The organism is Kitasatospora sp. NPDC059673, from assembly GCF_042734215.1.
In the GTDB taxonomy this organism is placed as follows: Bacteria; Actinomycetota; Actinomycetes; order Streptomycetales; family Streptomycetaceae; genus Kitasatospora.
In genome coordinates this window covers 165,128-222,798 of the sequence record NZ_JBHWEN010000004.1, presented here as the reverse complement: position 1 = coordinate 222,798, position 57,671 = coordinate 165,128, and the positions used below count along the sequence as shown (strand labels likewise).

General features: G+C 71.9%; 51 protein-coding genes and 3 tRNA genes (1 of these 54 cut by a window edge). 32 read left to right on the top strand and 22 right to left on the bottom strand.

Translation table 11 applies throughout. The features are described 5' to 3' along the window. The 4 genes from sigM to trxA form a co-directional block, all read left to right on the top strand. Positions 1–337 carry the end of an RNA polymerase sigma factor SigM gene (sigM, locus tag ACFV18_RS07475; protein WP_380480261.1) on the top strand. It extends 443 nt beyond the left edge of the window, so only the last 337 of its 780 coding nucleotides appear in the window; the start codon falls outside the window, past its left edge; its stop codon occupies positions 335–337. After that, positions 334–1,212, top strand: a complete 879-nt coding sequence (locus ACFV18_RS07470; protein ID WP_380480259.1) for an anti-sigma factor family protein — start codon at positions 334–336, stop codon at positions 1,210–1,212. Before sigM ends, ACFV18_RS07470 begins: the two co-directional genes overlap by 4 nt. A gap of 152 nt (positions 1,213–1,364) precedes the next feature. Beyond that, entirely contained in the window at positions 1,365–2,330 is a 966-nt protein-coding gene (trxB, locus tag ACFV18_RS07465) for a thioredoxin-disulfide reductase (protein ID WP_380480257.1), read from the top strand. Positions 2,331–2,446: 116 nt separating this feature from the next. Continuing rightward, positions 2,447–2,773, top strand: coding sequence for a thioredoxin (trxA, locus tag ACFV18_RS07460; protein ID WP_380480255.1), 327 nt, complete (start codon positions 2,447–2,449; stop codon positions 2,771–2,773). Between the two features lie 178 nt (positions 2,774–2,951). Here trxA and ACFV18_RS07455 read toward each other — a convergent pair whose 3' ends face one another. From ACFV18_RS07455 to rpmH, 9 genes are all read right to left on the bottom strand, one after another. Next, a complete protein-coding gene (locus ACFV18_RS07455; RefSeq protein ID WP_380480253.1) occupies positions 2,952–3,569 on the bottom strand; it encodes a GNAT family N-acetyltransferase in 618 nt (205 codons plus the stop codon). Between the two features lie 121 nt (positions 3,570–3,690). Continuing rightward, entirely contained in the window at positions 3,691–4,743 is a 1,053-nt protein-coding gene (locus ACFV18_RS07450; protein ID WP_380480251.1) for a ParB/RepB/Spo0J family partition protein, read from the bottom strand. Continuing rightward, a complete protein-coding gene (locus tag ACFV18_RS07445) occupies positions 4,740–5,705 on the bottom strand; it encodes a ParA family protein (protein ID WP_380480412.1) in 966 nt (321 codons plus the stop codon). Before ACFV18_RS07445 ends, ACFV18_RS07450 begins: the two co-directional genes overlap by 4 nt. Before the next feature lie 261 nt (positions 5,706–5,966). Continuing rightward, complete coding sequence (gene rsmG / locus ACFV18_RS07440; RefSeq protein WP_380480410.1) at positions 5,967–6,746, bottom strand: 16S rRNA (guanine(527)-N(7))-methyltransferase RsmG; 780 nt, start codon at positions 6,744–6,746, stop codon at positions 5,967–5,969. 139 nt (positions 6,747–6,885) lie between these two features. Then, positions 6,886–7,407 carry a protein jag gene (locus ACFV18_RS07435; RefSeq protein ID WP_380480249.1) on the bottom strand — a complete coding sequence of 174 codons (522 nt, stop codon included), beginning with the start codon at positions 7,405–7,407 and terminating at the stop codon, positions 6,886–6,888. Between the two features lie 56 nt (positions 7,408–7,463). Further along, entirely contained in the window at positions 7,464–8,606 is a 1,143-nt protein-coding gene (yidC, locus tag ACFV18_RS07430) for a membrane protein insertase YidC (RefSeq protein ID WP_380480247.1), read from the bottom strand. 3 nt (positions 8,607–8,609) lie between these two features. Further along, positions 8,610–8,924 carry a membrane protein insertion efficiency factor YidD gene (gene yidD / locus ACFV18_RS07425; RefSeq protein WP_035864431.1) on the bottom strand — a complete coding sequence of 105 codons (315 nt, stop codon included), beginning with the start codon at positions 8,922–8,924 and terminating at the stop codon, positions 8,610–8,612. Next, positions 8,921–9,349: a ribonuclease P protein component gene (gene rnpA / locus ACFV18_RS07420; RefSeq protein ID WP_380480245.1), complete on the bottom strand. Its 429-nt coding sequence runs from the start codon at positions 9,347–9,349 to the stop codon at positions 8,921–8,923. Before rnpA ends, yidD begins: the two co-directional genes overlap by 4 nt. A 19-nt stretch (positions 9,350–9,368) precedes the next feature. After that, positions 9,369–9,506: a 50S ribosomal protein L34 gene (rpmH, locus tag ACFV18_RS07415; RefSeq protein ID WP_043915359.1), complete on the bottom strand. Its 138-nt coding sequence runs from the start codon at positions 9,504–9,506 to the stop codon at positions 9,369–9,371. Positions 9,507–9,932: 426 nt separating this feature from the next. Here rpmH and dnaA point away from each other — a divergent pair, with 426 nt between their 5' ends. The 13 genes from dnaA (at position 9,933) to ACFV18_RS07350 (ending at position 25,960) form a co-directional block, all read left to right on the top strand. Continuing rightward, positions 9,933–11,744: a chromosomal replication initiator protein DnaA gene (gene dnaA, locus ACFV18_RS07410; protein ID WP_380480243.1), complete on the top strand. Its 1,812-nt coding sequence runs from the start codon at positions 9,933–9,935 to the stop codon at positions 11,742–11,744. Positions 11,745–12,784: 1,040 nt separating this feature from the next. After that, the gene (gene dnaN / locus ACFV18_RS07405) at positions 12,785–13,915 is read left to right on the top strand and encodes a DNA polymerase III subunit beta (RefSeq protein ID WP_380480241.1); all 1,131 of its coding nucleotides are present in this window, start codon (positions 12,785–12,787) and stop codon (positions 13,913–13,915) included. Between the two features lie 144 nt (positions 13,916–14,059). Then, a complete protein-coding gene (gene gnd / locus ACFV18_RS07400) occupies positions 14,060–14,935 on the top strand; it encodes a phosphogluconate dehydrogenase (NAD(+)-dependent, decarboxylating) (protein ID WP_380480239.1) in 876 nt (291 codons plus the stop codon). A 36-nt stretch (positions 14,936–14,971) separates the two neighbouring features. Continuing rightward, a complete protein-coding gene (gene recF / locus ACFV18_RS07395; protein ID WP_380480237.1) occupies positions 14,972–16,108 on the top strand; it encodes a DNA replication/repair protein RecF in 1,137 nt (378 codons plus the stop codon). A 67-nt stretch (positions 16,109–16,175) separates the two neighbouring features. Then, a complete protein-coding gene (locus tag ACFV18_RS07390; protein ID WP_043915363.1) occupies positions 16,176–16,688 on the top strand; it encodes a DUF721 domain-containing protein in 513 nt (170 codons plus the stop codon). Positions 16,689–16,960: 272 nt separating this feature from the next. Continuing rightward, positions 16,961–18,952, top strand: a complete 1,992-nt coding sequence (gene gyrB / locus ACFV18_RS07385) for a DNA topoisomerase (ATP-hydrolyzing) subunit B (RefSeq protein WP_380480235.1) — start codon at positions 16,961–16,963, stop codon at positions 18,950–18,952. 37 nt (positions 18,953–18,989) lie between these two features. Beyond that, positions 18,990–21,590, top strand: a complete 2,601-nt coding sequence (gene gyrA / locus ACFV18_RS07380) for a DNA gyrase subunit A (RefSeq protein WP_380480233.1) — start codon at positions 18,990–18,992, stop codon at positions 21,588–21,590. A 143-nt stretch (positions 21,591–21,733) separates the two neighbouring features. Beyond that, positions 21,734–22,429 (top strand): DUF3566 domain-containing protein, encoded by a 696-nt coding sequence (locus ACFV18_RS07375; protein ID WP_380480231.1) that lies wholly within the window; start codon positions 21,734–21,736, stop codon positions 22,427–22,429. A 224-nt stretch (positions 22,430–22,653) separates the two neighbouring features. Next, positions 22,654–24,027 carry a class I SAM-dependent methyltransferase gene (locus ACFV18_RS07370; protein WP_380480229.1) on the top strand — a complete coding sequence of 458 codons (1,374 nt, stop codon included), beginning with the start codon at positions 22,654–22,656 and terminating at the stop codon, positions 24,025–24,027. A gap of 16 nt (positions 24,028–24,043) precedes the next feature. Beyond that, positions 24,044–24,117, top strand: a tRNA-Ile gene (locus ACFV18_RS07365). A gap of 292 nt (positions 24,118–24,409) precedes the next feature. Next, positions 24,410–25,384, top strand: a complete 975-nt coding sequence (locus tag ACFV18_RS07360; RefSeq protein WP_380480227.1) for a hypothetical protein — start codon at positions 24,410–24,412, stop codon at positions 25,382–25,384. A 266-nt stretch (positions 25,385–25,650) separates the two neighbouring features. Then, complete coding sequence (locus tag ACFV18_RS07355; RefSeq protein ID WP_014137031.1) at positions 25,651–25,779, top strand: DLW-39 family protein; 129 nt, start codon at positions 25,651–25,653, stop codon at positions 25,777–25,779. A 108-nt stretch (positions 25,780–25,887) separates the two neighbouring features. Further along, a tRNA-Ala gene (locus tag ACFV18_RS07350) sits at positions 25,888–25,960 on the top strand. A gap of 96 nt (positions 25,961–26,056) precedes the next feature. Here ACFV18_RS07350 and ACFV18_RS07345 read toward each other — a convergent pair. Continuing rightward, complete coding sequence (locus ACFV18_RS07345; protein ID WP_380480225.1) at positions 26,057–26,926, bottom strand: DUF5324 family protein; 870 nt, start codon at positions 26,924–26,926, stop codon at positions 26,057–26,059. Positions 26,927–27,093: 167 nt separating this feature from the next. On the opposite strand from ACFV18_RS07345, the gene ACFV18_RS07340 reads away from it, so the two are divergent. Continuing rightward, positions 27,094–27,621: a peptidylprolyl isomerase gene (locus ACFV18_RS07340; protein WP_380480223.1), complete on the top strand. Its 528-nt coding sequence runs from the start codon at positions 27,094–27,096 to the stop codon at positions 27,619–27,621. A 130-nt stretch (positions 27,622–27,751) separates the two neighbouring features. Then, positions 27,752–28,654, top strand: a complete 903-nt coding sequence (locus ACFV18_RS07335) for a rhomboid family intramembrane serine protease (RefSeq protein WP_380480221.1) — start codon at positions 27,752–27,754, stop codon at positions 28,652–28,654. A gap of 312 nt (positions 28,655–28,966) precedes the next feature. Here the strand turns inward: ACFV18_RS07335 and crgA are convergent, their stop codons facing one another. Continuing rightward, positions 28,967–29,221 (bottom strand): cell division protein CrgA, encoded by a 255-nt coding sequence (crgA, locus tag ACFV18_RS07330; RefSeq protein ID WP_380480219.1) that lies wholly within the window; start codon positions 29,219–29,221, stop codon positions 28,967–28,969. A gap of 247 nt (positions 29,222–29,468) precedes the next feature. On the opposite strand from crgA, the gene ACFV18_RS07325 reads away from it, so the two are divergent. From ACFV18_RS07325 to ACFV18_RS07305, 5 genes are all read left to right on the top strand, one after another. After that, positions 29,469–30,146, top strand: coding sequence for a DUF881 domain-containing protein (locus ACFV18_RS07325; protein WP_380480217.1), 678 nt, complete (start codon positions 29,469–29,471; stop codon positions 30,144–30,146). Positions 30,147–30,235: 89 nt separating this feature from the next. Continuing rightward, positions 30,236–30,406, top strand: coding sequence for a hypothetical protein (locus ACFV18_RS07320; RefSeq protein ID WP_014137037.1), 171 nt, complete (start codon positions 30,236–30,238; stop codon positions 30,404–30,406). Positions 30,407–30,459: 53 nt separating this feature from the next. Further along, complete coding sequence (locus ACFV18_RS07315; protein WP_380480215.1) at positions 30,460–31,122, top strand: aminodeoxychorismate/anthranilate synthase component II; 663 nt, start codon at positions 30,460–30,462, stop codon at positions 31,120–31,122. A gap of 4 nt (positions 31,123–31,126) precedes the next feature. After that, on the top strand, positions 31,127–32,071 hold the full coding sequence (locus ACFV18_RS07310) for a class E sortase (RefSeq protein WP_380480213.1): 945 nt from the start codon (positions 31,127–31,129) through the stop codon (positions 32,069–32,071). Positions 32,072–32,128: 57 nt separating this feature from the next. Continuing rightward, complete coding sequence (locus ACFV18_RS07305) at positions 32,129–32,824, top strand: class E sortase (protein WP_380480212.1); 696 nt, start codon at positions 32,129–32,131, stop codon at positions 32,822–32,824. 69 nt (positions 32,825–32,893) lie between these two features. Here ACFV18_RS07305 and pknB read toward each other — a convergent pair whose 3' ends face one another. From pknB to ACFV18_RS07275, 6 genes are all read right to left on the bottom strand, one after another. After that, entirely contained in the window at positions 32,894–34,924 is a 2,031-nt protein-coding gene (gene pknB, locus ACFV18_RS07300; RefSeq protein ID WP_380480210.1) for a Stk1 family PASTA domain-containing Ser/Thr kinase, read from the bottom strand. A 293-nt stretch (positions 34,925–35,217) separates the two neighbouring features. After that, entirely contained in the window at positions 35,218–36,675 is a 1,458-nt protein-coding gene (locus ACFV18_RS07295) for a peptidoglycan D,D-transpeptidase FtsI family protein (RefSeq protein WP_380480208.1), read from the bottom strand. Further along, a complete protein-coding gene (locus tag ACFV18_RS07290; RefSeq protein ID WP_380480206.1) occupies positions 36,672–38,165 on the bottom strand; it encodes an FtsW/RodA/SpoVE family cell cycle protein in 1,494 nt (497 codons plus the stop codon). Before ACFV18_RS07290 ends, ACFV18_RS07295 begins: the two co-directional genes overlap by 4 nt. Before the next feature lie 31 nt (positions 38,166–38,196). After that, positions 38,197–39,717, bottom strand: coding sequence for a protein phosphatase 2C domain-containing protein (locus ACFV18_RS07285; RefSeq protein WP_380480204.1), 1,521 nt, complete (start codon positions 39,715–39,717; stop codon positions 38,197–38,199). 45 nt (positions 39,718–39,762) lie between these two features. Continuing rightward, the gene (locus tag ACFV18_RS07280; protein ID WP_380480202.1) at positions 39,763–40,284 is read right to left on the bottom strand and encodes an FHA domain-containing protein; all 522 of its coding nucleotides are present in this window, start codon (positions 40,282–40,284) and stop codon (positions 39,763–39,765) included. Positions 40,285–40,296: 12 nt separating this feature from the next. Beyond that, positions 40,297–41,163, bottom strand: a complete 867-nt coding sequence (locus ACFV18_RS07275; protein ID WP_380480200.1) for an FhaA domain-containing protein — start codon at positions 41,161–41,163, stop codon at positions 40,297–40,299. Between the two features lie 349 nt (positions 41,164–41,512). On the opposite strand from ACFV18_RS07275, the gene ACFV18_RS07270 reads away from it, so the two are divergent. Continuing rightward, a tRNA-Leu gene (locus ACFV18_RS07270) sits at positions 41,513–41,596 on the top strand. Between the two features lie 103 nt (positions 41,597–41,699). Here ACFV18_RS07270 and ACFV18_RS07265 read toward each other — a convergent pair. Further along, positions 41,700–42,887 carry a sensor histidine kinase gene (locus ACFV18_RS07265; RefSeq protein WP_380480198.1) on the bottom strand — a complete coding sequence of 396 codons (1,188 nt, stop codon included), beginning with the start codon at positions 42,885–42,887 and terminating at the stop codon, positions 41,700–41,702. Beyond that, the gene (locus tag ACFV18_RS07260) at positions 42,884–43,552 is read right to left on the bottom strand and encodes a response regulator (RefSeq protein ID WP_380480196.1); all 669 of its coding nucleotides are present in this window, start codon (positions 43,550–43,552) and stop codon (positions 42,884–42,886) included. The genes ACFV18_RS07265 and ACFV18_RS07260 overlap by 4 nt, the downstream gene beginning before the upstream one ends. 201 nt (positions 43,553–43,753) lie before the next feature. On the opposite strand from ACFV18_RS07260, the gene ACFV18_RS07255 reads away from it, so the two are divergent. Both ACFV18_RS07255 and ACFV18_RS07250 read left to right on the top strand, forming a co-directional pair. Then, entirely contained in the window at positions 43,754–45,505 is a 1,752-nt protein-coding gene (locus ACFV18_RS07255; RefSeq protein WP_380480408.1) for a phosphatidylglycerol lysyltransferase domain-containing protein, read from the top strand. Positions 45,506–45,730: 225 nt separating this feature from the next. After that, entirely contained in the window at positions 45,731–46,498 is a 768-nt protein-coding gene (locus tag ACFV18_RS07250) for a hypothetical protein (protein ID WP_380480194.1), read from the top strand. A 13-nt stretch (positions 46,499–46,511) separates the two neighbouring features. Here the strand turns inward: ACFV18_RS07250 and ACFV18_RS07245 are convergent, their stop codons facing one another. Beyond that, the gene (locus ACFV18_RS07245) at positions 46,512–49,199 is read right to left on the bottom strand and encodes a SpoIIE family protein phosphatase (protein WP_380480193.1); all 2,688 of its coding nucleotides are present in this window, start codon (positions 49,197–49,199) and stop codon (positions 46,512–46,514) included. Between the two features lie 212 nt (positions 49,200–49,411). Here ACFV18_RS07245 and ACFV18_RS07240 point away from each other — a divergent pair, with 212 nt between their 5' ends. The 5 genes from ACFV18_RS07240 to ACFV18_RS07220 all read left to right on the top strand — a co-directional run bounded on the left by ACFV18_RS07240 (position 49,412) and on the right by ACFV18_RS07220 (position 54,994). Next, complete coding sequence (locus ACFV18_RS07240; RefSeq protein ID WP_380480191.1) at positions 49,412–50,530, top strand: rhodanese-like domain-containing protein; 1,119 nt, start codon at positions 49,412–49,414, stop codon at positions 50,528–50,530. A 71-nt stretch (positions 50,531–50,601) separates the two neighbouring features. Beyond that, complete coding sequence (locus ACFV18_RS07235; protein ID WP_380480189.1) at positions 50,602–51,228, top strand: DUF5819 family protein; 627 nt, start codon at positions 50,602–50,604, stop codon at positions 51,226–51,228. Continuing rightward, complete coding sequence (locus ACFV18_RS07230; protein WP_380480187.1) at positions 51,225–52,181, top strand: HTTM domain-containing protein; 957 nt, start codon at positions 51,225–51,227, stop codon at positions 52,179–52,181. Before ACFV18_RS07235 ends, ACFV18_RS07230 begins: the two co-directional genes overlap by 4 nt. A 9-nt stretch (positions 52,182–52,190) precedes the next feature. After that, positions 52,191–54,326 (top strand): FUSC family protein, encoded by a 2,136-nt coding sequence (locus ACFV18_RS07225; protein WP_380480185.1) that lies wholly within the window; start codon positions 52,191–52,193, stop codon positions 54,324–54,326. Further along, positions 54,323–54,994 carry a TrmH family RNA methyltransferase gene (locus ACFV18_RS07220; protein ID WP_380480183.1) on the top strand — a complete coding sequence of 224 codons (672 nt, stop codon included), beginning with the start codon at positions 54,323–54,325 and terminating at the stop codon, positions 54,992–54,994. The genes ACFV18_RS07225 and ACFV18_RS07220 overlap by 4 nt, the downstream gene beginning before the upstream one ends. 2 nt (positions 54,995–54,996) lie before the next feature. On the opposite strand, the gene ACFV18_RS07215 is transcribed toward ACFV18_RS07220, so the two are convergent. Together ACFV18_RS07215 and ACFV18_RS07210 are read right to left on the bottom strand one after the other, a co-directional pair. Next, positions 54,997–56,271, bottom strand: a complete 1,275-nt coding sequence (locus ACFV18_RS07215; protein WP_380480406.1) for a peptidoglycan-binding protein — start codon at positions 56,269–56,271, stop codon at positions 54,997–54,999. Between the two features lie 157 nt (positions 56,272–56,428). After that, positions 56,429–57,535 carry a hypothetical protein gene (locus tag ACFV18_RS07210; RefSeq protein WP_380480181.1) on the bottom strand — a complete coding sequence of 369 codons (1,107 nt, stop codon included), beginning with the start codon at positions 57,533–57,535 and terminating at the stop codon, positions 56,429–56,431. Positions 57,536–57,671 lie beyond the last annotated feature (136 nt).

The following is a 57,671-nucleotide window of genomic DNA, read 5'->3' as shown; positions in this document are numbered from 1 at the left end:
CATGCAGGGCTACCCGGTCGCCGAGGCCGCCGCGGTGCTCGGCGTCCCGGTCGGCACCGTCAAGAGCCGCTGCGCCCGCGGCCGGGCCAGGCTGCTGCCGCTGCTGCGCCACCTCGGGCCGGGCGGTGTTCCACGTGAAACCGAGGTTCCAGGTGGCACCGGCGCCGCCCGTGTTCCACGTGAAACCGACGCCGCCCGCATGCCGCGGGAGAACGATCCGGCCGGTGTTCCACGTGGAACACCGCCCGCGCCCCGGGCCGGGAACCCGAACCGGCCCACACCCGTCCCACCCACGGATCCCGCCACCGCGCTGGAAGGAGATGCGACCCCGCGATGACGCCGCACCCGCCTTCCGAGCACCCCGACCTGGACGCGCTGGCCGACCTGGCCGAGGAGTTGCTCCCGCCCGAGCAGGCCGAACCGCTCCACCAGCACCTGGCCGGCTGCCCGTCCTGCGCCGAGGACTACGCCGCGCTCCGCGGCCTCCCGGAGCTGCTGGCGGACACCCCCGCCCCGCCGATGCCGCAGGAGGTCGCCGACCGGCTGACGGCGGCGCTGGCCGCCGAATCCGCCGCTCGCGCCGAAACCCGTGCCGAGACCCGCGCCGAAACCTGTGCCGAGGCTCGTCCGGAGCGCCCCGCTGCGGCCCCGTCCGGCCCGCCCCGCACCGGGGGGCCCGCCGGTGCCCCGCGCGCGGCGAGCGGTCCGGGACGCCCCGCGCGCCGCCGCCGTCGCGCCCTGAGCCTGCTGCTCGCCACCGCCGCCGTGGCCGTCGCGGCCACCGTGGGCGGGGTGCTGCTCAGCCGGAACCCATCGGGCAGCGGCACTCTCACCACCGCCCACGGCAACGCCACGTCCGAACCGAGGACCGCCGACGCCGCGCGCCCCGAGCCGAACGCCGTCGGCGGCTCGGGCCCGGCCTTCACCGCCGAACAGCTCCCGGCCCAGATCCACGAGCTGCTGACCACCAAACCCGCCGGGCACCTCTCCGCGGCCGACCCGGGCAAGGACCCGACAGCCTGCGCCCTGAGCGCCACCGGGCACCCGGACGAGCCGCCGCTGGCCACCGGAACGGGCAGCTACCAGGGCCGGCCGGTGCTGGCCCTGGTGTTCCGCCCGCCCGGCGGCAGCGGGCCGCTGGACGTCTACCTGGCCACCCCGGACTGCCCCCGTTCGACGATCCTGCTGCACAGCACCGTCCCGGCCCCCTGATTCCTCACCGTTCCGCGCCGCCCACTCCCGGACCGGGGGTGGTTGGTCCGGTCGGGCCTGGGAATGCGGGAGACTGGTAAGTCGTTGTCCGGGGCGGCGGAGCGACCGCCCTCCCCCGCGCAAGCGGGACGCCATGCGAACCAGGAGATGCAGTGAGCGACGTCCGTAACGTGATCATCATCGGTTCCGGCCCGTCCGGATACACCGCTGCGCTGTACACCGCGCGTGCCTCCCTCCAGCCTCTGGTCTTCGAGGGCGCGGTCACGGCCGGCGGCGCGCTGATGAACACCACCGAGGTGGAGAACTTCCCGGGCTTCCGCGACGGCATCATGGGTCCCGAGCTGATGGACAACATGCGGGCCCAGGCCGAGCGCTTCGGCGCCGAGCTGGTGCCGGACGACGTCATCGCCGTCGACCTCACGGGCGACATCAAGACCGTCACCGACTCCGAGGGCACCGTGCACCGCGCCCGCGCCGTGATCGTCACCACCGGCTCGCAGCACCGCAAGCTCGGCCTGCCGAACGAGGACAAGCTCTCCGGCCGCGGCGTCTCCTGGTGCGCGACCTGCGACGGCTTCTTCTTCCGCGACCAGGACATCGCGGTGGTCGGCGGCGGCGACACCGCGCTGGAGGAGGCCACCTTCCTGTCCCGCTTCGCCCGCAGCGTCACGGTGGTCCACCGCCGCAACACCCTGCGCGCCTCCAAGGCCATGCAGGAGCGCGCCTTCGCCGACCCGAAGATCACCTTCGCCTGGGACAGCGCGGTCGAGGAGATCCACGGCGACCCGAAGCTGTCCGGTCTGACCCTGCGCGACACCAACACCGGCGACCTGCGCGAGCTGCCCGTCACCGGCCTGTTCATCGCGATCGGCCACGACCCGCGCACCGACCTGTTCAAGGGCCAGCTCGACCTGGACGCCGAGGGCTACCTCAAGGTCGAGGCCCCCTCCACCCGCACCAACATCCCCGGCGTCTTCGCCGCGGGCGACGTGGTCGACCACACCTACCGCCAGGCGATCACCGCCGCCGGTACCGGCTGCTCCGCCGCGCTGGACGCCGAGCGCTACCTCGCCGCGCTGACCGACGCCGAGGCCGAGACCGCCGCCCTCGCGGTCTGACGTCCACCGGGCCGAGCAGCCCCCGGCCGGGGCGGCGACCGTTTCCGCCACGAAACAGAACCGCCCCTGCCGTTGTTATCCCTCTCGCATTTCCCCTCCGACCCCAAGGAGTTCCCGTGGCCGGCGCCACCAAGGAAGTAACCGACGCCACCTTCGCGGCCGAGGTTCTCAAGAGCGACAAGCCCGTCCTGGTCGACTTCTGGGCCACCTGGTGCGGCCCGTGCCGCCAGATCGCCCCGGTCCTGGAGGACATCGCGGCCGAGCACGGCGACAAGCTGTCCGTCGTCAAGCTCGACGTGGACGCCAACCAGGAGACCGCCGCGGCCTACAACGTGATCTCCATCCCGACGCTGAACGTCTACAAGGGCGGCGAGCTGGTGAAGACCATCACCGGTGCCCGCCCGAAGGCCGCGCTGCTGCGCGAGCTGGCCGAGTACCTGTAAGTCAGTTCCGGCCGACCGTCGCCGAGGCGGCTCGCACGGGGAATCCTCGTACGGGCCGCCTCGGCGTTTCCGTGCCCTCGGGCAAGGCTTCAGCAGGCTTCCTACGGCTTCGTCAGGAAGCGCCGAGAGCGCGGCGGCCCGCTCCGCGCGGGCGGGCCAGGAGCGGAGAACACCTCCCTCAGAACGGCCGCAGCGCCGGTTCCTTGCGCCGGCCGCCGAGCAGCCGCTCCAGCGCACCCTCCATGTCGCCCTTCCAGGACAGCGTGGAGCGCGCCTCCAACCGCAGCCGCGGATACCGGTGGTGCGGCCGGACGGTCTTGAAGCCGACCGCCCGCAGGTGCTCGGCGGGCAGCACGCAGCTGGGGATCTCGCTGCCCTGCGCACCGAACGCCTCGATCGCCCGGAAACCGCGCCGGATCAGGTCCTTGGCCACCGCCTGCACCAACACCCGCCCCAGGCCCTGCCCCTGAAACTCCGGCAGCACCCGGGAGACCATCAGCTGCACCGCGTCCGGGGAGATCGGGCTGGTCGGGAACGACTGCCCGCGCGGCACGTACGCGGGCGGAGCGTAGAGCACGAACCCGGCCGGGCGGTCGTCCACGTAGGCGACTCTGCCGCAGGATCCCCAGTCCAGCAGTACGGCGGAGATCCAGCCCTCCTTCTCCAACTCGCCCTTGCCGCCGTCCTGCGCGGCCCGTCCGCTGACCGGATCGAGCTCCCAGAACACGCAGGAGCGGCAGGTGTTCGGCAGCTCCGAGAGGTTGTCCAGTGTCAGCGGAACGACCCTTCGCCCCACGCCCGTACCTCCTCCTCCACGCGGAAACCGGCCCTGGAGTCCAGTCTGCTCCGAGCGACGAAACGGGTGCACGTTTCACGTGAAACATGCACCCGTTGTTCGCCGTTCGCGGTCACCGACCTCAGGACAGCCGCAGCCCCTGCTCGCCCGGCGCGAGGCTGTCCAGGATCCGGTTCAGGTCCTCGACCGAGGCGAACTCCAGCACCACCTTGCCCTTGCCGATCCGGCCGTCGCGCTGCGAGGCCTCGACCTTGACCCGGGTCTCGAAGCGGTCCGAGAGCCGGTCCGACAGCTCGGTGAAGGCCGGTGAAACCGTCCGGCCCGCCCGCGGGCCGGCCTTCTTCGCCTTCGGGGTCTCCCCGGCCATCAGCCCGGCGATCTCCTCGGTGGCCCGCACCGTCAGCAGCTCGGCCACCACCCGCTCGGCCAGCAGCTCCTGGCCCGCACCGTCCGGCACCATCAGGATCGCCTTCGCGTGCCCGGCGCTGACCGTCCCGGCCGCGACCTTCAGCTGCACCGGGACCGGCAGCTTCATCAGTCGCAGCGTGTTGGAGACGTGCGAACGGGACTTGCCGACCCGAGCCGCCAACTGGTCGTGCGTGCAGGCGAAGTCGCGCAGCAGCTGGTCGTACGCGGCGGCCTCCTCCAGCGCGTTCAGCTCGGCCCGGTGCAGGTTCTCCAGCAGCGCGTCCAGCAGCAGCTTGTCGTCCCCGGTGGCCCGGACGATCGCCGGAATCACCGCCAGACCGGCCTCCCGGGAGGCCCGCCAGCGGCGCTCACCCATGATCAGTTCATAGCGCTCCGGGCCGGTCTGACGGACCACCACGGGCTGCAGCAGGCCGACCTCCTTGATCGAGGCGACCAGTTCGGCGAGCTTCTCCTCGTCGAACACCTCGCGCGGCTGGCGCGGGTTGGGACTGATCGAGTCCAGCGGAAGCTCCGCGAAGCGGGCGCCGTCCACGGGCGTCAGCGCCGCTTCCAGGACGCTGCGGCGCTTGTCTCCGGCCAGCTCCCGCAGACTCTCCGCGGCCGCCTTGGCGGCCACCGTGCCGCGATCGGTGGGAACCACCGGCGCCGGCGGGTCGGCCGGTGCGGCCGCTCCCCCGGCCGCCGGCTGGGTCGCCGGGATCAGCGCTCCCAGACCCCTGCCCAGACCCCTGCGCGTGCCACTCACCGCTTGCCCTCCATCGAACTGTGCTGTGCCGTCGACGCGGACGACTCCGCGCCGTTGCGGGGCGGAACGACCTCCACACCCGCCCGGTGGCGCCCCACCGTCGTCTTCGCGACCTCGGCCCGCAGCGCCAGCTCGCGTCCCGCCTCCAGGTAGGAGAGCGCGCCGCTGGAACCGGGGTCGTAGGTGAGCACGGTCTGCCCGTAGCTCGGGGCCTCGGAGATGCGCACCGATCGCGGGATGGCGGTGGCCAGCACCTCCTTCTGGAAGTGCGTCCGCACCTCCTCGGCAACCTGCGCGGCCAGCCTGGTCCGGGCGTCGTACATGGTCAGCAGAATGGTCGACACGTGCAGCAGCGGGTTCAGGTGCGCCCGCACCAGCTCCACGTTCTTCAGCAGCTGCCCCAGGCCCTCCAGCGCGTAGTACTCGCACTGGATCGGGATCAGCACCTCCTGACCGGCCACCAGGGCGTTGACGGTCAGCAGCCCGAGCGAGGGCGGACAGTCGATCAGCACGTAGTCCAGCGGCTGCTCGTAGGCGGCGATGGCCCGCTGCAGCCGGCTCTCCCGCGCCACCAGCGAGACCAGTTCGATCTCCGCGCCGGCCAGGTCGATGGTGGCCGGGCAGCAGAACAGCCCCTCCACGTCCACCACCGGCTGCACCACGTCGGCCAGCGGCTTGCCCTCCACCAGCACGTCGTAGATCGACGGCACCTCGGCGTGGTGGTCGATGCCCAGGGCGGTCGAGGCGTTGCCCTGCGGGTCGAGGTCGATGACCAGCACTCGCAGACCGTGCATGGCGAGCGAGGCGGCCAGGTTGACGGTGGTGGTGGTCTTGCCGACCCCACCCTTCTGGTTGGCGACCACCATGACCCGGGTGGCGGCGGGTCGGGGAAGCCCCTCCCCGGCGTACCCGGTGACCGGGACGACGGCGTGCGCGGCACGTGCGACGGGGGTTTCATCCACCTGATCGACGATCTCCGACTCCTGCATGGGGGCCAGTGTTTCACGTGAAACCGGAGCCGCGACAGTCACTGCCGGGTCCCGTTCACGGGCCCGGTTCAGCTCCTGATCAAGTACGCCGGTCAGCAGGAAGCGACGTTTCACGTGAAACACGATGCCCGGAATGTCGGTGTCCGACGGCCCGACACTCCGGGGCGCCGACAAGCCGACGGGGCGGGTGACCCGATCGCCACCCGCCCCGCAAGTTGAACGCACCCAACCGGCTCAGCGCCGGCCGCGGCCACCGCCACCACGCCGGCCCGCACCCTCGGCGCCCTTGCCGCCGCGACCGGCCCGGGCTGCCTTGGCCCGCCGGGTGGCCGCCTTGACGCCGCCGGGGCTCTCACCGGCCTCCACCCGGACCACCCGGGTCTGGGTCTCCAGCACGCCCTCACCCACGCCGATCACCGACCACTTCACCGCGCCCAGCCGGGTCAGCGCCGCCCGCGAGTCGGTCAGCTCCTGCTCCGCGGTGTCGCCCTTCAGCGCCAGCATCTGCCCGTAGGGCCGCAGCAGCGGCATGCCCCACCCGGCCAGCCGGTCCAGCGGCGCCACCGCACGGGCGGTCACCACGTCCACGGCCAGCTTGCCGATCATCTCCTCGGCCCGGCCGCGCAGCACGGTGACGTTGTCCAGGCCGAGCTCGCGCACCACCTCCTCCAGGAAGGTGGTGCGCCGCAGCAGCGGCTCCAGCAGCGTCACCGAGACGTCCGGCCGGGCCAGCGCCACCGGGATGCCGGGCAGTCCGGCGCCCGAGCCGACGTCGCACAGCGAGACCCCGGTGGGCAGCAGTTCGGCCAGCACCGCGCAGTTGAGCACGTGCCGGTCCCACAGCCGGGGCACCTCGCGCGGGCCGATCAGCCCGCGCTGCACGCCGGCGGTCGCCAGCAGCTCGGTGTAGCGCACGGCCAGTGGCAGCCGATCACCGAAGATCCGTCCCGCTGCCGCCGGCGCTTCGGCCAGCCCCTCCAGCGGCGCCTCGGGCTCCGTGCCGTCCCTGTCCATCTCTGCCTCTCCGCTCACCGTCGAATCCACCCACCCGTCCTGCACTGTTCCACGTGAAACATCAGTCCACCGCAAAGGCAACGACCCCGCCCGCGAGAGGCGGGCGGGGTCGGACGCCGTTCCGACGGCACCACCGGCATCAGGCCGGCAGTACGACCACACAACGCTGGGGCTCCTCGCCCTCCGACTCGCTGCGCAGTCCCGCGGCTGCCACCGCGTCGTGCACCACCTTGCGCTCGAACGGGGTCATCGGCTGCAGCTTGACCTGCTCGCCGGTGCGCTTGACCCGCTCGGCCGCGTCCGCGCCCAGCTCCGCGAGCTCGGCCCGCTTGCGGGCCCGGAAGCCCGCGACGTCCAGCATCAGTCGGCTGCGCTCACCGGTCTCCCGGTGCACGGCCAGCCGGGTCAGCTCCTGGAGCGCCTCCAGCACCTCGCCGTCCTGGCCCACCAGCCGCTGCAGCGTCCGGTCGTCGCCCTCGCCGACGATGGAGACCAGCGCCCGGTCCCCCTCGACGTCCATGTCGATGTCGCCGTCCAGGTCCGCGATGTCCAGCAGACCCTCCAGGTAGTCGGCGGCGATGTCACCCTCGCGTTCCAGACGCGCGAGGGCGCTCTCACCGGCCGGCGCGGTGTCGACGGCGGAGGTGGTGCCATCGGTCACAGGTGGACTCCTTCAGGAATGAGGCCCTCGGATGGGGCCGAGAACGAGGGTCGGGACTACTTCTTCTTCGGCCGCTGGGCCTGGCCGCCGCGCTTCGGCTGCTGGCGCTGACCCTGCCGGTCGGCCGGCTTCGCCCCGCCCGCCTTCGTGCCGGACTGCCCGGCCCCGGCCGGCTCGGCGTTCGCCTCGTCGCCCGCCGCGCTCTGTTCCTCCACGGCGTGTGCCTGGTGGGCCGCCGAAGCCTGCCGCTGAGCCTTGCTCTGCTTGCGCGGCTGCTGCCGGCGCACCTGCACGCTCTCCTCGGCCGCCGCCTGGGCCTGGGCCTCCGCGCTGCCCTTGGAACCGGTCAGCGCGGCCAGCACGCCGCCGGTCTTCTTGACCGAGCCGTCCGGGTTGAGCCGGCCCTGCTTCTTCAGGCGGGCCTGACGCTCGTCCCACGCCTTGCTGCCCGGCGTCGGGTTGTTGCGGATGACGATCAGCTGCTGGCCCATCGACCAGACGTTGGTGGTGAGCCAGTAGACCAGCACACCGACCGGGAAGTTGATGCCCATCACGGCGAACATGACCGGGAAGACGTACATCAGCATCTTCTGCTGCTGCATGAACGGCGTCTTGACCGTCAGGTCCACGTTCTTGGTCATCAGCTGGCGCTGGGTGATGAACTGCGACAGCGACATCAGCACGATCATGACCGCGCAGACGATCTGGACCTGGATGCTGTCCGCACCGACGAACTTCGCCGACAGCGGGGCACCGAAGATGTGCGCCTGCTTGGCACTCTCCAGCAGGCTCTGGTCGATGACGCCGATCGGCTTGTCGTTGGCGACCGAGGCCAGCACACCGTAGAGGGCGGTGAAGAACGGCGCCTGCACGAGGATCGGAAGGCACGAGGAGAACGGGTTGGTACCCGCCTCCTTGTACAGCTTCATCATCTCTTCGGACTGGCGCTGCTTGTCGTTCTTGTAGCGCTCCTGGATGGCCTTCATCTTCGGCTGGATCGCCTGCATGGCCCGGGTCGCCTTGATCTGCTTCACGAAGAGCGGGATCAGGCAGATCCGGATGGCGACCACCATCATCACGATGGACAGGCCCCACGCCAAGCCGCCGTCAGGATCGAAGACGTGGCTGAACAGCGAGTGGAACTGGACGATGATCCAGGACACCGCGTAGTAGAGGGGACTCAGAAAACCGAAGGTCACCGGTCAGACTCCTTGGACATCGGGCTTCGCCACCGGCTCCGGCTCGGCGGTCCCGCTCGTGGGGGTCAGCAGATTGCGCAGTCGGCGGTGCCACACCGGATGCTTTCGCGGCGGAACATGGTCGACCCCACCGGGAGACCAGGGATTGCAGCGCAGAATGCGCCAGACGGTCAGCCCGCCACCCTTGATCGCCCCATGGACGCGCACCGCCTCGTACCCGTAGCGGGAGCACGAGGGGTAGTAACGGCACACCGGGCCGAGCAGTGGACTGATCGTCCACTGGTAGAGCCTGATCAGGCCCATCAGCAGGTACTTCATCGCCCTGTTCCCGTCGGGGCACTGCCGGCCGGATCCGACCTGAGCAGGCGGCGCAACGCCGCGTCCAGGTCGTGCCCGAGTTCGTCGTACGAGGCCGCCGCAGCAGCGGGCAGCGCCCGTACCACTATCAGGCTACCTTCGGGCAACCGGGACAGACGCTCGCGGACCAGGTGACGCAGCCGACGCTTCACCACGTTGCGAACCACGGCCGGTCCCACGGCCTTGCTCACGACGAAACCCGCACGCGCCGAAGGAAGCCCCTCGGCGACGTGCGGGCTGGAGTCGCTGTTCCGGTCGGCGCCCTCCCCGGGTACCACCTCTCTGTGGAGGTGGACCACCAGCAGGGGCCGACCGGCGCGGCGACCGCGTTTCACCGCGGTCGCGAAGTCCTGGCGCCGCCGCAGCCGATTCTCGGTGGGCAGCACTGCAGACCCTTGGCGCGGATCAGGCGGACAGGGCGCTGCGGCCCTTGGCGCGGCGCGACGCCAGGATGGCGCGGCCGGCGCGGGTACGCATACGCAGCCGGAAGCCGTGGGTCTTGGCGCGACGACGGTTGTTCGGCTGGAAGGTGCGCTTGCTCACTCGGGGGCTCCTGGGGTGAATCGTAGGATGACGGGGGGTCGCTTGGCCGTCACCGTGCGTCCGCGCGATCTCCCCTTGCACTGGGAAATCCGGTCCCGGGACCCAGATCTGCTGGACCGGGACCACCACGGCGCCCGTGCTGCGCGCGTCATGGAAGCGGGCGGACCCGCGGACATGCGGCAGCGGCCATCGACAACTCGACCTGGTTACGGTACGCGGCGGCGGGTCGGAGGGTCAAACCAGGTGGGTGTCGGCCCGTTGCCCACAGCCTGTGGACAACGACTTGAATCAGCTCTGCGCGCTGACTACCGTTGCAGGACTTGTCTCTTTTGTTCTGTGCTCGCGGCCGCCTCCGCGCCGCGCCACCCGAATCACTCCCGACCTTGACTGACTGCCCCTGCCCGGGGAACGAGAAAGCGTGTACCAGTGGCTGATGTCAACAGCGATCTCGTCCTGATGTGGTCGAGGGTCGTCGAGCGACTGGTGAGCGACAGCAATGTCGTGGAGAAGGACAAGCAGTGGATCCTCCGCACCCAGCCGATGTGGATGATGCACGACACGGCCCTGCTCGCGGCGCCCAACGAATTCGCCAAGCAGGTGCTGGAGGGCCGGCTGCTGCCGCAGCTGACCGAGGCCATCTCGCAGGAGTTCGGCCGCCAGGTGCGGATCGCCGTGATGGTGGACGCCAACGCCGCCCCGCCCGCCGAACCGGAGGCCGAGCCCGAGCCCGAGCCGGAGAGCGCCGAGCAGTGGCCGCACCCGCGGGCCGAGCAGGGCTACCAGCCCGGCCCCGCCGTCCACCAGCCGCAGCCCGGCGCCTGGCCCGGCCGTCCCGCCGAGGACTACCAGCGCCCCTCGTACCAGCCCGGCTACCCGCCGGCCGAGCCCTACGGGGCGGCGCCGCAGGACCCGTACCGGGAGCAGCCCGACGCGAGCGGCGGCAGCTGGGAGCCGCAGGCGGTGCCCGAGCGGCGCCCCGAGCCGGCCCCGCGGCGGACCAGCCGTCCGGGCCCGGACTCCGCGCAGGGCGACCTGTTCGGCGGCGCGCTGGGCTCCCCGGACGAGGACCGGCCGCGGCACGGCGGCTCCCGGCGCGGCACGCCCCGCCCGTCCGACCGGCCGGCCCCGGTGGAGCGCCGGCCCGCGCCCGGCGTCCCGGCCCCGCCCGGTGCTCCCCCGGCGGGCGGCTCGCGCAAGGACGAGCCGAACGCCCGGCTGAACCCCAAGTACCTGTTCGACACCTTCGTGATCGGCGCCAGCAACCGCTTCGCGCACGCCGCGGCGGTGGCGGTCGCCGAGGCCCCGGCCAAGGCGTACAACCCGCTGTTCATCTACGGCGAGTCCGGTCTCGGCAAGACCCACCTGCTGCACGCCATCGGGCACTACTCGCGCAGCTTGTTCCCGGGCACCCGGGTGCGGTACGTGAGCTCGGAGGAATTCACCAACGAGTTCATCAACTCGATCCGGGACGGCAAGGCGGACGCGTTCCGCAAGCGCTACCGGGACATCGACATCCTGCTGGTCGACGACATTCAGTTCCTGGCCAGCAAGGAGTCGACGCAGGAGGAGTTCTTCCACACCTTCAACACCCTGCACAACGCCAACAAGCAGATCGTGCTCTCCTCGGACCGGCCGCCCAAGCAGCTGATCACGCTGGAGGACCGGCTGCGCAACCGGTTCGAGTGGGGCCTGATCACCGACGTCACCCCGCCGGAGCTGGAGACCCGGATCGCGATCCTGCGCAAGAAGGCGATCCAGGAGCAACTCAACGCTCCCGCCGACGTGTTGGAGTTCATCGCGTCCCGGATCACCCGCAACATCCGGGAGTTGGAGGGCGCGCTGATCCGGGTCACCGCGTTCGCCAACCTGAACCGGGCGCCGGTGGACCTGGAGTTGGCCGGGATCGTCCTGAAGGACCTGATCCCGGGCGGCGACGAGGACGCCGGGCCGGAGATCACCGCGCAGGTGATCATGCAGCAGACCGCCGCGTACTTCGGGCTGGGCGTGGAGGACCTCTGCGGATCCTCGCGCAGCCGGGTGCTGGTGACGGCCCGCCAGATCGCCATGTACCTGTGCCGGGAGCTGACCGACCTGTCGCTGCCGAAGATCGGCGCGCAGTTCGGCGGCCGGGACCACACCACGGTGATGCACGCGGACCGGAAGATCCGCTCGCTGATGGCCGAGCGGCGGTCCATCTACAACCAGGTCACCGAGCTGACCAACCGCATCAAGAGCTAGCGGCAGCACGGTAGTTGACGCAGTCGAAGGGGAGTCGGGCCGAGTCGGCCGGGCTCCCCTTCGGCATGCCCGCCACGGGCCGGCGGCGGGCCCGCAACGGCCTGCGGCGGGCCCACAACGAGCCTGTGGCGGGCCGCCCGGGCGAATCCCGGCGATCGGTGGGTGTGGAACGGCCGGCGGCGGGGCAGGAATCGGGTCAGCGGCCCGGGCGGCCGATCCGCCGCCCACCCGAACATCTGCTCAGCAAATCGAACGGTTCGGGTACGTACTGGAGTTGTCCACAGGAACGGGTGGGATTTCCCCGTCCACAGGCTCCACCGGCCCGAGTTATCCAGAGGTTCCTCCACAGGCGGATCGCCGCTACGCTCTTCGGCGCAGGTCAGACCCCTGTGGACTTGTGCACAACAGTTATCCACAGCCTGTGGAGAACTGAGGAGCCGTCAGGATGACCTCAGGGTCGTCCACAGGCCGTCCACAGGAGCAGGGGAGTTATCCCCAGGTTTTCCACAGCGGCGTCCACAGTTCGACAACATCAACTCCCTTGTCAGGCCTGGGTGTGAAAGGCGTCACGTGATGTTGATCGGAGCCCGTGGATAACTCCGGCAATTTCTGTGGATGAACCTGGGGATAACCTGTGGATACTCACAGTGCCCTGTGGATTACGCTCCGCTGTCCACAGCAGGCCTAGGTTGTCCACAGTCCGCATCCACAAGACCTGTGGACAAAAAACCGGGTCTGACCTGCGAAAACGGGGTTATCCACGGTATCCACAGGCCCTACTACTACTGCTACACCTAGAGACCTCGCGACTTGATCAACAGTGGGGGTGGCCCGAATCTGTGGACAACCGCGCCCCGACATCTGTTCGGCTCGCTTCCGCCCATCTGCCCCGACTGTCGGCCGAGTACGTCAGACTGTCCTTCGGCACCTGGAAGCCGAGCGGAGCGAGTCCGGTCGGCGGGGAGCCGGAAGACGATCAACAGCGCCGGTCGGCGATACGGGCCGAGGGCGCGGCGACAGCAGCCAGGAGGCGGTTACCGGTGAAGTTCCGGGTGGAGCGTGATGTCCTCGCGGAGGCGGTGGCCTGGGCCGCCCGCAGCCTCCCCGCGCGGCCGCCGGTGCCGGTGCTGGCCGGCCTGCTGCTGACCGCGCAGGACGGCACGCTGGCGCTGTCCGGCTTCGACTACGAGGTTTCGGCCCGGGTCGAGCTGGAGGCGGACGTCGAGGAGGCCGGCACCGTCCTGGTCTCCGGTCGCCTGCTCAACGACATCTCGCGCAACCTGCCGAACCGCCCGGTGGAGATCTCCACCGACGGTATGCGGGTCAGCGTGGTCTGCGGCAGCTCCCGGTTCACCCTGCCGACCCTGCCGGTCGACGAGTACCCGGCGCTGCCGCAGATGCCGACCGCCACCGGCACCGTCCCGGGCGACGTGTTCGCCTCGGCGGTCAGCCAGGCCGCGGTCGCCGCCGGCCGCGACGACACCCTCCCGGTGCTGACCGGCGTCCGGGTCGAGATCAACGGCAGCGGGATCACCCTGGCCGCCACCGACCGCTACCGGTTCGCCGTCCGCGAGCTGCTGTGGAAGCCCGAGCAGGACGACATCAACGCCGTCGCGCTCGTCCCGGCCAAGACCCTGCAGGACATCGCCAAGTCGCTGGGCAGCGGCGACCAGGTGTCGATCGCGCTGTCCACCGGCGGTGCCGGCGAGGGCCTGATCGGCTTCGAGGGCGCCGGCCGGCGGACCACCACCCGCCTGCTGGAGGGCGAGTTCCCGAAGTTCCGGTCGATCTTCCCGACCGAGTTCTCGGCCGTCGCCGCGGTGCAGACCCAGCCGTTCCTGGAGGCGCTCAAGCGCGTCTCGCTGGTGGCCGAGCGCAACACCCCGGTCCGGCTGAACTTCGAGCAGGGCGTGCTCACCCTGGAGGCCGGCTCGGGCGACGACGCCCAGGCCTCCGAGCGGGTCGAGGCGGATCTTGAGGGCGACGACATCTCGATCGCGTTCAACCCCGGCTACCTGGAGGAGGGGCTCAAGGCGATCGACGCCGCGTACGCGCAGCTGAGCTTCACCACCCCGACCAAGCCGGCCCTGCTCACCGGCAAGCCCTCGGTGGACGCGGAGCCGGACGAGGCCTACCAGTACCTGATCATGCCGGTCCGCCTCTCCGGCTGACCAAGTCTCCAGGCACCAGGGGCGCGAGGGCCATCGGCCTCCGCGCCCCTGTGGCTGCCCGGACCTCCCCGACCAGCGGCGTAGGCTCGGGGAGCGCGGCAACGGCGCCGCCGTCAGGCACGACACCACAGTGAAGGACTTGTCATGGAGCTCGGCCTCATCGGTCTCGGCAAGATGGGCGGCAACATGCGCGAGCGCATCCGCCGCGCCGGCCACACCGTCATCGGCTACGACCGCAACCCCGACCTCGCCGACGTCGACAGCGTGGAGCAGCTGGTCGCCAAGCTGGAGGGCCCCCGCGTGGTGTGGGTGATGGTCCCGGCCGGCGGCCCCACCCAGGAGACCGTCGAGCACCTGGCCGAGCTGCTCTCCCCCGGTGACGTGGTGGTGGACGGCGGCAACTCCCGCTGGACCGACGACATCCAGCACGCCGAGCTGCTGGCCGCCAAGGGCATCGGCTTTGTCGACTGCGGTGTCTCCGGCGGCGTCTGGGGCCTGGAGAACGGCTACGCGCTGATGTACGGCGGCAACGCCGAGCACGTCGCGAAGGTCCAGCCGATCTTCGACGCGCTCAAGCCCGAGGGCGAGTTCGGCTCGGTGCACGCCGGCAAGGTCGGCGCCGGCCACTTCGCCAAGATGGTCCACAACGGCATCGAGTACGCGATGATGCAGGCCTTCGCCGAGGGCTGGGAGCTGCTGGAGGCGGCCCCCGAGGTCACCGACGTGCGCGAGGTGTTCCGCAGCTGGCAGGAGGGCACCGTCATCCGCTCCTGGCTGCTCGACCTGGCGGTCCGGGCGCTGGACGACGACGAGCACCTGGCCAAGCTCAAGGGCTGGGCCGCGGACTCCGGCGAGGGCCGCTGGACGGTCGAGGCCGCGATCGACCACGCGGTGCCGCTGCCGGCGATCACCGCCTCGCTGTTCGCCCGCTTCGCCTCCCGCCAGGAGGACTCGCCGCAGATGAAGATGATCGCCGCGCTGCGCAACCAGTTCGGCGGCCACGCGGTCGAGTCCAAGTAACTACCCACGGCCAGAAGGCGAGCGCAGTCCACCGTCATGCACGTCGCGCACCTGTCGCTCGCCGACTTCCGTTCCTACGCCCGGGTCGAGGTTCCGCTCGACCCGGGCGTCACCGCGTTCGTGGGGCCCAACGGGCAGGGCAAGACCAACCTGGTCGAGGCGATCGGCTACCTCGCCACCCTGGGCAGCCACCGGGTGGCCTCCGACGCCCCGCTGGTGCGCCTCGGCGCCGAGCGCGCGGTGGTCCGGGCCAGCGTGGTCGCCCAGGGCGGCCGGACCACCCTGGTGGAGCTGGAGATCACCCCCGGCAAGGCCAACCGGGCCCGGCTGAACCGTTCCGACAAGGTCCGCCCGCGCGATGTGCTGGGCGTGCTGCGCACCGTGCTGTTCGCCCCCGAGGACCTCACCCTGGTCAAGGGCGACCCGGGCGAGCGCCGGCGCTTCCTGGACGAGCTGCTGACCGCCCGGGCGCCCCGGCTGGCCGGGGTGCGCTCCGACTACGAGCGGGTGCTCAAGCAGCGCAACGCCCTGCTGAAGACCGCCGCGACGGCCCGCCGGGCGGGCAGCGGCCGGGCCGCCGACCTGGCCACCCTGGAGGTCTGGGACGGCCACCTGGCCCGCACCGGGGCCGAACTGACCGCCTTCCGGATCCAGCTGGTGGCGGCCCTGCAGCCGCTGGTCGCCGAGGCCTACCGTCAGCTGGCCCCCGGCGGCGGGGAGACCGTGCTGGAGTACCGCTCCTCCTTCGAGGGCGAGCTGCCCACCAGCCGCGAACAGGCCGAGCAGCAACTGCTGGCCGCCCTGCAGGCGGCCCGGGCGCAGGAGGTCGCGCGCGGCCTGACCCTGGTCGGCCCGCACCGCGACGAACTGCTGCTGCGGCTCGGCCCGCTGCCCGCCAAGGGCTACGCCAGCCACGGCGAGTCCTGGTCGTACGCGCTGGCCCTGCGGCTCGCCTCCTACGAGCTGCTGCGCTCCGAGGGCGGGGAGCCGGTGCTGATCCTGGACGACGTGTTCGCCGAACTGGACGCCCGCCGCCGCGACCGGCTGGCCGAGCTGGTGGCCGGCGGCGAGCAGGTGCTGGTCACCGCGGCGGTCGCGGAGGACGTCCCGAAGGCGCTCAGCGGTGCCCGGTACGCCGTCTCGGACGGCACCGTGACCCGGCTCACGCCGTGAACCCCGGCGAGCCCGTACCCTGGACCGCTCGTCGGTGCAGTTGTCCACAGCCTGGGGATGGAGCGTGATGTCGGAGGGCTCGGAGCTTTCGGGTGTGGACCTGGCCCGGGTGGCGTTGCGCGCCGCCAAGGAGCAGGCCCGGCAGCGCGGCGAGCAGGTCCGCGAGCGCCGCGAGGCCAAGCGGACCGGGCTGCGCAGCGGGGCCCGCGCGGACGGCCGCGACCCGGTGCCGCTGGGCGCCGCGCTGAACCGTCTGATCACCGAGCGGGGCTGGGAGGCGCCGGCCGCGGTGGGCGGAGTGATGGGCCGCTGGTCGCAGATCGTGGGGCCGGACATCGCTGCGCACTGTGAACCCAAGTCGTACGCGGAGGCCGAGGCGGTGCTCACCGTGCAGTGCGACTCCACCGCATGGGCCACTCAACTCCGGCTGCTGGCACGCCAGTTGGTGGCCCGGCTGAATCACGAGCTGGGGCACGGCACGGTCCGGGTGATCAAGGTGCTGGGGCCGGACGCCCCGGTGCGCGGTTACGGGCGGTTGCGGGCGCCCGGCAGCAAGGGCCCCGGGGACACCTGGGGCTGAGCCCGGCGGAGCGGATCGGGGCCCTCCGGAATCGCTGACGGCCCGTCCAGGCGCTCTGAGCCCCCCTGCCAAGTATCGGGACTCGTCCCGAGGGGATTCAGGGCGGCACATCTGCCCTCAGGGGCTGCCAAACGCCCCTCTCTGTCACTCGTACCGGTAGACTGAAGCGCAAACACCGTTGCGTGGAGCAACAGAGTCGAAACGCCGTGGTCGCACACCTGCCCGGGCAAGCGGGAAGGGGCGCGGCCCCGCTGTGCCAGAGAGGGCGCTTCGTGGCCGATTCCGGCAACCCCAGCCAGACCCCAGACCCGTCCGACAACAAGGCGTACGACGCCAGCGCGATCCAGGTGCTGGAGGGCCTCGACGCCGTCCGCAAGCGCCCCGGCATGTACATCGGTTCGACCGGTGAGCGCGGCCTGCACCACCTGGTCTACGAGATCGTCGACAACTCGGTCGACGAGGCGCTGGCCGGCCACGCCGACACCATCGACGTGACGATCCTGTCCGACGGCGGCGTGCGGGTGGTGGACAACGGCCGAGGCATCCCGGTCGGCATCATGCCCGGCCAGGACAAGCCCGCCGTCGAGGTGGTCCTCACCGTGCTGCACGCGGGCGGCAAGTTCGGCGGCGGCGGCTACGCGGTCTCCGGCGGTCTGCACGGCGTCGGCATCTCCGTGGTGAACGCGCTCTCCAACCGCCTCGCGGTGGACATCCTCACCGACGGCGCCCGCTGGACCCAGGAGTACAAGGCCGGTGCCCCGACCGCCCCGCTGGCCAAGCACGAGGCCACCGAGGAGACCGGCACCACCGTCACCTTCTGGGCCGACCCGGACATCTTCGAGACCACCGTCTACTCCTTCGAGACGCTCTCCCGCCGCTTCCAGGAGATGGCCTTCCTCAACAAGGGCCTGACCATCTCGCTGACCGACGAGCGCGCCGAGCACGCCGACGAGGAGGGCAAGCCGCTCGCCGTCACGTACAAGTACGACGGCGGCATCGCCGACTTCGTCGCGCACCTCAACTCCCGCAAGGGCGAGGTGATCCACCCCTCGGTGATCGACTTCGAGGCGGAGGACAAGGACAAGCGGATCTCCGCCGAGATCGCGATGCAGTGGAACTCCTCCTACACGGAGGGCGTGTACTCGTTCGCGAACACCATCCACACCCACGGCGGCGGCACCCACGAGGAGGGCTTCCGCGCCGCGCTGACCGGTCTGATGAACCGTTACGCGCGCGACAAGAAGCTGCTCCGCGACAAGGACGACAACCTCTCCGGCGAGGACATCCGCGAGGGCCTGACCGCGATCATCTCGGTCAAGCTCGGCGAGCCGCAGTTCGAGGGCCAGACCAAGGACAAGCTCGGCAACACCGAGGCCAAGACCTTCGTGCAGAAGGTGGTCAACGAGCACCTGGCCGACTGGCTGGACCGCAACCCCAACGAGGCCGCGGACATCGTCCGCAAGTCCATCCAGGCCGCCAGCGCCCGGGTCGCCGCCCGCAAGGCCCGCGACCTGACCCGCCGCAAGGGCCTGCTGGAGTCCGCCTCGCTGCCCGGCAAGCTCTCGGACTGCCAGTCCAAGGACCCGGCCGAGTGCGAGATCTTCATCGTCGAGGGCGACTCGGCCGGCGGCTCCGCCAAGCAGGGCCGCGACCCGCGCACCCAGGCCATCCTCCCGATCCGCGGCAAGATCCTGAACGTCGAGAAGGCCCGGATCGACAAGGTGCTGCAGAACACCGAGGTCCAGGCGCTGATCTCGGCCTTCGGCTGCGGCATCCAGGAGGACTACGACGCCGAGAAGCTCCGCTATCACAAGATCGTGCTGATGGCCGACGCCGACGTCGACGGACAGCACATCCGCACCCTGCTGCTGACCCTGCTGTTCCGCTTCATGCGCCCGCTGGTCGAGGCCGGGTACGTCTACCTGGCGATGCCCCCGCTGTACAAGATCAAGTGGGGCCGGGACGAGTTCGAGTACGCCTACTCCGACCGCGAGCGCGACGCGCTGATCGCGGCCGGCGTCGAGGCCGGCCGCCGACTCCCCAAGGACGACGCCATCCAGCGCTTCAAGGGCCTCGGCGAGATGAACGCCGAGGAGCTGCGCGTCACCACCATGGACGCCGCCCACCGCCTGCTGCTCCAGGTCACCCTGGAGGACGCCGCCCGCGCCGACGACCTGTTCTCCGTCCTGATGGGCGAGGACGTCGAGGCCCGCCGCTCCTTCATCCAGCGCAACGCGAAGGACGTCCGCTTCCTGGACGTCTGACGTCCGCCAAGGATCGTTGAAAGGAAACTGACCACCAGTGGTCGACGACAACCGTCCGGACGGCGGCGAGCAGCCCGAGGACAGCACCACCCTTGCCCAGAGCGGTCACCGGGTCGAGCTCATCGAGCTCGAGACCGAGATGCAGCGCTCCTACCTCGACTACGCGATGAGCGTCATCGTCTCGCGCGCCCTGCCCGAGGTCCGCGACGGCCTCAAGCCGGTGCACCGCCGCGTGCTCTACGCGATGTACGACGGCGGCTACCGGCCCGAGAAGGGCTACTACAAGTGCGCCCGCGTGGTCGGCGACGTGATGGGCAACTACCACCCGCACGGCGACACCTCGATCTACGACACCCTGGTCCGCCTCGCCCAGCCCTGGTCGATGCGGATGCCGCTGGTCGACGGCAACGGCAACTTCGGCTCCCCGGGCAACGACCCGGCCGCGGCGATGCGCTACACCGAGTGCAAGATGATGCCGCTGGCGATGGAGATGATGCGCGACATCGACGAGGAGACCGTCGATTTCGCCGCCAACTACGACGGCCGCCAGCAGGAACCCACCGTCCTGCCCTCGCGCATCCCCAACCTGCTGGTCAACGGTGCCACCGGCATCGCGGTCGGCATGGCCACCAACATCCCGCCGCACAACCTGCGCGAGGTCGCCTCCGGCGCGCTCTGGGCACTGGAGCACCCCGAGGCCTCCAACGAGGAACTGCTGGAAGCCCTGATCGAGCGGATCAAGGGCCCCGACTTCCCGACCGGCGCCCTGATCGTCGGCCGCCGCGGCATCGAGGACGCCTACCGGACCGGCCGCGGCTCGATCACCATGCGCGCCGTGGTCGAGGTCGAGGAGATCCAGGGCCGCCAGTGCCTGGTGATCACCGAGCTGCCGTTCCAGGTCAACCCGGACAACCTCGCCCTGAAGATCGCCGACCTGGTCAAGGACGGCCGGATCGCCGGCATCGCCGACGTCCGCGACGAGTCCTCCTCGCGCACCGGCCAGCGCCTGGTCATCGTGCTCAAGCGGGACGCGGTCGCCAAGGTCGTGCTCAACAACCTGTACAAGCACACCGACCTGCAGACCAACTTCGGTGCCAACATGCTGGCCCTGGTCGACGGCGTGCCGCGCACCCTCTCGCTGGACGCCTTCATCCGGCACTGGGTCGCCCACCAGATCGAGGTCATCGTCCGCCGGACCACCTTCCGGCTGCGCAAGGCCGAGGAGCGCGCCCACATCCTGCGCGCGCTGCTCAAGGCCCTCGACCAGATCGACGCGGTGATCGCGCTGATCCGCGCCTCGGAGAGCGCCGACGCCGCCCGCACCGGCCTGATGCAGCTGCTGGAGATCGACGAACTCCAGGCCAACGCCATCCTCGAGATGCAGCTGCGCCGCCTGGCCGCCCTGGAGAGCGCCCGCATCCTCAGCGAGCACGACGAACTCCAGGCCAAGATCAACGAGTACAACGCGATCCTCGCCTCGCCCGCCCGGCAGCGCGAGATCGTCTCCGAGGAGCTCACCGCGATCGTCGAGAAGTACGGCGACGAGCGGCGCTCCACCCTGATCCCCTCCGACGGCGACCTCTCCATCGAGGACCTCATCGCCGAGGAGGACATCGTGGTCACCATCACCCGCGGCGGCTACGTCAAGCGCACCCGCTCCGACCTCTACCGCTCGCAGAAGCGCGGCGGCAAGGGCGTACGCGGCGCGCAGCTGAAGCAGGACGACATCGTCGACCACTTCTTCGTCACCACCACGCACAACTGGATCCTGTTCTTCACCAACAAGGGCCGGGTCTACCGCGCCAAGGGCTACGAGCTGCCCGACGCCGGGCGCGACGCCCGCGGCCAGCACGTCGCCAACCTGCTGGCCTTCCAGCCGGAGGAGCACATCACCCAGGTGATGGCGGTGCGCACCTACGAGGACAAGCCGTACCTGGTGCTCGCCACCCGCGGCGGCCTGGTCAAGAAGTCCCCGCTCAAGGACTACGACTCGCCGCGCTCCGGCGGCCTGATCGCGATCAACCTGCGCCAGGACGAGGAGGGCCGGGACGACGAGCTGATCGGCGCCGAGCTGGTCTCCGCCGAGGACGACCTGCTGCTGATCTCCAAGAAGGCCCAGTCGATCCGCTTCAAGGCCACCGACGAGGCACTGCGCCCGATGAGCCGGGCCACCTCCGGCGTCAAGGGCATGTCGTTCCGCGAGGACGACGAACTGCTCTCGATGAACGTGGTCCGCCCGGGGACGTACGTCTTCACCGCCACCGACGGCGGTTACGCCAAGCGGACGTCGGTCGACGAGTACCGTGTCCAGGGACGCGGCGGATTCGGTATCAAGGCTGCGAAGATCGTCGAGGGCCGGGGCTCGCTGGTCGGCGCCCTGGTGGTCGAGGAGACCGACGAGATCATGGCCATCACGCTCTCCGGAGGAGTGATCCGGACCAGGGTTTCCGAGGTTCGTGAAACCGGACGTGACACCATGGGCGTCCAACTGATCAACCTCGGAAAGCGCGACGCGGTGGTGGGCATGGCCCGCAACGCGGAGGCCGACGAGGAGGAGGGCGCGGACCTCGACGCCGAGGCGACCGGGACCGCGACCGCCACCGAGCACGAGGCGGACGGCACGCCCGACCAGGGCTGACGCGCGACCGCGACCGTGGTGCCCGTTCCGCTTCCGGCGGGGCGGGCACCACGGGTTGACCGCAGGCCAACCGGGCAGGCGGAGCGAGCACAACACGGACCAGGCGGTTCGATCGGCCTGGCGGACGGTTCGGGAGGACCACGGTGAGCGGAGCCACGGGTGCTGGAGGTGCCACGGGCGGCCTGTCGGGCGGACCGGGCGGGACACCGTACGGTGCACCGCAGCGCCCCGAGAACCCCGCCGCGTCCACCTCGGTGATGCCCCAGGCCGGCCAGCCCGGCTACGGCGGCCAGAACCCGCCGGCCCCCAGCGGCCCGCCCGGCTTCTCCCAGCCCACCACGTACGCCAAGGGCCAGAACACCCCGGCGCGCGGCACCCGCACCGGCCCGGGCCCCCAGGGCGGCGCCCCCGGCGCCCAGCGCCCCGCACCGGGCGCCGCCGGCGGTGGCGGCGGTGGCGGCACCGCCCGGGTCCGCAAGGCCCGGCTGCGGATCACCAAGGCCGACCCCTGGTCGGTCATGAAGGTCAGCTTCGTGCTCTCGCTGGCCGTCGGCGTGATCGTCATCGTCGCCTCCGCGGTGCTCTGGATGACCCTGGACGGCCTCGGCGTCTTCGACTCGCTGACCAGCACCCTCAAGGACGTCACCGGCAGTGACAGCTCCGGCGCGTTCAACCTGATGGACTACATCGGGTTCGGCAAGGTCATGATGTTCACCACCCTGATCGCGGTGGTCGACGTGGTGCTGATGACCGCGCTGTCCACCCTCGCCGCGTTCATCTACAACACCGCGGCCGGTTTCACCGGAGGCGTCGAACTCACCCTCGCCGAAGAAGACTGACCCCACGTCAGTTCGCGGAATTCCCCGGGCCCCGAAGGCTGTTGAAGCCTTCGGGGCCCGTCGTCGTCCCCGGCGGCAATCGGGTGACCGGGCGGCGCGCCGGGAGAGGCCGCACCGCCCCCGCATGGACAAATGAAAGCCACGAACGAGCACGGGGTCCACCGGCCGCGACAGCGGACACCGGGCGGCCCGGGACGGGTACGGCCGGTCGAGAGGTGTCCGTGATGGCGGAGAACGCACAGCAACTGGTCCGAGCGCTCGAAGGCCTGATCGGCCGTCGGCTCCCACTGCGACTACGCATCTGGGACGGCTCCCAGGCCGGCCCGACGGGCGCCCCCACCCTCGTCCTGCGCAACCGCCGGGCCCTGCGCCGCCTGATCTGGGCCCCCGGCGAGCTCGGCCTGGCCCGCGCCTACGTGGCCGGCGACCTCGAACTCGACCCCGGCACCGATCTCTACGAGGTGCTGGACGCCGTCGCCGCGTTCGCCGAGGACCCGGACATCCGCGCCCTGCGGCTCGGCCCGCGCCGGCTCCTCGCCGCCCCCGGCCGCCGCCTGCTCGGCATCGCCCTGCGCCTGGGCGCGCTCGGCCCGGCACCCACGCCCCCGCCCGAGGAGGTCCGGAGCCGCCGCGGCCCGCTGCACAGCCGCCGTCGTGACCGCGCCGCGATCAGCCACCACTACGACGTCGGCAACGACTTCTACGGGCTCGTACTGGGCCCCACCATGGTCTACTCGTGCGCCTACTGGGCCCCCGGGGCGAAGAGCCTGGAGGACGCCCAGGAGGCCAAGCTCGACCTGATCTGCCGCAAGCTCGGCCTGCGCCCCGGCATGCGCCTGCTGGACGTCGGCTGCGGCTGGGGTTCGCTGGTCCTGCACGCGGCCCGCCACTACGGCGTCCGGGCGGTCGGCGTCTCCATCTCCACCGAACAGGTCGCCCTGGCCCGTGAGCGGGTCGCCGAGGCAGGCCTGGCCGACCGGATCGAGATCCGGCTCCAGGACTACCGGGAGATCCCCGACGGGCCCTTCGACGCCATCTCCAGCGTCGGCATGGCCGAACACGTCGGCTCGACCCAGTACCTGGTCTACGCCCGCCACCTGTACGACCTGCTCGCCCCCGGCGGCCGCCTGCTCAACCACCAGATCGCCCGCCGCCCACTGGACCCCGGCGAGAAGTACCGGCTCTCCCCCTTCATCGACCGCTACGTCTTCCCCGACGGCGAGCTCTCCCCCGTCGGCGCCACCGTCTCCCGCCTGGAGGAGGCGGGCTTCGAGGTCCGCGACGTCGAGGCCCTCCGCGAGCACTACGGCCGCACCCTCCGCGAGTGGGTCGCGAACCTGGAGGCCCACTGGCCCGACGCCGCCGCACTGGCCGGCCGTGGCCGGGCGCGGGTCTGGCGTCTCTACATGTCCGCCTGCGCCCTCGCCTTCGAGCAGAACCGCATCGGCATCAACCAGATCCTCGCCGTCCGCCCCACCCCCGCGGGCGCCTCCCGCCTCCCCGCCACCCGCGCCCAGTGGCTCGCCGAGGCCGCTGAGCAGCGCCGTCCGGCGGGGCCCGCGGATACGGATTTGGGAGATCGGCCATCGGTCCGCTAATCTTTCAGTGCGGCAAGGGCCTATAGCTCAGACGGTTAGAGCGCTTCCCTGATAAGGAAGAGGCCACAGGTTCAAGTCCTGTTAGGCCCACCGGCGCGAAGGCCCCGATCACCAGGTGATCGGGGCCTTCGACATTTTCCCCCACGAACGGCCGTAACCTCCGTCCGGCACCGCTCGTTGAAGTGGGTGCGCAGAGGCAACACAGGGTGAGCTGACTCGAAACTGATGTGAAGTCGGGGATAGCCGGGCGACAGACCCGGTCATTGGGTGACGTAGGACACAGCGCGACCTCTGCTCCGGCCGGCGGATGACCGGCCCCGCCCGCCCCGGGCGACTGGGCGGTTCCCACGTCATGTCTTCTTTCACCCTGTGAGGCATCCCCATGTCCATGGAAGCCGCGCTGCTCGAGTCCAGGACGCTCCGAAGCGGCCTGTGCGAGCGCACCGAAGTCCTCGACGAGGTCAAGGCCCTCGTCCTGCTGCCCGACGGGCTGCACGTCACCACGCGGATGGTCGCCGACTACTTCGGGGTCAGCGAGTACGCCATCCGCAAGATGGTCCGGCGTCACCGGCCGGAGTTGGAGAGCAACGGGTTCACCATTCGCAAGGCTGTGGACAACCTCGGGAACCAGAAGTGCAATCCGCACTTCTGGCAGGTCACGGGCCTGCGAAGCGGTCAGTCCGAGGCGGAGGCGGGCGATCCGATCGCAGGCCCTGTGGACAACCCCATGGACCAGAGGGACAAAGAGTCCCTCTGGCAGGTCAGCACCCCTGAAGCCCCCGTCGGCCGCCGCCCCCAGGGCGGCGGGAACGGCGTCGCGCTGTACTCCCGCCGCGCCGTGCTGAACGTCGCGATGCTGCTGCGAGACAGCGAGGTCGCCCGCGAGGTCCGCAGTCGCCTGCTCGACCTGATCGAGAGCGCCGCCCGGCCGGTGGCCGAGCCGCCGGCCGTGCACCTCCTGTTCCCGGCCCCGCCGTGGAAGCGGTGGAGCGAGTTGCGGTGGGACGAGGAGGAGACGGTGCGGCGGGATCCGGCCGTGGCGGCGTGGCGGCGGCGGATCGACGGACTGGAACCGTTCGAGGGGTATCCGCCGGTGGGGGAGGAACCGTCGGAGTACGGCTTCACCGCGGCGGAGCTGCCGGGGGTGGTCGCCGAGCTGGCCGCCGCGCTCGGGTCGGTGGACCGGCGGTTGAACGCGCAGGGTGTGGTGATCACCGCGATCAGTGAGCGGATCTCCCGGCAGGAGTCGCGGCTGGACGCCCACGGCGCCCGGTTGGATTCGTTGAGCGAGCACGTGCTGGCGATCCGGCGGGATGTGGCGCATCTGCGCAGGCGGCGTCGCGGCCAGGCAGGGTAGGCGGCAGGCCTTTCGAAGGGCCCGTCGGCGGTTCGGAACCGGCGGCGGGCCCGGGGCGTCAACAGTAGGAGACGTTGCGGGCACGCAGTCCGATGACCGTACTGGTGGGGAAGCGTCAAAGGCGCTTGCAGATCGGCCGGTTGGCGGTGGCGGGGGCCGCTTCTGAACCGGTTACCGGTGTGTATCATCGGCCCCAGGGCGGTCTTCAGCCTGACCGCTGGTTCGTACTCTTACATCCAAGCAAGCAAGAAGGACGAGGTCCCGCGGTGAAGAAGCTTCTCCTGGTCGCCCTGGTCGCCCTCGGCGGCTTCTTTGTCTACCGTCAGGTCCAGGCGGACCGCGCCGAGCAGGACCTGTGGACCGAGGCGACCGACCCGGTTCCGGCCGGCCGCTGAGCTGACGCACGAGTCTTCCTCGGACCGGCCTGCGGAGCACAGGCCGGGGCCGGTCCGAAACCCGCGTGGGGCGTTGCCCGGGAGCGGGTAGGCTAGTGCCCATTGCTCGGGGCCTTAGCTCAGTTGGTAGAGCGCTGTCTTTGCATGGCAGATGTCAGGGGTTCGACTCCCCTAGGCTCCACAGTCGTTGAACGGCCCCCGACCGGGGAAACCAGGTCGGGGGCCGTTCTGTGTCCGGAGACTCCCGGACGCCGGTGGGTTCGGCGTCCAGGGGCGTTCAGTGCGGCTTGCGCGGGTCGTGCGGCTTGGGACGGTCGTCGTCGGCGGGCCGGGTGTCCGGCGGCGGGGTCGGCTTCGTGGCGGGGTCGGATGCCGAGGCCTCCGGCTCCTCGTGCGGGACGGAGCCGTTCATGGTGGCCCCGCCGACCGGGGTGCCGGTGGCGCTGCCGGGCCGGGTCGCCTCGGCTGTCGCGGACGGGGTGGTGGCGGGCTCCGGGGGCTCGGTCAGCCATTCGGGGTTGTTCTGCTTGCGGTACCACTGCCAGACCAGCACGCCGGCGCCGATGGCGATGGTGCCGGCCACCGCGAGGCCGGTCGTCCAGCTGTTGCAGCGCTTCTTCTTGGCGTTCTTGGCGGCCAGGCTGCTGATCTCGGCGGCGCTGACGTTGCCGTGCAGCGCGGTGATCGCGGCGGCGCCGCGGGCCTGGGCCTCGTGGGCGAGCGGGACGACGCTCTCCTTGGCGGCCTGGAAGGTCTCGGCGACCTTGGGGGCGACGTTCGTCCGGGCCTGGCAGGCGGCCTGACCGGCCGACAGCTTGGCGGCGAGCGCGGCCTCCTGGGCCCGGTGGACGGCCTTCAGGGCGGCCTTCTGGGTCTCCGGGGGGAGGCTGAAGAAGGCCTGCTCCAGGTGCGGGGCGACGTGCTTGACGTACTGCACCCGGGCGGCGTGCGCGGCCTGCCCGGCCCCGTTGCGGGCCTGTGCTCCGGCTGCCGCGGCCTTCGGGCCGAGCGCCTCCAGCTTGGGGCCCAGCACCTGCTTGGCCTCCTCGGCGTAGTGCAGGGCGGCTTCCTTCGCGGAGGCGGCGTAGGGCGCGACGGCGTCCTTCGCCCGTGCGGCGGTCTCGCGCGCGGTGTCCGTACGGCTCACGGGCTTCTCCTTCTCGGCGGGTGTCCGGTGTTGTCCGGTATGCACCTTTCCACCTGATAGGAGATCATGCATCCCGCTTCTTTGCCGAGCACCTTCGGCTGAGCCGTCTGCGGCGATCATGGGATGATTCCTCGGATAGTCAGCTAGAAAGACAGGAAGGTACTCCCGTGGCCGAGGAACTCATCGCCACCCTGAAGACCAACCGCGGCGACATCGTGGTCAAGCTCTTCCCGAACCACGCCCCGAAGACCGTGGCCAACTTCGTCGAGCTGGCGGAGGGCACCCGCGAGTGGAAGAACCCGGAGACCGGCGAGGTGGCCGCCAAGCCGCTGTACGACGGCACCGTCTTCCACCGCGTGATCGACGGCTTCATGATCCAGGGCGGCGACCCGCTGGGCAACGGCACCGGCGGCCCGGGCTACAAGTTCGCCGACGAGTTCCACCCGGACCTGTCGTTCGACCGTCCGTACCTGCTGGCCATGGCCAACGCCGGCCCGGGCACCAACGGCTCGCAGTTCTTCATCACGGTGGCCCCGACCACCTGGCTGAACCGCAAGCACAGCATCTTCGGCGAGGTCGTGGACGCGGCCAGCCAGAAGGTCGTGGACGCGATCGCCACCACCGCCACCACCAAGCCCTACGACCGCCCGGTCCAGGACGTGGTGATCGAGTCGGTCGTCGTCTCGCGCGGCTGATTCGGATCCCTGCCGCCCTGCGGGGCGGCGCCGCGCGTTCCGGCGCGCAGTAGCCTGGACGGTCCCGGTGGTGCCCCGTTTCGCACGGCGGCGGCACCGGGACCGTTTCGTTGATGGAGGGACAGCGCCGATGCTTCCGGAGGAGCCCGTGCGGCCGACGCCCGTGGACGGCCAGGAATCCGGGCTGCCCCGGTGTCCCCGCCACCCCGAGCGGGAGACCGGCGTGTCCTGCGCGCGCTGCGGGCGGCCGGTCTGCCCGGAGTGCATGGTGCCCGCCTCGGTGGGCTTCCAGTGCCCGGACTGCGTGCGCGGCGCGGCCGAGCGGCAGCCCCGGCAGCGGACGGCGTTCGGCGGGATACTGGCGCTCGGCGACGGTGCGCTGGTCACCAAGGTGCTGATCGGCCTGAACCTGCTGGTGTTCCTGCTGACCGAGTACGTGTCCAGGCAGTGGCAGGTCAGGCTGGGTCTGGTCAGCTGGGCGCCGTTGCCGGGGCTGAGGTTCGGCATGGCCGACGGGCCGCAGGAGTGGTACCGGCTGGTGACGGCGATGTTCGTGCACGGCGGGCTGCTGCACATCGCGACCAACATGTTCTCGCTCTGGGTGCTCGGGCCTCAGTTGGAGCGGGTGCTCGGCCGGGTGCGGTTCCTCGGCCTGTATCTGGTGGCGGGCATCGCCGGCAACGCGCTGTCCTTCCTGCTGTCTCCGCCGCATGCGCAGCTGTTCACGGTCGGCGCGTCCGGGGCGATCTTCGGGCTGCTGGGGGCCACCGCGGTGCTGTTCCGGGTGAACCGGGTGCCGATGCAGCCGGTGATCGCGCTGCTGGTGGTGAACCTGGTGATCACCTTCTCGCTGAGCAGCATGATCGACTGGCGGGCGCACGTCGGTGGTCTGGTGGCGGGCACCGTCATCGGCGCGGGCATGATGTACGCCCCACGGGCGCACCGGAACCTGGTGCAGGGGTTGACGGCGGCCGCGGTGCTGGCCGTGAGCCTGGGTCTGGTGCTGCTCGGGATGGCCCGTCTGCCCGGCTGATCCGCGGGTGGCAGCGGCCGGGCGTGAGCTGTCCACAGGTGGTGGGCGGTGGGGCGTGCCGGGCGATTGGATTTCCCTGATCTACGCGCGTTATCCTGCTGCGTTGCGAGTTATCCACAGGCATGGGGAAGTTTTCCCCAGTGTGGACAACCCTGTGGATAAACGTTCGGACGCTCCGTGACCGGCCGACTTCCGGGCAGGCGACCTCCGGGCAGGCGACGCCCGGGCATGCCGAACACCGCCCCGGCCCGGAGGCCGAAGCGGTGCGGGGCACGCATCAGGCCGAGAACCGCCCGGCGGGCGGCACCGGCCCTACTTCCACTGCGTGGAGACGGCGAAGCCCGCCGCGATGAAGCCGAAACCGGCCAGGATGTTCCAGTTGCCCCAGCTCTGGACCGGCCAGGTGCCGCTGGTCACGTAGTAGCTGACGATCCAGGCCAGGCCGATCAGGAACAGCACCAGCATCAGCGGTGCCACCCAGCTCCGGCCGGAACTGATCTTCACGGCGGTCGCGGAGGTCGGCGGCGGCGTGTAGTCGGCCTTCTTGCGGAGTCGAGACTTCGGCACGAGGGGCTCTCCTGTCGATGCGCTGTGACCGCGCAGGTGGTCAGTGGGGGCGGGTGGCACGTGTGGACCGGTCCGTACGGTCGCGGAGCTCCGCACATGCCACCGGCGTCCGTTAGCGTAGTGGCTCGCCGGGTCTGAGGGAGATAAGGGTACGGTGCCTGATTCCACGAATTCTTTGCCGAGCCCGGTCGCGCGCCCGCGCCGGGGCCGAATTGTCGGACGTGCCCTGACCTGCACCGTCTTCTCGATGGCCGGGTTGCTGTTCTACGTGAGCGCACAGACCGCGCACGGGACCGACCTGCGCACCGACAACTCGCTGCTGGGGCTCAGCGACGTCATACAGCAGCGCTCCACCCAGAACCAGCAGCTCCAGGAGCAGGTCGCCGCCGACCAGGACCGGGCCGACGGGCTGGCCCGCGAGCAGGGGCAGAGCCCGGACGACGCGGCCCGGCTGACCGCGCTGCAGCAGGCCGCGGGGCTGGACGCGCTGCACGGGCCGGGGCTGACCGTCACGCTGGACGACGCCCCGCCGAACGCCACCGCCCGGATCCCGGGCGTTCCCGAGCCCGGGGTGAACGACCTGGTGATCCACCAGCAGGACATCCAGGCCGTGGTGAACGCGCTGTGGCGCGGCGGCGCCGAGGGCATCCAGGTGATGGACCAGCGGCTGGTCTCCACCAGCGCGGTGCGCTGCGTCGGCAACACCCTGCTGCTGCAGGGCCGGGTCTACTCCCCGCCGTACGTGATTCGCGCGGTCGGCCGGACCGACTCGCTGCGTGCCGCGGTGGACGCCGACCCCACGATCCGCAACTACCTGGGCTACGTGGCCGCCTACGGGCTGGGCTGGAAGGTCCAGGAGAGCAACGAGCTCAGCCTGCCAGGGTACGCCGGATCGATCGATCTGCGGGCCGCCTCCGCCCAGTAGGCCGCCACGGCGGCCCGTTGCGCCGATACCCGCCTGAGGCAGGCGGGTGGGCGTCTACGCTTGAGCCGACCCGAGCATCGAGGAGCACCATGTACGGCTGGATCTGGCGGCATCTTCCGGGCCCCGCGCCGGTTCGTGCGCTGATCGCCCTGCTGCTCGTCCTCGGGGTGGTCTACGTCCTGTTCCAGTACGTGTTCCCGTGGGCCGAGCCGCTGCTCCCCTTCGGGAACGTGACGGTGGACCAGGGCGCCGGCGGCTGAACCGGCTCCGGCTCCGTCCGCCCTTCGACGCACGCACACCCCAGGAGTTAGCGATGACCTCCGCCGGCCACCCGCCCCGGATTCTCGTGGTCGACAACTACGACAGCTTCGTCTTCAACATCGTCCAGTACCTGTACCAGCTGGGTGCGGTCTGCGAGGTGGTCCGCAACGACCGGCTGACGGTGGCTCAGGCCAGGGTCAGGGACGGCGAGGAGGGCTACGACGGGGTGCTGCTCTCCCCCGGGCCCGGGACGCCGGAGGAGGCGGGGGTGTGCGTGGAGATGGTGCACCACTGCGCGCGAATCGGGCTGCCGCTGTTCGGGGTGTGCCTGGGTCTGCAGTCGATCGCGGTGGCGTACGGCGCGGTGGTCGGCCGGGCGCCGGAGCTGCTGCACGGCAAGACCTCCTCGGTGGTGCACGAGGACGGCGGGGTGTTCGAGGGCCTGCCCTCGCCGCTGACCGCCACCCGCTACCACTCGCTGGCCGTCGAGCCGGAGACGGTGCCCGCCGAACTGGTGGTCACCTCGCGCACCGAGAGTGGGGTGATCATGGGCCTGCGGCACCGTGAACTCCTGGTCGAGGGCGTCCAGTTCCACCCGGAGTCGGTGCTCACCGAGGGCGGGCACCGGATGCTCGCCAACTGGCTGGCCGAGTGCGGGTTCCCGGAGGCGGTGGGCCGCTCGTCCGGCCTCGCCCCGGTGATCGGCCGGAGCTGACCCGGTGACCGCCGTGCGCCCGGAGCGGGGCGTTCCCGAGGAGATGGGCGAGCCGGACGGCTGGGGTGTCTACGAGCCGGCCCCGGAACAGACCCTGCAGCTGCGGCTGCCGCCCAACGGGCCGGATCCGGCCGCGATACCCGGTCCGGGTGCCCGGGCCGGACAGCGGCGCGCCCAGGGCCCGGTGGGGCTGCGGGCGGGCACCGGTCGGCGGCGGGCGTCCGGGCGGGCTTCAGGCCCGCGTCCGGCGCGGCCCAAGGAGCGCAAGCGGGTGGTGCTGGCCCGGGTGGTGGGGGAGCTGTTCATCACCCTCGGCCTGGTGATGCTGCTGTTCGTCTCCTACCAGTTGTGGTGGACCAACGTGGTGGCCGACAACGCCGCCGACGCCGCGGGCAAGAAGCTGGAACAGCAGTGGAAGCAGCCGGCCGCCCCGTCGGCCGACGGCGCGCCGCCGGTACCGGCCAAGTTCGAACCCGGTCAGGGCTTCGCGATCATCCACATCCCGAAGCTGGACCTGAACTACCCGATCGCCGAAGGCATCAACAAGCAGCAGGTGCTCGACAAGGGCCTGGTCGGCCACTATCCGGGCACCGCGATGCCCTCCGACCAGAGCGGCAACTTCTCGGTCGCCGCGCACCGCACCACGCACGGCCAGCCGTTCCGGGAGATCGGCAAGCTCGCGCCGGGCGACAAGATCGTGGTGGAGACGGCGACGTCCTACTACACCTACGAGGTGGCGGGCGGCATCCCGGAGACCCCGCCGAGCAACGTGACGGTGATTCAGCCGGTGCCCAAGGGTTCGCCGTTCACCGGACCGGGCCGCTACCTGACCATGACGACATGCACGCCGGAGTTCAGTGCCCGGGGAAGGCTCATCGTCTTTGGCAAGATGGTCGACGAACGGCCGAGGAGCCAGGGCCAGCCGGAGGCGCTGACCGGGCAACACTGAGCAGCGAGGCACGGCACCATGGGCACAACCGATCTGGGCGGGCGACGGCGCGGAGGGGTGGCCGCGGCCCTTGGTCTGGTGGGGGAGCTGCTGATCACCCTGGGGCTGGTGCTGGCGCTGTTCGTCGGCTACTCGCTCTGGTGGACGGACGTGGTGGCCGCCCGGGCCGCGAGCCGGCAGGGGGACAGGCTGCGGCAGGCCTGGAGTGCCCCGGCGGTCACCTCGCCGGGGTCCGACGCCCCGGCCCCCGCCCCGGAGTACGAGGCGGGGGATGGTGTGGGCTTCCTGCACGTGCCGGCGTTCGAGAAGGACGACCGGACGACGCTGATCCGGATGGGCACCAGCACGGACGTGCTCAACGAAGGCGTCGCCGGGGTGTACGAGGAGCCGTACCGGTCGGCGATGCCGTGGGACGCCGAGGGCAACTTCACGATGGCGGCGCACCGGGACGGGCACGGCGCGAAGTTCCACGACCTGGACCGGCTCTCCGAGGGCGATCCGGTGGTGGTGGAGACCCGCGACGACTGGTACGTGTACCGGGTCGCCGGGACGCTCCAGCAGACCTCCAAGTACAACGTGGGTGTGGTCGCGCCCGTCCCCGAGGGCTCGCCGTTCACCGGCCCGGGCCGGTACCTGACGCTCACCACCTGCACGCCCGTGTACACCTCGCGCTACCGGATGGCGGTGTGGGCCAAGCTGGTCCGGGTCGATCCGATGGACGCCCACCGCACCCCGCCGCCCGAGATCCGCTGACGCACCGTCAACGCGAAGGGGCCACACCGTCCTTGGACGGTGCGGCCCCTTCACGCTGTGCGGTGCCGGTCAGGGTGTGGCCGGCGTCTTGTCGCCGGCCCTGGTCCAGAGCTTGACCGGGATACTCGGGTCGACCGGCTGGTTGGACGGCGGGTCGCTCCCGATCACGATCGCGTTCTCGTCCTGCGGGCCCGACACGACCACCGAGTTGAGGCCGAGCTTCTGAAGGTCCGCGACGACCTGCTTGTAGGTCTTGTTGGCCACGATCGGCATGGAGACCTTGTCGGCCAGCTTGCCGACCGTGAGGGTGACCTTGGTGCCCTTGGCGACCTGGCCGCCCTTCGGGTCCTGGCCGATGACCTGGCCGACCTTGGCCTGCTCGGTGGGGCCGACGACCTTGGTGACCACGTTCGCCGTCAGGTTGAGGTCGGCGAGCGCCTGGGTCGCGTTGTCCTGGGACTGGCCGATCAGGTTCGGCACGGTGACCTTCTGCTGGCCGGAGGAGACCACCAGCGTGACGGAGGTTCCGGTCGCGGCCTTGCCGGTCACCGACTGCGAGATGACCTTGTCCTGCTCGACCTTGTCGTCGTTGCTGTAGTTGACGGTGACCGTGAAGCCCTTGCCGGTCAGCGCCGCGGTGGCGGCGTCCTTGGTCTGGCCGGTGACGTCGGGGACGTCGATCTGGGCGGGGCCGGAGGACAGGTGCACGGTGATCTTGCCGGTGGTGGCGATCTCGGTGCCCGCGGCCTGCTCCTGGGTGCAGACCTGGTCCTTCTGGATCTTGGTGTCGGGGCAGGCGATCGGGTCGCCCGTGGCCACGGTGAGCGAGCTGTTCTGCGCCTTCGCCGCGGCTTCCGCGTCGGGGAGCGTCTTGCCGATCAGGTTCGGGACGGTGGTCTTGGCGTTCGAGCCGCCGGTCTTCACCATCGACTGCACCACGAAGAACGCGCCGACCAGGACCAGCACCGCCGCGACGGCGAGGATGATCCAGGAGGTGTTGCTCTTCTTCGGCTGCTCCTCGCGCCGCCGGCTGCCCCGGCCCTCGTAGCCGTCGTCCTCGTAGCCGCCGCCACCGTTGCCGTCCTGGTAGCCGCCGTACTGCGCGGGCTGCTGGTGGCCGACCGGCGGCAGCATGGTGGTGGGGCCGCCCTGCTGGGGCAGCATGTTGGTCTGGCCGTACGGGTCGTACTGCCCGCCCTGGTCGTATCCGTAGCCGGCCGCGCCCGCGCCGTAGGCGGCCTGCTGGGCGGCGGCGACCGGGAGGCCGTCGAGGAAGCGCTCGATGTCGTCGCGCATCTCGTCGGCGGACTGGTAGCGGTAGTCGCGATCCTTGGCGAGCGCCTTCAGCACGATCGCGTCGATCTCCGGGCGCACCTCGGGGTCGTACGCGGACGGCGGGGCGGGCTCCTCGCGCACGTGCTGGTAGGCCACCGCGACGGGGGAGTCGCCGACGAACGGCGGGCGCACCGTGAGCAGTTCGTACAGCAGGCAGCCGGTCGAGTACAGGTCGGAGCGGGCGTCGACGGTCTCGCCCTTGGCCTGTTCGGGGGAGAGGTACTGGGCGGTGCCGATGACCGCGGAGGTCTGGGTCATCGTCATGCCGGCGTCACCCATCGCGCGGGCGATGCCGAAGTCCATCACCTTGACGTTGCCCTGCCGGGTCAGCATGACGTTGGCGGGCTTGATGTCGCGGTGCACGATGCCGGCGCGGTGCGAGTACTCGAGCGCCTGCAGGATGCCGATGGTCATCTCCAGCGCGCGCTCGGGCAGCAGCCGCCGCCCGGTGTGCAGCAATTCGCGCAGGGTGGAGCCCTCGACGTACTCCATCACGATGTACGGGATGGAGATCCCGTCGATGTAGTCCTCACCGGTGTCGTAGACGGCGACGATGGCGGGGTGGTTGAGCGAGGCCGCGGACTGCGCCTCGCGGCGGAACCGGGCCTGGAACGAGGGGTCGCGGGCCATGTCGGTACGGAGGGTCTTCACTGCGACCTGGCGGCCGAGCCGGGTGTCGTGGGCGAGGTACACCTCGGCCATGCCACCGCGTCCGAGGACGCCGCCGAGCTCGTACCTGCCGCCTAGGCGACGAGGCTCTTCCATATCTCCGACCCTCTCCCCCACCGGTCGGTGAGGATATGACGTAGTGTCCCCGCACGCTCTGTCTTGACGCGGCCGCCGCCGCGGTGGTTTCACGGTGCCGGCGTCCGCAGTTGGTCGCCGCGGACTGGCTGCGGGTACACCCGCTGCTGGCGGATACGCTACCGGGCGAACCTGACCCGCCTGGTGCAGGCGGCCAGCTGAGACCAGACCGGTATCGACCCGGACCGTCCCATTGTGACAATTCCGGCCACCGATCGAGGATCGATGGCCGGAATGTGACGGATACGACCGACCTACTTGCCGAGCGCCGCCTGCATCATCGACTTGGCGATCGGCGCGGCCAGCGAGCCGCCGGTGACCTCGCGCGCCTCGCCGCCGCCGCCGTCCTCGACCACCACCGCGACGGCGACCTGCTTGCCGTCCTGGCCCTTGGCGTAGGAGACGAACCAGGCGAACGGCGGGCTCGAGTTGTCCTGGCCGTGCTGGGCGGTGCCGGTCTTGCCGCCGACCGTCACGCCCGGGATCTTCGCGTTCTTGCCGGTGCCGTTCTGCACCACCGACTCCATCAGCTGCTGGAGCTTCTGCGCGGTGGCCGGCGAGACCGCCTGCGACATCTGGTGCTCGGTGTGGGTGGAGATCACGTTCCCGGCCGAGCCCTCCTGGGCGACCAAGTAGGGCTCCATCAGCGAGCCGTTGTTGGCGATCGCCGCCGCCACCATGGCCATCTGCAACGGGGTGGCCCGGGTGTCGTGCTGGCCGATCGCGTCCATCGCGGTGCCGTCGGGCTTGGAGTTCGACGGGAAGTGGCTGGCGTCGGCCCGGATCGGGATGTTCACCTCTTTGTTGAAGCCGAACTTCTCGGCCTGCGCCCGCAGCTTGTCGCCGCCCAGCTCGGCGCCCATCTTGCCGAACACCGTGTTGCAGGACAGGTCCATCGCGTGCTGCACGCTGGCGTTCCCGCAGTCCTCGGTGGGGCTGGCGTTGATCAGCGGGGTGCTGGTGCCGGGCAGGATGTACTGGTCCGGGGTGTCGGTGAGGTCCGACGGCTGCTGGTACTTGCCGGTCTCGAACGCGGTCGCCGCGGTGACCAGCTTGAAGGTCGAACCGGGCGGGTAGGTCTCGCGCAGCGCCCGGTTCAGCAGCGGCTTGTTCGGGTCGGCGTCGAGCGCCGCCTTGGCCTTCTCGTCCTCCTTGGTGCCGCCCGCGAAGGTGCCCGGGTCGTAGGACGGCGTGGAGACCAGCCCGAGGATCGCCCCGGTCTTGGGGTCGATGGCGACCGCGGCGCCCTTCTTGTTGCCCAGCCCCTCGAAGGCCGCCTTCTGCACCTTGGGGTCGATGGTGGTGACCACGTCGCCGCCCTGCTTGGGCTTGCCGGTCAGCATGTCCAGGGTGTTGCGGAAGAACAGCCGGGAGTCGGTGCCGGAGAGGATGCCGTCCTCCAGCTTCTCCAGCTGGGTGGCGTCGTAGGTCTGCGAGGAGTACCCGGTGACCGGCGCGTACATCGGTCCGTCCGTCCAGGAGCGCTTGTACTTGTAGCGCAGGCCGTTGACGAAGTCGGACTTGGTGACGGCCTGGCCGCCGACGATGATGTTGCCGCGCGGGTAGGCGTACTTGTCGTACTTGGTCCGGTCGTTGTGCGGGTTGTTGGCCCACGCCGAGGCCTGCACGCCCTGCACCCAGTTCACCCGGAGCATCAGGGCGAGGATCAGGACCAGGCAGAAGACCGACACCCGGCGGATCGGCTTGTTCACGAGGTCGCTCCCCTGCTCTCGTCCGGTGCGCCCGGGCCGGCGGCCCCGAGCCGCTCCGGTCCGGCCGGTTCCGGGATGGCGGCGGCCGGTTCGACGGCGGGCCGGCGGGCGGTGTCGCTGATCTTCAGCAGGATGGCGATCAGGGCCCAGTTCGCCACCACGGACGAACCACCCTGGGCGAGGAACGGCATGGTCATACCGGTCAGCGGGATCAGGCCGGTGACGCCGCCCGCGACCACGAAAACCTGCAGCGCGAACGCCGAGCTCAGGCCGACCGCCAGCAGCTTGCCGAACGGGTCGCGCGCCGCCAGCGCGGTGCGCAGACCGCGCTGCACCACCAGCCCGTAGATCATGAACAGCGCCATCAGGCCGGTCAGGCCCAGCTCCTCGCCGAACGAACCGAGGATGAAGTCGCTCTTCGCCGCGAACTGGATCAGCCAGCTGCGGCCCTGCCCGAGCCCGGTGCCGAGGGTGCCGCCCGAGCCGAGCGACATCAGGGTCTGCCCGATCTGCTCCGAGGACTGGGCGGGCGGCTTCGGTGCGAACGCCGCCATCGGGTCGAGCCAGGCGTTGATGCGGGTCTTCACGTGCGGCTCGGCGGAGGCCACCACGGCCGCGCCGCCGAGCGACATGGTCAGACCGAAGACGATCCAGCTGGTCCGTTCGGTGGCGACGTACAGCATCACCACGAACAGGCCGAAGAACAGGAAGGAGCTGCCCAGGTCGGTCTCGAACACCAGGATCAGGATCGACAGCAGCCAGACCACCACGATCGGCCCGAGGTCGCGGCCGCGCGGCAGGTACAGGCCCATGAACTTGCGGCTGGCCAGCGCCAGGGCGTCCTTCTTGACCATCAGGAAGCCGGCGAAGAACACCGTCAGGATGATCTTGGCGAACTCGCCGGGCTGGATCGAGAACGAGCCGATGCGGATCCAGATCTTCGCGCCGAAGTCCTCCTCGCGGGACGGGAAGAAGGCCGGCGCGGCCAGCAGCACCAGCGCCACCACCATCGAGATGTAGGTGTAGCGCTGCAGGATCCGGTGGTCCTTCAGCAGGATCACCACGCCGATGAACATCGCCACGCCGAGCGCGGACCACATCAGCTGGTTCCCGGCCGCCGGGAAGTTGTTGCGCAGCAGCTTGCCGGCCTTGTCGAGCCGCCAGATCATCACCACGCCGAGCCCGTTCAGCAGCGTCGCCAGCGGCAGCAGCAGCGGGTCGGCGTACGGCGCGAACCGCCGCACCGCCAGGTGCGCGCCCAGCGCCAGCACGCCCATGCCGAGCCCGAACTTCAGCATGCCGACGGGCAGGCTGCCGTCGATCGCCAGGCCGACGTTGGCGTACGCCAGCATCGGGATCGCGAGGGCGAAGGCCAGCATCAGGAGTTCGGTGTTGCGCCGGTTCGGGGGGGCGCCCGCCGCGGACCGGCCGACGGCACGGCGCCGCCCGGTGGTGGGCGTGCTGCCGTTGCTCACGTCGAATGTGCTCATGCCTGTGAAAACCCCCGGGTTCGCCCGCGGCCTACTGCCCGGAGCAGGACACGGCGAGCTGCTGCTCCTGCTCGGTCAACGGCGGGGCGGACGGCGTGGCGTCCCCGGTGGCCGGGGCGGCCTTGGACTCGGCGACCTTCTTGCAGACCTCCGCCTGCGCGCGCAGCGTCTCCACCTGCTTCCGGGCGTCGTCGAGGCTGCTCGCCTGGATGTTCTTGGCGACCTGGTCGCGCTGGAACGCGGGCAGGTACTTCAGCTCCACGTCGCCGTACTGCTGGTAGACCGAGCTGAGCTTCAGGCCGGCCAGGTTCTGGTCGAGGCCGCGGTAGACGGCGAGGTGGCCGTTCTCGGCGCCCACGTAGTACTGGTTCTGGTTCCACTGCCAGGCGAAGAAGCCGCCGCCGCCGAGCACCGCGAGCACCAGCACCCCGATCAGGGTGAACTTCAGGCCGCTCTTCTTCTTGCGCCGGCTCGGCGGGGCCTCGCCCTCGTACGGGTCGGGGCCGCCGTACTCGCCGCCGTCGGCGGGCGGGAAGCCCGCCGGGTCGCCGTAGCCGCCGGGCTGGTCGTAGCCGCCCTGGTAGCCCTCGGCGGGGCCGAAATCACCGGCCGGGGCGCCGTAGCCGGGCTGCTGGTCGTAGCCGCCCTGGTAGCCCTCGGCGGGCCCGAAGGCGCCCTGCGGGGGCTGCGGGGCGCGGCCGAGGCCGGCCGCGCGACCGGCGGGGGTGTCCAGCAGGTGCGGGTCGTGCATCGGGTGCGGCTGGGTGTCGGCGACCGCGCCGACCACCTCGGGGGCCTGTGTGACCTGCCCGCTGAGGGTGTCCGTGGCGCCGACGTCGATCACGTCGGCGACGATGCAGGTGATGTTGTCCGGGCCGCCGCCGCGCAGCGCCAGCTGGATCAGCTCCTGGACGGTCTGCTGCGGCGCGTAGTAGCTGCCGAGCGTCTCCTCCAGGGTCTGGTGGCTGACCGGGCCGGACAGGCCGTCGGAGCAGATCAGGTAGCGGTCGCCGGCCCGGACCTCGCGGATCGACAGGTCGGGTTCGACCTGGCCGCGGCCGTCGAGGGCGCGCATCAGCAGCGAGCGCTGCGGGTGGGTCTCGGCCTCCTCGGCGGTGATCCGGCCCTCGTCGACCAGCCGCTGCACCCAGGTGTGGTCCTGGGTGATCTGGTCGAGCCGGCCGTCCCGCAGCAGGTAGGCGCGGGAGTCACCGATGTGCACCTGGCCCATCCGGTGGCCGTCCCACAGCAGCGCGGTCAGGGTGCAGCCCATGCCCTCCAGCTGCGGGTCCTGCTCGACCATCTGCCGCAGCCGGTCGTTGGCGGTCTGCACCGCGTCGCCCAGCAGGGTCAGCAGGTCGGCGCCGGGGTGTTCCTCGTCGAGCCGGACGATCGACCCCAGCACCTCGGAGGAGGCGACCTCACCGGCCGCCGCCCCGCCCATGCCGTCGGCCACCGCGAGCAGCCGCGGCCCGGCATAGCCGGAGTCCTCGTTCCCCTCGCGGATCAGGCCCTTGTGCGAGCCGGCGGCGAAGCGCAGCACGAGACTCATGCTGTCCGGGCCCTCCTTCGGGTGGAGCTGGTCCTCATGCGCTGACTACTTCCGCAGCTCGATGACGGTCCTGCCGATTCGGATCGGCACGCCGATCTGGAGCGGCGTCGGCGTGGTCAGCCGCTGTCGGTCCAGATAGGTGCCGTTTGTGGAGCCTAGATCCTCGACGGTCCACTGCCCAGCCTGATCGGGGTAGATCCTGGCGTGACGGGAGGACGCGTAGTCGTCGTCCAGGACGATCGTGGAGTCGTGCGCCCGGCCCAGCGTGACGGTCTGGCCGTGCAGCGCGACGGTGGTGCCGGCCAGCGAGCCCTGGGTGACCACCAGGTGCGTGGGCTGGCCGCGGCGCTGCCGGGCCTGCTGCTGGGCCGCGGCGGGCTGCCCCTGCGGCGGGCGGCCCGCACCGGACGCGGCCGGGGCGCTGGGCGCGGCGGCCCGGTGCCCGGAGCGCGTGGCGCCCTTGGTGGTGAACAGGTCGCTGCGGATCACCTGCACCGCGACGATGACGAACAGCCAGAGCACGGCGAGGAAGCCCAGCCGCATGACCGTCAGGGTCAGATCAGACATACCGGCCCGCTTCTACCCTTCGACCTGTCGGTAGACGATGGTGGTCGACCCCAGGACGATCCGGGAGCCGTCGCGGAGCGTAGCGCGCTGGGTGTGCTGTCCGTCCACCACGATGCCGTTGGTGGAGCCGAGGTCCATCACCATCGCGGGCGTGCCGGGGCGGATCTCCGCGTGCTTCCGGGACACCCCGGGGTCGTCGATCCGGATGTCGGCCTCGGTGGAGCGGCCCAGTACGACCGCGTTCTGGCTGATCTGGTGCCGGGCGCCGTTCACCTCGACCCAGCGCCGGGTGCCGGCACCGCCGTGGCCCGCGCCGGGGAACGGCCGGACGTTGTGGCCGGGGGCCGGCGGGGCGGGCGGCATCGGGGGCGGGGCGGAGGGCGGCGGCGGTGCGCCGTACGGGGCTCCGGCGCCCTGCTGCCAGGGCGCGCCGGGCGCGGGTGGGGTCGGCGGGCGGCCGTAGCCGGGCGGGGCGGCGGGCGGCGCGGGCGGCCGCTGCGGCTCCTCGGCCGTCAGCGTGCGGCTGCGCACCCGGTACAGGCCGGTGTCCAGGTCGTCGGCCTTCTCCAGGGCGACCTGGAGCGGGCCCATGAAGGTGTACCGCTGAGCCTCGGCGTACTCGCGGACCATGCCCGCCAGTTCGGTGCCGAGCTGGCCGGCGTAAGGGCTGAGCCGCTCGTGGTCGTGCGGGCTGAGCTCGACGATGAAGTCGTTCGGGACGACCGTGCGGTCCCGGTTCCAGATGCTGGCGTTGTTGTCGCACTCGCGCTGCAGGGCGCCGGCGATCTCCACCGGCTGGACCTCGGACTTGAACACCTTCGCGAAGGTGCCGTTCACGAGACCTTCGAGTCGCTGCTCGAACTTTTTCAGGACTCCCACGGGGCACCCCCTCTCAGGGCTCGGTCGGGCCGGCTCGTCGGCTGGAAAGCGGTACTTCCGTACTGATCGTATCCACGCCCGGCCCTTCCGTACGGTTCCCCGGCCAGGTCGCGCCCGGAGGGTACCCACCGGGCGGTCCGCTCACCCGTTCGGACCCACGTCGGTTGCGGTCCGCAGGGAGCGGTGCCGGGGGCCCTCGGGAATGGATTCGCAGGTGGGGCTCGGAGCGTGCTAATGTTTTCCATGTCGGAAGGGGCGCCCGCAAGGGAGCCGAACGGAAGACCCGGAGAGATGCGCTAAGCTTCTCGAAGAGTCGAAAGAGCGACAAGCTCCGGAAGACAACACCCATGCGCGGGTGGCGGAATAGGCAGACGCGCTGGATTCAGGTTCCAGTGCCCGAAAGGGCGTGGGGGTTCAACTCCCCCCTCGCGCACAGCGAAGCCCCGCAGATCTCAGGATCTGCGGGGCTTTTTTGTTCTCCCTTGTGGTTTCCCCGGTTGTTGTCCGGGTGCGCCCGGCTGGAATTCCCGGCGGTTTCAGGCGGGCAGGACGGCGTGCAGACGGAAACCGCCGTCGGGGGTGGGACCGGCGGTGAAGGTGCCGCCGAGCAGGGCGGCGCGTTCGCGCAGGCCGATCAGGCCGTGGCCGCCGCCGGGCAGCGGGACGGTGGTGGGGCGGTCGGCCGGCGGGCCGTTGCGGACCTCGACGTGGAGCTTCTCGCCGCGGGCGGCGACCCGGACGGTGACCGGGGCGCCGGGGGCGTGCTTGGTGATGTTGGTGAGGCCTTCCTGGACGGTCCGGTAGGCGGCCCGTTCGACCGCTTCGGGCCAGTCGCGGCGGCCGGGGTCGAGTCGGCGGGTGACGGGCAGGCCGCTGCCGTCGATCAGCCGGGGCAGGTCGGCGAGGGTGGGCTGCGGGGCGAGCGGGGTGCCGTTGCCGAGGCCGGCGGCGCGCAGCACGCCGACCATCTGGCGCAGTTCGTCCAGGGTGCGGACGGAGAGTTCGCGGATGGTCCGGGCGCCGTCCCGGGAGGCCGGGTCGGTGCTGGCGACCTGGATCGCCCCGGCCTGGATGGAGATCAGGCTGACCTGGTGGGAGACCACGTCGTGCATTTCGCGGGCCAGCCGGGCGCGTTCGGCGGCCAGCACCCGATCGGCGATCAGCCGGCTTTCGCGCTGGCGGCCCTCGGTGAGTTCGGTGACGCGTTCGGCGAGTTCGCGGCGGGTGCGGGTGAGCGTGCCGAGCGCGGCCGGCCCGGCGCCGAGCATCGCGGACTGGATGGCGTACAGCGCGTTGTCCCGGCTGAGGGCGAGCAGTTCGGGCGCGAAAGGCCAGTGGAAGAACTCGACCAGGGCGAAGGAAATGGCGCAGGTGACCGGGATCCGCGGTTTCGGGTAGGCGGCGGAGACCGCGTACACGGCGGTGAGCGGGGCCAGCCAGATCTCGTTGAAGAACGCCCCGGGCAGGGTGAGCAGGGCCACCGGCAGCGGGTGGCGGCGGCGGGCGAGCAGGGCGACGACGGACAGCGCGGACAGCGCGAGCTGCCAGGGTGCGGAGCCCTTGGCGACCAGCGCGGAGTCCAGCGCGGCGGCCGCCACCGGGATCAGCAGGGTGGTGCGGGGGGAGCGCAGCCAGGCCCAGCGGCGCGGGGCCCCGGCTTCGGCGGGGAGGTCGGTGTCGGCCTCGGCCGCGTCGTCGGAGGGGGAGGCGGCGGCGGAGGTCACTCCCCGTCCCGGGGTTCGCGGACCAGCCCGGCGCGGTGCGCGATGACGGCGGCCTGGACCCGGTTGGCGGCGCCGAGCTTCGCCAGGATGGCGCTGATGTGGTCCTTGACGGTGCCGGTGCCGAGGAACAGCCGGTCGGCTATCTCGGCGTTGGAGAGGCCTTCGCCGAGCAGGGCCAGGACGTCGAGTTCGCGACCGGTGAGCCGGTGGGTGAGGGCGGTGGCGGTCAGGTCGGGGCCACCGCCGTCCACGTAGCCGCTGATCACGGTGCGGGCGACGGTCGGGGAGAGCACGCTGCCGCCGGACGCGAGCACCCGGACGGCGTGCACCAGCTGCTCGGGGGCGGTGTCCTTGAGCAGGAACCCGGCGGCGCCGGCCCGCAGCGCGGTGCCGATGTACTCGTCGGTGTCGAAAGTGGTGAGCATGGCGACGGTGGGCGGGTCGGGCAGGGCGCGCAGGCGGCGCAGCACGCTGATGCCGTCCAGGTCGGGCATCCGGACGTCGAGCAGCACCACCTGCGGGGTGAGCGCCCGGGTCTGCTGCTCCGCCTGGGCGCCGGAGCAGCCGCCGACCACTTCGAGGTCGGGTGCGGAGCCGACGATCAGGCCCAGCCCGGAGCGGACCAGCACCTCGTCGTCCACGATCAGGACCCGGGTCGGCGGCATGTCTCTCCCTGGTGGGGGTACGGGCTGGCACCCCCGCCGATCGGCGGGGGTGGGAATCCGCTACCGGATTCACGCAATTCTCATCTGCGCTGGGCAACCATGGAAATCGGGGTGAAGTGCGCAGGCCGCGCGCGGATGCGTCCCGATGTTCGATCGTCTGGAATGGTTGCTGTGTCCACTGTGAAGTCGCCTGCCTCGGCCGTGTCCCCCGCCCGCGGCGAGGGGCCGGGGGCGCAAAAGCGCTGGCGCCGGCAGGCCGCCGCCTCGACGGTCTGGTACCTGCGGCTGGTGGCGCTGCTGAACGTGTTGGCGGTGCTGTCGGTGCCGTTCAAGGACACGGTGCAGCGGCACAACGAGGGGCAGTTCTTCACCCCGTACCTGGTGACCGCCGGTCTGGCCTCGGTGGCGCTGGCGCTGTTCCTGGCCGTGGCGATGCGCCGCCGCAAGCGGGCGGCGTGGATCTTCAACACGGGGCTGGCCGGTCTGACCTTCGCCGGTTACCTGGCGCTGATGGCCTGGGGCCAGCACTTCGCCTCGCACCCGTGGAACTACTTCTCGGTGGTGCTGACCGGCCTGTTCCTGCTGGCCTTGCTGGTCTCCCGCAAGGAGTTCACCTCCAAGGGCGACCGGTCGAACCCGGGGACGGCGGTGGTGGTGGGGGTTGGCGGCCTGCTGCTGGGCGGCCTGATCGGCTCGGTGCTGGTGCAGCTGACCAACACCATCAGCGGGGCGGGCTTCGTTACCCGGTTCAGCTATGCGGTGCACCGGATGATCACGGTGACCCCGTCGTCGAAGGTCGCCGACGTGGTCTCGGTGCCGACCTGGGTGAACGCGGCGATCAACGCGATCAGCGCGGTGGTGTTCCTGTTCGTGCTGTGGGTGGCGTTCCGTTCGCCGCGCGGCGAGGAACTGCAGAGCGACGAGGACGAGCGGAAGCTGCGCGAGCTGCTGGACCGGCAGGGCGAGCGGGACTCGCTGGGGTACTTCGCACTGCGCCGGGACAAGGCGGTGGTCTTCTCGCCGAGCGGGAAGGCCGCGATCGCCTACCGGGTGGTCGGCGGCGTGACGCTGGCGTCCGGCGACCCGATCGGCGACCCGGAGGCCTGGCCGGGGGCGATCGACGCCTGGCTGGCGGAGTCCCGCGAGCACGCCTGGGTGCCGGCCGTGATGGGCGCCTCCGAGGAGGCCGGGGTGATCTACGCCCGGCACGGTCTGGACGCGCTGGAGCTGGGCGACGAGGCGATCGTCGAGCTGGACGAGTTCTCGCTGGACGGCCGGGCGATGCGGGTGGTCCGGCAGGCCTACAACCGGGTCAAGCGGGCCGGGTACACGGTGCGGATCCGCCGCCACGAGGCCATCCCCGAGTCGGAGATGGCCGAGCTGGTGGCGAAGGCCGACCACTGGCGGGACGGCGCGACCGAGCGCGGCTTCTCGATGGCGCTGGGCCGGCTCGGCGACCCGGGCGACGGGCGCTGCGTGATGCTGGAGTGCTTCGACGGGGACGGCGAGCTGCGGGCGCTGCTGAGCTTCGTGCCGTGGGGCGCGAACGGCCTGTCGCTGGACCTGATGCGGCGCGACCGGGACAGCGAGAACGGCCTGGTGGAGTTCATGGTGATCGAACTCCTGCAGCGTGCCAAGGAGGTCCAGCTGGAACGGGTGTCGCTGAACTTCGCCATGTTCCGGTCGGTTTTCGAGCGCGGTTCCAAGTTGGGTGCCGGTCCGGTGCTGCGGCTGTGGCGTGCGGTGCTGGGATTCTTCTCCCGCTGGTGGCAGATCGAGTCGCTGTACCGGGCGAATGCGAAATACCGGCCGATCTGGGAGCCGCGTTATTTGCTCTTCGAGAAGAGCAGCGAGATTCCCCGGATCGGTATCGCCTCGGCCCGTGCGGAAGGTTTCATCACGGTGCCGAGCATGCCGGCGCTGTTCCGTCGGCGGCATACCGGGCAGGGCTGAGTTCATGGGCTTCCCGGCCCGCTGGGGCCGGGGACGGTGGTCCCTCCGCCGGGGGGCGGAGTGGGCCGGGAATATCAGACCCCGGTATGACACGGGAGGGCTTCGAAGCTGATGCCGTTGTTCGGCCCGATGCGTAGGGTCGAAGACGAGGCGTAGAGAGAAGAGAAGCGAAGCAGGACGGGCGTCGGAATAGTCCGCACGTCGTCGGGACGGGAGAACCGGTTCGTGAAGCAGAACACCCACGCGGGGGGCGTGCGGTCGGGGCTCGGGGCGGTATTCCGCCGGGCCGCGATCGCCGAGTGGGGGGCGCTGTTCGGCGCCGTGAAGGAGCGGGTGCTGCGGCGGAAATTCGCCGCGGTGCCGCTGGCCAGTGCGGCGACCGCGCTGGTGCTGCTGTTCTCGATCGTCCAGCACCTGCCGGGCGGGGCCCGGTTCGTCGCGGACATCGGGGTGGTGAAGGCGGCGCTGCCGCTCGACGTGTCGCTGCTGCGCACCCCGCTGTCGCTGTACGTGCCGGCCCTGGACCTCCCGGTGTGGGGGGCGCTGGCGCAGGTGTTCCTGGTGTTCGGTGTGGCGGAGATCGTGCTGGGGCGGCGGCTGACCCTGGTGGTGGCGTACGCCTGCACCCTGGCGGGGACGCTGTTCGCCCGGATCGCGGTGGCGCTCGGCCCGCACCACCTGTTCGGGTTCCCGCGCTGGGTGGCGCATGTGCGCGACACCGGCCCTTCGGCGGCGGTGGTGGCGCTGGCCGTGGTGGTGGCGTTCCGCTGCCGGGCCTGGTGGACGGGCGGCGCCGTGGTGACGGCGATGGTGGTGGAGGCCGTGCTGCTGCCGAACCTGGCGGGTCTGGAGCACCTGGTGGCGATCAGCACGGCGGTGCTGATCGCGGTGTGGGTCGAGGTGTTCGGCGACTACTGGCCGCGGGTGCTGTCCGGGGTCGGCGCGGCCGCCTCGGTGGCGGCGCAGGGCGGGGCCAGGGCGGTCACGCCCTGACCCCGGGAGGTGCTCAGCCACGCGGCAGCGGCATCTCGAAGTAGACGACCTTGCCGACCGCCTTGCGGGCGGTGCCCCACTTCTCGGACAGCTTGCTGACCAGGTTCAGGCCGCGGCCGTGCTCGGAGAGCGAGTCGGCGGGCTCCAGCGACGGCAGGTTGTGGTTGTCGTCGCTGACCTCGACCAGCAGTTTGTCGACCCGGATCAGCTGGAGCTGCACCTCGGAGCGGGCCACCCGGACCGCGTTGGTGACCAGCTCGGAGACCAGCAGCTCGACGGTCTCGGACAGCGCCGTCAGCTGCCAGGCGGCGAGCTGGTCGCGCACCAGGCGGCGGGCCCGGGCGACCTCCGCCTCGGTGACACCCAGCTGCCAGGTGGCGACCTCGGTCGGCGGGACACCGTCGAAACGGGCCACCAGCAGCGCGATGTCGTCCTGCCGGTCGTCGGAGTGCAGGGTGTTCAGCACCGTGTCGCAGGCCTCGTCGGGGGTCTGCTTGGGGTCGATCAGGTTGCCGCACAGCGCGGCCAGGCCCTCTCCTATGTCGCCGCCGCGGACCTCGACCAGGCCGTCGGTGCACAGCACCAGCATCGAACCGTCCGAGACGTCGATCCTGGTGGCGACGAAGGGCACCCCGCCGACGCCGATCGGCGCGCCCGAGGGCAGGTCGAGCAGTTCGCCGCGGCCGTCGGGGTGGACCAGGACCGGTGGGACGTGGCCGGCGGAGGCGAGTTCGCAGGTGCGGTTGATCGGGTCGTAGACGGCGTACAGGCAGGTCGCGAGATGGTCGTCGCCGAGCTTGTGGGCCAGGTTGTCGAGGTGGCGCAGCAGCTGGCCCGGTGGCAGGTCGAGGGCGGCGAGGGTCTGCATGGCGGTGCGGAAGCGGCCCATCGCGGCGGCCGAGTGCAGGCCGTGGCCCATCACGTCGCCGACCACCAGGGCGACCCGGCTGCCGGGCAGCTGGATGGCGTCGAACCAGTCGCCGCCGACCTCGGCCTTGCGGTCGCCCGGCATGTAGCGGTGGGCGATCTGCACGCCGGGGATCTTCGGCGGGCGGGTGGGGATCATCGAGCGCTGCAGGGTGGTGGCGACCTTGGACTCGGCGCGGTGCAGCCGGGCGTTGTCCAGCGACAGCGCGGCGCGGGCGGCGATCTCCTTGAGAGTGTCGGCGTCGGCGCGGGTGAACGGCGCCCGGTCGGACAGCCGCAGCAGCTTGAGGATGCCGAGCACCGCGCCGCGGGCGGACAGCGGCAGCACCAGCATGGAGCGGCCGACCACGGTCGGCTCCAGTTCGGGGCCGCCCAGCGAGGCCGCGTAGTCGACCGCGACGTCCGCGGAGATCAGCGGCACCAGCACCGGCTGGTTCTCCTGCAGGGCCAGGCCCGGCGGGGTGGAGCGCGGCATGGTCCGCAGCGAGCCCTCGTCCAGGACGTGGTTCCAGCGCGGCGAGGCGGCGTTGAAGGCGCGGGCGACGCGGCGCAGCACGGTGCGGTCGTCGGGCGGGTCGGCGGGCAGTTCGCCGTCCGAGAGCAGCCCGTCGAGCAGGTCCACACAGGCGAAGTCGGCGACCCGGGGGACCAGCACCTGGCACAGTTCGCGGGCGGTGGTGTCCAGGTCGAGGGTGGTGCCGACCTGGCTGCCGACCGAGGCCAGCAGCGCGAGGTCGCCGTCGTCGGGCAGGCCGCGGACCACCTCGACGCCCTCGGAGGCCCTGGCGGGGCCGGGCAGGGTGGGGGCCGGTGCGGGCGGGGCGGGGTCGATGGCGGGGCCTCCCGGGGTCGGGCCGTGGGCGGCGGCTTCGCGTGGGCCAGGGACGGTGCTGCCGGTCACCCGCGCGTCCTCCGGGGAAGTGGCGGAGGCGGGCCCGGCAGCCTGTATCCGTACCCCGAGCGGGGCCCTGACACCCGTGCGCAGCGGCTCCGCGGGGCGGCGGGCGGCGCGCTCGCGCTGCTGGGCGGTTCGCTGCTGCGGGGTGGGGTAGCGGCGGCCGAGGCCGGCCGCGACCCGGGCGGTGCCGGCCGGCCCGCCCGGCGAGGACTGGTAGGGCACCACCGGCAGCAGCGTCGCCCCGTCCACCCGCAGCGCGGGCGGGCCGGAGGCGGCCTGGGCGGCCAGTAGCCGGCCGCGGCGTTCCGGGGAGCAGGAGGGCAGCAGCGCGGCCAGTGACTCCGGGGCCTGCCCGGCGGGCGGGGCGAAGGCGGCCTCGACCTGCTGCGGGCGGGCCGCGGCGGGTGCCGCGGCGTACGGGACGAGGCGCTCGCCGAGGGCGATCCGGGGGCCGGCGGCGCGCAGCGGGCGGGCGTCGGCGGCCAGGACGAGCAGCGAGCGGCCGGCCGGTTCGACCAGCGGGTAGGCCCACCACAGGACGTCACGCGGCCGTTCCTCGCGGTCGTGCACCGTCATCGCGCCGGCCCACGGGTCGGCCGTGGCGAGGTCGTCGAGGGTGTCGAAGGCGTCGCAGCGGTGCGCGGGGGAACCGGGGTCGTGGCGGGGGCAGACGGCGGGCAGCAGACCGCTGGCGGTGCGGCCGGCGGCGACGGTGGCGCGGTGGCCGAAGAGCTCCTCCGCCGTGCGGTTCCACACGGCGATCCGGCCGTCCGGGTCGATCAGCACGGCGGCCACCCGAAGCAGCGCCACCACCCCGGCGGGGCGGCCGACCGGGAGGTCCGCCCGGTCGGGTGCGGAAATGGGCTGGTCCACCATGGATATCGGTCTGCCCCTTTGTGTTCTTGCTGCTCCTCCTGGCCGGTGCGCGCGTCCTTGCACGCGTCCTCCAATGAAGCACGGAGATGCCAATGGGAGGTAGTTAATCGGGCAGATTCGTCCGTATCAGTTGCGTGTCGTTGACGGCGCGCCCCCGGCGTGCTCCACACTCACCCGGTCGGGCGGTGTGGCGCCCCGGTAGGGTGGCCCGGGTGAGCGTACCGAGCGTCGAGGTGTGGGCGGACCCGGAGCGGCAGGAGCTGGAGGAGCGGGTCGCGGCGGCCGAGCTGGCCTGGCTGACCCTGGACGTCGACGTGGCCACCCTGAAGGTGGAGATCGACAACTTCGCCCTCGCCCACCATCAGTTGCTCGGCCCGCTGTACGCCGAGCTGGACGAGCTGGACGCGCTGATCGCCGAGTCGGTGGCGGCGCTCAGCGGCGACCCGGAGGACCTGCGGCGGGCCCGCGAGGCCCGGGAGCGGGTCGAGCCCGCCGAGGAACGCGGCCCGCGCGAGGGCGAGCCGGAGGCCCGCCGGGTGCGGCCCGACAAGGACGCCCAACGGATCTACCGCGAACTGGCCCGCCGGGCCCACCCCGACCTGTCCACCGACCCGGCCGAGCAGCAGCGCCGCTCGGCGTTCATCGCCCGGGTCAACGAGGCGTACGCGCTGGCCGACACCGAAGGGCTGGAACGGCTCGCCGAGGAGTGGTCCGCCGACCCGGACTCCGCGCCCGCCGCCGACTCCCCCGACCGGCTGGCCTGGCTGCGCCAGCGCCTGGAGTGGCTGACCGGCCGGATCACCGCGCTGGCCACCGAGCGGGTCCGGCTGGAGCGCACCCCGATGGGCGAACTGCTGCTGCTGCGCCCGGACGAGCCGGAGCGCCTGCTGGAGGACCTCGCCGAACAGCTGCTGGCCACCGCCGCCGACCGGCAGGCCAGGCTGGCCGCCCTGCTGCCCGACAATGGCTCGAACGACCCGTCCCGACCCCAGGAGACCGCCCCGATGTTCGCTCAGCTGCCCACCACCGACGTCGCCTCGGTGCCCGCCGACGCCCTGCTGCTCGACGTCCGCGAGCAGGACGAGTGGGACGCCGGCCACGTGGACGGTGCGCTGCACATCCCGATCGGCCAGGTGGTGGCCCGCCTCGACGAGCTGCCCGAGGGCCGGCTGTACGTGCTGTGCCGGGTCGGCGGCCGCTCCGCGCAGGTGGTGCAGTACCTGGTCGCGGGCGGCCGGGACGCGGTGAACGTGGACGGCGGCATGTTCGCCTGGAAAGCCGCGGGCCGCCCGATGGTGAGCAGCGACGGCCAGGGCGCCTTCGTCCTGTAGGCCTTCGTCCGGCAACCGGCGTCCCTCCCGCCCCTGTTCGAACGCGTGCGCGGTGCGGCAGGATGGCCGCCGTGCGCGTCTGGTCCAAGCCCGCCCGGGCGGTGCTGGCGTTCGCCGGGGCGGGGCTGGGGGCCGGCACCCTGGCGTTCCTCGGCGTGCTGTTCCTGCAGGTGGCGCCGGAGAACTCGGTGTCCCGGGAGTACCGGGCGCAGCTGGACGCCGTGGTGTACCCGGAGTTCGAGCAGAACTGGCAGTTGTTCGCGCCCGACCCGCTGCAGCGCGAGGTCACCGTGGCGGCCCGGGTGCAGACCATCGCCGACGACGGCCGGATCACCACCCTCGACTGGCACTCGCTGACCGCCGGGGACCTCGCGGCGATCCGGCACGACCCGGCGCCCAGCCACCTCGACCAGAACCTGCTGCGCCGCGCCTGGGACTTCTACGTCACCACCCACCCCGACGGCGACGGCCCGGCCGCCGCCGGCTCGCGCGGCCGGCTCGCCGAGCAGTACCTGAAGCGGATAGCCCTGCAGCGGATCGGCCCCGGCGGGGAGCGGGTGCTGCAGGTGCAGCTGCGGGTGGACACGGCGGCCATCGCCCCGCCGGCCTGGAGCGAGGAGCAGGTCGACACCTCCGTGCACTCCCGCGAACTGCCCTGGTGGCCGGTGCGGGCCGAGGACTGGCGGGGCCTGGCGTGAGTTCCGGCGCGATCCGGGCGGCGCTGCCGCGCCTGCTGACCACCCTCGCCCCGTACCAGGCGGCGGCGGTGCGGATCGGGGTGGCCGGCACCTGGGGCGCCTACCTGCTGCGCGAGTGGCCGAACCGGCGGCTGCTGTACGGGGACCGCTCGCCCTGGTCGGCGGAGCTGAACGAACGGCTGCTCGCCGACACCCACGCCTTCACGGTGCTCTCCTGGAGCGGCGGCCGCTGGTGGTTCGAGGCCGTGTACCTGCTGGCGCTGGCTTCGGCGGCGGCCCTCGCGCTCGGCTGGCGGACCCGGGCGAGTGCGGCGGCGTTCGCGCTGACGGTGCTGTCGCTGCAGAACCGCAACGTGCTGGTCGGCGACGGCGGCGACAACCTGGTCCACCTGCTGGCGATCTACCTGGTGTTCACCCGCTGCGGCACCGTCTGGTCGCTGGACGCCCGCCGCCGGGCCCGCCGCCCGGCCCCCGACCGGGCGGCCTGGAGCGAGCCGCGGGCACTGGCCGACGCGCTGGCGGCGATGCTGCACAACTGCGCGATGCTGGTGATCGCCGCGCAGGTGGTGCTGGTGTACGCCACGGCCGGCTGGTACAAGGTGCAGGGCGCCCGCTGGCAGGACGGCACCGCCGTCCACTACCCGCTGCACCTGGGCTGGTTCACGCCCTGGCCGGGCCTGTCGGCGCTGCTCGGCGGCAGCCTGCTGGTGACCTTCCTGCTGACCTACGGCACGGTGCTGGCGCAGGTGGGCTTCCCGTTCGCGCTGGCGAGCCGGCGGCTGAAGAACGTGCTGCTGGTGCTGATGGGCGCCGAGCACCTGGCGATCGCGGTGGTGCTGGGACTGCCGTTCTTCTCGCTGGCGATGCTCGCCGCCGACGCCGTGTTCTGGCCCACCGGGGCGCTGCTGGCAGTGGAGCACGTACTGACGGGCCGGTGGCGGAAAAGTCGCTAAGCTCCCGTTATGTCCTGGTTCAAGGCGCTGCGCGACACCGCGCGGACCGGCCTGACCGTGGACTTCTCGCTCACCAACCCGCGCCGCTCGCTGCGCGCCGCGGTCGCCGCCGCGCTGGTGATCTTCCCGACCATGGCGATCTACGGGCCCACGCACGCCGCCTCCGCTGCGATGGGCGCGTTCACCGCCGGCGTCGCGACCTTCCAGCGCTCCTTCCGGCCGCGCGCCTCGCTGGCCCTGGTGACGGGCGCCGGGCTGGGCATGTCGACCTTCCTCGGGTACGTCGCGGCCGGCATTTCCGGCGCGTTCCCGGTGCTGCTGGCGCTGTGGGCGTTCGGCGCGGGCATGGCCTGGGCGGTCAGCCCGACCGCCGGTGTGGTGGCCGCCAACACGCTGTCCGTGATGCTGGTGGTGGTCCAGCTGCCGGTGTCGGTGTCCGCCGCGCTCGGCCACGCCCTGCTCTGCTCGGTCGGCGGCGCCGTGCAGGCGCTGGTGGTCACGCTGTGGCCGATCGACAGCTGGCGCAGGCAGCGCGACGCGCTCGCCGACATCTACGCCGGGCTCGGCGACTACGCCCGGAGCCTGCGGCAGGACCCGGTCGCGCACGTCGACCCGGAGCCGTTCATGGTCGCCCGGCAGGCGGCCCGGCTGTCCCCCCGGCAGGCCCGCCGCCGCCCGGCCGAACTGCGCGGCCTGCGCACCATCGCGGAACGGATCCGCCCCGCACTGGCCGCGCTCGCCGACCCGCGGGTGGGCGCCGCCGAACAGGGCCCCGAGCGGGACCGGGCCCGCGAGGTGCTGGCCGCCGCCGCCGAGGTGCTGGACGCGCTGGCCCGGGCGATCCGCACCGGCGACCCGGTGCGCATGCCCGTGGACACCCCCGGCCTGGCGCTGGCCCGCCCCGGCACCGGCGAGGACCTGCTGCGCGGCGGCGCCCGCCGCTCGGCCCGCCGGCTGTCCAGCCTGCTCGGCCGGGCCGCCGACCGCCTCGACCGGCAGGACCGCGCCACCGTCTCCAGCCCCGGCCGCGCCGGCCTGCGCCGCCCCTCGCTGATCGAGGTGGTGCCCGGCGCGCTGGCCACCGTCGGCCGGCAGCTGCACAAGCACTCGGTGATCCTCCACCACGCGATGCGGATGTCCGCCGTGGTCACCGCCTCCTACCTGGCGGCCCGGCTGCTGGGCATCGAGCACGGCTACTGGGCGCCGATGGCCTCCGCCATGGTGATGCGCCCAGACTTCGCGCAGACCTTCAGCCGCGGCGTCGCCCGGATCGCCGGCACCGCCGCCGGCGTGCTGGTGTCCACCATCGTGGTGCAGGTGTTCCACCCCAATGACTGGGTGCTGGCCACACTCGCCGTGATCGCGATGGGGCTCTCCTACATGATGCTGAGCACCGGGTACGCGCTGCTGACGGCCGCGATCTCCTCGTACGTGGTGTTCCTGCTCGGCCTGCAGCCCGGCGAGCCGGTGCAGCTGGCCGTCGACCGGGTGGCGATGACGCTGCTCGGCGGCGCGGTCGCGCTCGGCGCGTACGCGCTGTTCCCGACCTGGCAGACCGCCCGGCTGCCGGAGCGCCTGGCCGAGTGGCTGGCCGCCGCCGGGCGGTACGCGGCCGCCGTGTTCAGCGCGTACGGCGACCCGGCGGGCGGGCACGCCGAGCGGGACGTGCGGCCGGCGCTGCTGGACGTCCGGGAGGCCCGCAGCGAGATGCTGGCCGCGCTGGACCGGGCCGAGGTGGAACCGGTGCGGCACTTCGCGCGGACCCCGGAACTGAGCCGCAAACAGTTCGACCGGGCCCGTTCGGCGGTCGGCATGCTGGACCGCTCCATCGTCCTGCTGGAGGCCCACCTGCCGGCCGAGAACGCCCCGCCGCTGCCCGGCGCCGGCGCGTTCGGCGAGGAGCTGCGGGACGCCACCGCGATCGCCGCCGCCGCCGTGCTGCTCGGCCAGAACGTCGACTTCGCCCAGCTGCGCGAGGCCCACCGCACCTGGGACTACCTGCTGGCCCAGCTCCCCCGCGACGAGGGGACCGACGTCACCCGGGCCGGGGTCCGGCTGGTCATGCAGGCGCTCACCGAGCTGGAGCGCTCGGTGCGGGCGCGCCCGCAGCCCGCCCGCGGGCAGCCCGTACCCTCGAGGGCGTGAGCGACACCTCGGTGCCCCAGCTGGGCGAGCAGTACGACGACGGACACCTCGCCGACGACCGCGAGATCGGCGTCGGCCCGCACCCCGAACCGTGGCCCGACGACCCCCGCCTCGACCCCGAACTGCTCGCCGCCGGCGACCGCCGCAACGTCACCGACCAGTACCGGTACTGGCGGCACGAGGCGATCGTCGCCGACCTGGACACCCGGCGGCACGGCTTCCACGTGGCCGTCGAGAACTGGCAGCACGACTTCAACATCGGCTCCGTGGTGCGCACCGCCAACGCCTTCCTGGCGGGCGAGGTGCACATCGTCGGCCGGCGGCGCTGGAACCGGCGCGGGGCCATGGTCACCGACCGCTACCAGCACGTCCGGCACCACGACTCGGTGGCCTCGCTGGCCGCCTACGCCGCCGAGCGGGGACTGCCGATCATCGGCATCGACAACCTGCCCGGCGCGGTGCCACTGGAGACCTACCCGCTGCCCGAGCGCTGCGTGCTGCTGTTCGGCCAGGAAGGCCCCGGGCTGACCGCCGAGGCGTGGGAGCACTCGGCGGCGGTCTGCTCGATCGCCCAGTTCGGCTCCACCCGCTCCATCAACGCCGGGGCGGCCGCGGCGATCGCCATGCACGCCTGGGTGCGGGAGCACGCCGCCGCCGGGACGGCCTGAGGTCAGGAGAACAGCAGCTTCCAGGTGTGCGGGCCCGGGTAGCCGTCCGCCTCGGCGCCCCGCCAGCCCTGCGCCGACTGGAACGCCTGCACGGCCCGGCGGTCCGCCTCGCCCCAGGCGGGGCCCGGGCCCTGCCGGTAGGAGCCGCCGAAGCCCTTCTTCACCAGCTGCCGGCCCAGCTGCGTCACGTGGTCGTTCACCCGCCCCGGCCTGAAGGTGTCCGCCCCGGGGAACGGCGGCGGGCCCTGCGCCGGAGGCGGCGGGGGCGACGGGACGCCCTGGGCGGGCGGAATGTCCTTGCCCTTGTGGTGGACCAGGAAGTCCCAGGTGTCCTTGCCCGGGTAGCCGTCCGCCTCCGCGCCCCGCCAGCCCTGCGCCAGCTGGAAAGCCTCGGTGGCCCTCCGGTCCGCCTCGCCCCACTCCGGGCTCGGCCCCTCCCGGTAGAACCGCCCGCCGCCGCGCTCCACCAGCATCCGCCCCAGCCGGGCTATGGAGTCGTTCACCTTCCCCGGCCCGAACGCGTCCGCGCCCGGGAACGCGTCCCCGTCCGGTGTCGGCATCGGCTGGCTCAACCCCTTGTACCGGTACGGCAGGTAGCCGTCCGAGTTGTTCCAGTACGCGTACGGGGTGCCGCGCACCGTGGTGGCCGGACGGGTCTGCTCCAGCGCCGTGTACGTGGTGTGCGCCGCGTCCAGCCAGCCGCCGAACAGCACCGCGTGCGAGCCGCCCTGCGGGTCGTCCGGGTTGTTGCGGATCAGTACGTCGCCCGGCTGGAGGGCGTCCTTGGAGATCGGGTCGGCGAAGTCCGGCAGTGTCCAGGTGGTCTGACTGCTGCCCAGGCCCCAGGCCATGGATATGAAACCGGAGCAGTCCTGGCGGTAACCGTCCGACCAGTACGAGGACATGCTGTACGGCACCTTCTGATCCACCCAGGACTGCGCCCGCCGCATGATCTCCGCCCTGGTGGTGGCCGGCTGCGCGGCCACCGCCAGGCGGTCCGTCAGCGGTCCGCCGAACAGGCCCGCCACCCCGCCCTGCGGCGTGGCCGCGGTCTGCGGGCCGCTGTCGGTGCGCGGCACGGCGGCGGCCGTCGAGGCCACCACCCCGCCGCCCAGCACGCTGCCGACGGCGGCCAGCAGCACCGCCGCCCGCCGTGCGCCACGGGCCCGGGTGGTGGCGCCGTGGCCCGACCGGACGGCGGGCCGCCGGGCCCGGCGGTGGGCGGCGCAGTCTCCGCAGACACAGGACTCGTCCGGCTCGACCTCGTCGAACTCCATCAGCACGGTGGGACCTGCCTTCCCTCGGTGACGCGGTGAGTGGGACTCACCTTTCACGGAGGCAGCGGCACGGACCACCTGATGGGCGGTCGGACTGGGCGGAACGGGTGAACGGCGGGCGGTGCTGCGGCGCGGTGCGGGCGGGCGGTTGGAGCGGCTACTCCCACTGCCAGCGGATGCCCACCTGGCCGGGTTGCTGGTCGGAGGTGAGGACGTGGGCGCTGGCGGAGGCGCCGATCCAGAGGGGTTCGCGGTGGCGGTCGGTCTCGGCGCCCGGGGTGCGGTCGAAGCGTTCGCACTGGACGGGGACGGCGGCGGGGTCGAAGTGGACCTGCAGGACGTATTCGCGGACGGGGGCGGCGAAGTACCGCCCGTAGTCGGTGGTGGGGCCGGAGTCGGGGATCCGCACCTCGTATTCGAGGATGGTGGAGTCGCCGAGGGCGAGCGGCCGGTCGAGGAGGAGTTCGGCGACCAGCAGCCCGCTGAGCGGGCGGCGGCGGATCCGGCCGAGGCGGGCGTGCCGCACGTTGGTGATCTCGGGGCAGGTGTCGGTGCCCTCGTCGGCCTTGTGGACCACGACGTGCCGGGTGACGCCGTCCACGGTGGCGCGGACCACCTGACGCATCCGCAGCAGGTGGCCGCGGCGGGAGGCGTCGACGTAGTAGGCGTCGTGGATGGACTGCCGCTCCAGCTGGCCGGCCGGCGGGGCGTCGAGCTCGGCGAACACCTCGCCGAGCTCGGTCTGGCCGGGCCAGACCTGTTCGACCCGCAGGCCGTCGGGGGCCGGGCCCTGGGCGACCCAGCGGCCGCGCGGGCGGGGCGGGCCGAGCAGCGCGGTGAGCGCGGTGTGGCGCAGGCCGAGGAGTTCTTCCAGCAGGTGGACGGCGCGCAGCGAGGTGGCCCGCTCGGGCTGGCTGCGGCCGCGACGCCAGTAACTGAGCGTGGTGACACTGACCCTGACGCCCTGTTTGGCGAGCGCGGCGCGGATCCGGTCGAGGCTGAGCCCGCTGTGTTCGATGGCGGCGTTGAGGACTTCGGCGAAGCCGCCCTGCGCGGCGACGGGGGTGGCGGCGGGTACGGCGGCAGTGGCCGGTGCGGGGGCGGCGCTCTGCGCGGAGGTGGGTACGGGGGCGGTGCTGCTGCTGCGGACGGCGGCCGACGGGCCGGCCGGCGCGGCGGGGCCGGCCGGTGGCCGGTCACCGCCGTGTTCGCGCTGGCCGACCAGGCGGAGCCGGCCGGCGTGCTGTGGTTGCTGTGGGCCCATGCGACACCTTCCCCACCCGGCGGGTTCGGTGGGTTCGCCCCGGCTCCGCGATGCGTCGGAGGTGCGCCGCCGAGTGTGGGGGAACCCTATGCAGGGTTGAGAGGCTACGTCATCAATCAGGACATATGACAGTGGT

Bases quoted from the DNA above. Each gene is read 5' to 3' on its own strand.
- ACFV18_RS07325 (WP_380480217.1), top strand. From the start codon at position 29,469: ATGGCCGGGTTGCTGTTCTACGTGAGCGCACAGACCGCGCACGGGACC.
- ACFV18_RS07210 (WP_380480181.1), bottom strand. From the start codon at position 57,535: ATGGGCCCACAGCAACCACAGCACGCCGGCCGGCTCCGCCTGGTCGGC.
- ACFV18_RS07225 (WP_380480185.1), top strand. From the start codon at position 52,191: ATGTCCTGGTTCAAGGCGCTGCGCGACACCGCGCGGACCGGCCTGACC.
- ACFV18_RS07315 (WP_380480215.1), top strand. From the start codon at position 30,460: ATGACCTCCGCCGGCCACCCGCCCCGGATTCTCGTGGTCGACAACTAC.
- ACFV18_RS07390 (WP_043915363.1), top strand. From the start codon at position 16,176: ATGTCGGAGGGCTCGGAGCTTTCGGGTGTGGACCTGGCCCGGGTGGCG.
- pknB (WP_380480210.1), bottom strand. From the start codon at position 34,924: ATGGAAGAGCCTCGTCGCCTAGGCGGCAGGTACGAGCTCGGCGGCGTC.
- ACFV18_RS07335 (WP_380480221.1), top strand. From the start codon at position 27,752: ATGCTTCCGGAGGAGCCCGTGCGGCCGACGCCCGTGGACGGCCAGGAA.
- ACFV18_RS07280 (WP_380480202.1), bottom strand. From the start codon at position 40,284: ATGTCTGATCTGACCCTGACGGTCATGCGGCTGGGCTTCCTCGCCGTG.
- ACFV18_RS07320 (WP_014137037.1), top strand. From the start codon at position 30,236: ATGTACGGCTGGATCTGGCGGCATCTTCCGGGCCCCGCGCCGGTTCGT.
- recF (WP_380480237.1), top strand. From the start codon at position 14,972: ATGCACGTCGCGCACCTGTCGCTCGCCGACTTCCGTTCCTACGCCCGG.
- ACFV18_RS07215 (WP_380480406.1), bottom strand. From the start codon at position 56,271: ATGGAGTTCGACGAGGTCGAGCCGGACGAGTCCTGTGTCTGCGGAGAC.
- ACFV18_RS07290 (WP_380480206.1), bottom strand. From the start codon at position 38,165: ATGAGCACATTCGACGTGAGCAACGGCAGCACGCCCACCACCGGGCGG.
- ACFV18_RS07470 (WP_380480259.1), top strand. From the start codon at position 334: ATGACGCCGCACCCGCCTTCCGAGCACCCCGACCTGGACGCGCTGGCC.
- ACFV18_RS07370 (WP_380480229.1), top strand. From the start codon at position 22,654: ATGGCGGAGAACGCACAGCAACTGGTCCGAGCGCTCGAAGGCCTGATC.
- rsmG (WP_380480410.1), bottom strand. From the start codon at position 6,746: ATGGACAGGGACGGCACGGAGCCCGAGGCGCCGCTGGAGGGGCTGGCC.
- ACFV18_RS07360 (WP_380480227.1), top strand. From the start codon at position 24,410: ATGTCCATGGAAGCCGCGCTGCTCGAGTCCAGGACGCTCCGAAGCGGC.
- ACFV18_RS07260 (WP_380480196.1), bottom strand. From the start codon at position 43,552: ATGCCGCCGACCCGGGTCCTGATCGTGGACGACGAGGTGCTGGTCCGC.
- ACFV18_RS07285 (WP_380480204.1), bottom strand. From the start codon at position 39,717: ATGAGTCTCGTGCTGCGCTTCGCCGCCGGCTCGCACAAGGGCCTGATC.
- ACFV18_RS07245 (WP_380480193.1), bottom strand. From the start codon at position 49,199: ATGGTGGACCAGCCCATTTCCGCACCCGACCGGGCGGACCTCCCGGTC.
- yidD (WP_035864431.1), bottom strand. From the start codon at position 8,924: ATGAAGTACCTGCTGATGGGCCTGATCAGGCTCTACCAGTGGACGATC.
- gnd (WP_380480239.1), top strand. From the start codon at position 14,060: ATGGAGCTCGGCCTCATCGGTCTCGGCAAGATGGGCGGCAACATGCGC.